A 57,671-nucleotide genomic window follows, 5' to 3' on the forward strand; every position below is an offset into this window, starting at 1 on the left:
ATTTTATTATGGGGATTCCGGGATCAGATGACATCATGTTGAATTATCAAACCACTTCTTTTCATGATGCTCTGTATTTAAGGCAACTGTTGGGTTTGAAACCTGCACCTGAGTTTTCTATCTGGCTAGAACAACAAGGCATTTTACGGCAACAACAGCATCACATTCAGTGGGCACAACATATGCCTGAACAATTTGCCAAACTACTCATGCACTAGGAGCTTTGGATGAAACTGAAGAAAGATCAAACTTTTCCAGCTCAACCCCATCTTGATATATGGCAAAAGCTCAAGCAATTTACTGATGCGAGAATCGCACTTGGGCGAACAGGTTGTAGTGTTCCAACCAAAGCACTGCTTGAATTTCAACTCTCTCATGCGCAAGCCAAAGATGCTGTTTATCAATCACTCAATATTGATCACATTTCGAGTCAATTAAAACAGCTTGGTTTTGAAACCACACATGTTGAAAGCTGTGCCAACAACAAAGAAATATTCCTTAAACGACCTGACTTAGGTCGTCAACTCAGTGAAACGTCTCGTCAAAAATTAAAAAATATTCAACTCAACTCAAGCTTTGATGTTTGTATCGTCATTGGTGATGGTTTGTCTGCACGTGCGATTGAAGAAAATGCCATTCCTTTTGTTCATCAATTACACACCTATATGAAACAAGCGAATTGGACACTTGCCCCCATTTCAATTGCAACAGGCAGTCGTGTTGCGCTAGGCGATGAAGTAGCACAAATTTTTAACGCACCAATGCTTATTATGCTGATTGGCGAGCGCCCTGGCCTAAGCTCCCCCGACAGCATGGGCATTTATTATACTTGGCAAGCCCATGTCGGCAGCATCGATTCGGAACGCAATTGTATTTCTAATGTGCGTACAGCAGGCTTAAGTATTGAGATCGCTGCACAACGCTTGTTCGCGCTGATGAAAATGTCAAAGCAGATACAACGCTCTGGTGTTACGTTAAAAGATGAACATCAAATTCCAGTTGTAGAACAGCATCAAAAAAAGCAACTCTTTTTCCGTGACTCAAGCAATGATTAGCGCAGCATCGATATTCAAAAATGCGATAGATACTTTATTTCTCACACACTTTTCTTTGAGTATAGAATGTTTATACTTGCATTGATGTTAATCATGACTAGATAAAACTCGATGATAAATACTGAATCCTTACCTAAAACTATTTATGCCATCCAACATCTTGCCTTTGAAGATTTAGGCTCATTGGAAGATACCTTTTACCAACTTGGTTTCCGAGTCCGCTATTTTGAGGCGGGTGTAGATGATCTTAGCCCCGCGCTAAATTATGAGGGTCTAACCATCATTTTAGGTGGGCCGATTGGGGTGTATGAAACCGAAGACTACCCTTTTTTAGTCGATGAAATTGCAGGACTCAAACAACGTTTGACTGCAAATAGACCAACGATTGGTATTTGCTTAGGTGCTCAGTTGATTGCTCATGCGCTAGGTGCCAAAGTTTATGCTGGACATCAAAAAGAAATTGGTTGGGGTCTACTCGAAATTAAAACTGTTGAGCCTAATATTCTATCGCCACTGAAAGATACTCACGTGCTACATTGGCATGGTGATACTTTTGATTTGCCTGAGAACGCCACTTTACTTGCAAGTTCTGACATTTATCCCAATCAGGCTTTTTCGATTGGGAATAATATATTAGCTTTACAATTTCACTTAGAAATTGCAGAGCAGAGTTTTGAAAAATGGCTCATTGGTCATACCTGCGAAATACGTCATGCTGGCCTATCTATTCCGCAACTCCGACAAGATAACCTATGCTATGCCGCACAGTCAGAACAACAATCTCATAAAATTATGCAAAATTTTGTAGAGAATATTCGCCTTTAAAGATAAAACGTGGTCAAAAAATCACAGGTCTAAGTCATGTAGGCTTAACCTGTGAAAGATCAAGCGATTAAGTGAGTAAGCAAAATTAGCCCCTTTGAGAAAAACCTGAAAAACATTAAATCTTCAATGTAGGCCTTACAAAAGGTAAACATTAAACTCATCAACAATCTACAAGATAATTTGGAAAAAGTCTCAAACAAACAATAGAATATAAATAATAGACTTCCTTCATAAATCATTTTTCAATCAATTTAATTGTTTATCTTTCACCCAATCTAAATTGTATATGCCAGCAAGTAAATTAAACCGCAGGTTTAATCTTTTACGACGATTTCTATATACACAAGATAAAATCTTAAAACATTTCATCCTTCCAAATACATGCTCTACTTGAATTCGTCTACGACCAATCTCTTTATTTAACTTTTTTAATTCAGAATCTAGTTTTTCAGTTTTCTTTGCTTTAGATGGCATGAGGCATCCAAAACCCAATTTCTTTATCCCTAAATAACCCTTATCAACGATAAAAAAGGGCTTAAATTTTAATTTCCTCATGCTTTTTTTAAATATTTTAAAATCATGCATGCTTCCATGACTTCCACATACACTCAGTATTTCACCTGTTATATAGTGCATAGATAGCTGAAATTTAAAGGTATGTCGCTTTTTTTTACCGCTATACCATTTCTTCTGTTTTTTTTGGACGTTGAACTAATATTTCAGTGGCATCAATCACAACAACTTCCCAATCCACTTCATCTCGATTAGGAAGTTGTTTTGGCAAGTTGAATTTTCCAGAACGGATTAAGGTATCTTCAATAACACGTGTGATACGAATTGCACTCGTTTCAGATACACCGTAACTCATACCAAGATGGAAAAATGTTCGATATTCTCTCCAATATTCTATACATAAGAGCAAACGATCTTCCAACGGTAATTTATGCGGTCGTCCTTTACCAATATGACGAGGTAAATGCTTATTTAGCTCGGCCAACATGAGGTTAAATGTAGCCCAACTAACACCGGTAAGCCTACGAAACTTAACGTTTGATAATTTTTGAATATCTTTGAATTTCATCCAAGGATTATCTCTTGAATTAAATAATTTTGCTGATTAATTTAAGATCAAATAAATTGTACGTTTTTTGATTTATGACGGAAGTCTAATATATATTTTTACATTTTGTTTTTTTTTGAAGGTGGGTGCCGTTATGCTAAAGTTTATAAAGAGTTTTCATACGATTAATACTTATTTAATTTCAGCTACGATATTACTCATTTTTATTGCTGTCTACTTCTATATCAACCCATGAAAAAGTGCATAAAAGATTCGTAAAAAGCCCAATTGTTTAATTGGGCTTTTTTTTATTGCTATGGTGTTTCGTCCTAAAAAGTAGTCTGCATTTCAGGACGAAATAAACGCTCAAAACTAACCAAGTAGCCCTTCATCACGCATTGCGATTTGAACCGATTGACGTTCGGCAACTTTATTGCGTAAAGCGATAATGTTGATATAAGGGCTTAAGTCATGTTCGATATGATTTGACCAATTGGTCAGCACAAACAAATATGCATCTGCTGGGCCAAAATTATCATCTACTAAATAGTCGTATTCAGATTCAGCTAAATAGTGATCGATAAATTTAAGTAAACGATTCACTTCAGCATAGGCTTTGGTCTTTTCATCTTCAGTTAATTTACCCCCGAAAAATACAGCGTAAGCATCATGCAGTTCAGAGTTCAAATATCCTAACCATTCGAGGACTTTGGCACGTCCCATACCAGATGGCGGAATTAAATCTTGTTTAGGGTCATATTGAGCCAAGAAAGGTAGAATCGCCACATTTTCAGTTAAGATTAAACCTGGATTAATTTCTAAGGCTGGAACATAACCTTTTGGATTAATCTCGTAATAATCTGCACCTTTCTCAGTTTTATGAGTTTTTAAATCAACGCGTTCTAAATCAAAATCTACATTAATTTCATTTAAAATAATATGTGCTGCCAATGAGCAAGCACCAGGTGAATAATACAACTTCATATTTGATCCTTGTTATCTAACTCTTCTGTTCTAAAACGCTTTATCAAAATTTGCAAAATCTGTTTTTACAAATTTGTCAGTAAAAGTAAAAATACCGAATAATTTGACTATTAGTGAAATTTCATTATTTTGCAAGTGCTCTTATGTCAAATTTTTATAGGGATCGTATACGCCCTGTTCAAATAGATTTCTTTCAGAAAAAGAGCAGCTTAATTTCTGCTCTTTTTCTCGCTTAGATTAAAGTTTTGCTTTTCTTGATCGTGTCGAATAGCTAGCAAGACCCAATAGTCCAAGTATCGATAACCAACCAAAGCTACCCGATGAGCTTTTGTCAGTAGATGCTTTGACCTCATCATCCCGCAAATCTAAATCCACAATCACAGGATCATGATCAGAAGAGCGATAAGGGTCATCAGCGAAAAATAAAGCTTTTTGCTCATCCGTTTTATATTCTTCGTTGTAATCCAATACCGTTGGCTCGTCAGCATTAATATGCCAAGCAAAGGCTTTTTTCACTTTGCTATACAAAGTCGCATCCGCAACGGCATGATCTAAATTACCCGCACCACCATAACCATCAGTATTGCTCGACACACCAAATACATAACTATAGGCTTGCTCACCCTGCCCTATATTTTTGTCATTGAGTAGCACTTTATAGTTGGCTTTTTCTAGCGCTAAGATTGGATCTTCTTTGGCATAACTGTTTAGATCCCCTAAAAGCAACATGTTCGGTGTTTCAACTTGCGTTGGGTTTTTCGCCATCCATTGAATCAATTGCTCAACAGCTTTAATACGTGTTGGATTCCAACAACCTTGACCATCTTTTTGATCAGCATCTAAAGATGTTGAACTCACACCTGAGCAACTTTTAGATTTAAGGTGGTTAGGAATCACAGTAAACATCTGTTTTCCTGAAAGTGGCTGGAACGTCTGTGCAATCGTGGTTCTGTTTTTATCGCCCAAATCGAAGACCACTGGTTTATTGACAGGTTTTACCCGCTTACTGTTGTAAATAATAGCAACAGCAATCGCGTCAGTACCTAAACGATCTATATTTTCAGGGATCACATATTTCCAATCAGCACCTAAAGCACGGGTCAAATACGCGATAGCGCTATCCTCAGCATAACCATTGTTGGCGATTTCCATCAAAGCATAAACATCAGCGTCGATTGCACGTAATGCACTCACAATCTTGCGGTGCTGCTTTTCAAATTCTACTTGTGTTGTTGCACCGCGCTCAGTCGGAAAGCCATTTTTGCCATTATCGTAGTTCAACACATTGAATGCGGCTGCACGGATCAATTTATCATCTTTGGCAATCACGCTTGGTCGTTCGGGTGTAGGCTTTACAATAGTTGGGAGATTCCGTCCCTGAATCGGTTGAATACGCCAACCATTAAAACGATATTCTAAAATCCCCTCAACATTTTGTAGTTGATCACCAACACGTAGCGTATTAGTTGCACTAAAGTTCTGTGGCAGCCAAGGTGTTCTATTTTGATTGCTATAGCCATCATCCAAAATGACTTTTGATAATAAGTTCTTCTGTGCTAAGGCTTTTGCTTCTGTGGACAATGATGGATATAGGTTTGTTGGTATAAATAATCGTCCCAGACTAACTGATAACTCACCATATCGACCATAATTATAATTTTCACTGATCGTTAATGTTTGGGGTAACTTAACCAACATGCCTTGATACTGCTCTGGCGAATGTGCAGTTCCAGTCAAAGCACTAAATGGTAAATCAATTGATTTCGGCTGAATGTGACTCAGCATATTGGTACTACAAACTTGAATATCTTGTTGTAACTGATCGATTTGGAGTTGATTTTGATAAGCTGCTAAACGACCACGTAAGATGACTTCCTCACCAACCTGACCACCTTTAACGGTGCTACTTGCTGGAATATAAACAAAGATCGCATTACTCATATTTGCTTTTGCTTTGCTGTCAGGTGTCTGCACATAGAAACCTGAAAAACCATTGCTATAGCGGTAGTCTGCCGTAATTACACCGCGTACCGTATAATTTTGATCTTGAGTGGCTGTATTTAGATCAGCGATCGTCGTATTTGAACTAGAACAACTGACAGTCTCATTTACAGGTGGTGTGGTAGTAGAACCTGATAAGTTAGAGAAGTCATTACGATCAGTCCATGCTTTCCATGCACTGTCTAAATCAAAACTCGTCGTCGGGTCAATTTCTGTCACTGGGTTCGTACTTTGGATTCGAGTAAAACTATTCCCTTTACTTTGAACTGTTGTCCCCCAACCATTCTCAGGCTGCTCCCCGACTCGCCCAAAACGATCAACCACTTTGCCTTTGTGTAGCAGCACTATCGCATCATCACCATTGAATGACAGTGAAGCCACCTGATTGACCTGTGACCCGAGCACGGCTTGTAACTCTGTGCGCCCAACTAAAAATTTCGCTTTACTGGCCAAGTTACCCTGTAATTGGAAAGCAACCGTTTTTGTCAATGCACCATTATTAAATTGCTGTATTTCATAGTCTGCGAGATTCGCACTGGTCGCATCTGGATTGTAAATTTCCAAGCCTTTTTTATTACTACTACCATCCACATATTGGCTAAACATCAATTGTGCGTGTGCGATAGAAAATGTCGTCGAAGCTCCGATTAAGCCCAAACAAATCGCGATAGAGTGAAATTTAAATGTTTTCATAACTTTTTTACTTAATGTTCAAATCGCCACCAGCCTATTCAATCTCTGTGACAGTGCGATGAAGAATTTCTTACAAGTTTTAGCTCATCGACCAGAAGATCCACCAAATAAAATCATTTAAAGGTTTGACTTGCCCCCATGAACACTTAAAATACGGCATTTCTATATTTATATCTCCAGAATCATGTCAAACGATCAGTTAGAAACGCAAATTACGGAACTCGAAAATTTGTCTGAGCACCGCGAAATTGTGACGTTTATGCGTCGTTCAGCTCCGCTCAACACTTCACAACGTACTGCGTTGGAAGATTATCGTGATTTAATTTTGGAATATCCTGTTGGTGATTTACGCCAGCATTTTGAACATCCTGAACGTCCATTAACCGTAGAAATCGGTTTCGGCATGGGACGTTCTTTAGTTCTTATGGCAAAAGCAAATCCTGAACGTAATTTTATCGGAATTGAAGTACACATTCCCGGTATTGCTCAATGTGTATTTGAAGCGGGCATGGCGGGTCTTAAAAATCTATTTGTGCTTGATGCTGATGCAATTCAAGTACTGCGTGAAATGCCTGACAACAGTATCGACTGCATACAACTTTACTTCCCTGATCCTTGGCAAAAGAAGCGCCATTTTAAACGTCGTTTCGTGATTCATGAGCGTATGCAATTGGTTGAGCAAAAGTTAGTACTGGGTGGTACTTTCCATGCCGCGACTGACTGGGAACCGTATGCTGAATGGATGCTTGATGTTTTGGATAATCGTCCAGATCTGGAAAACTTAGCAGGTAAAGGCAATAGCTACCCTCGCCCTGAATGGCGTCCAGTGACTAAGTTTGAACGTCGTGGGATTGAATCTGGTCATAAGATTAATGATTTTATTTTTAAGAAAATAAAATGATAATCCAAGCACTTCCGATCTTTTACAACACAATCTAAAAACAACTCAATAGCATTAAATATCATTTATTTAATGCTATTTATTTTTCCAAAAGTACCCAAGATATTCCAATAAGTACTAAACTTTTTTAGTCTCAAAATGGCCACAAGTCGAATTATTTTTGGGGCTTTAGTAGATTCACACTGTGATAATCTACTTTTAGATCCTTTTATTTTTAGGGGGATTGCCAAATAAGCATTCTAAGAATTAAAAAAAGGACTGAGGGTACGGCTTCTTCATACTGCAATGTTGTACCTCAAGTCAGGTTTATGCAACAAAGTCAGCTACTAAGGATAAAAAGCCCTGACACAAAATATGGGGGCTTTTCGTATATGGTAACTAGGACCAACTCTTGCCGCCCCACACGATCCTGATGAAGTTTCGAGCTGTTTACAGAATTTCGAAAATCTTTCCACTTAAGATACTTTGAAAATACATTTCAAACCCAGGACGAATATCTTCATCATCAACTGTAATATGTTTTATATTTGAAAATGATTTCGTATTTTCAAAATTATTATTAACTGTAGCCTGAATAAAGTGCTTAACACCAAATTGATCTATTACACTGATACTTTGTTTAAGCATTAATATACCTTGATAAAATTATAAGAGATAAATAATTGATTTAATTACTCAGAATCTACAACTCTGTTTAAGCAACTCTATGGTTTAACTTAAATAATTTATTCAATGAGGTGTAAAAAGTACGACCATCTAGGTTCAAATCAACTTCAACACCAGACTGAAGAAGAACTTTTTTGCCCACTTCAATTGTTTTTAAACCTTGACGTGTATTTTTCATCTTATTGACTGGAATTAACGATACTATAATTTCTGTACCATTAGGAGATTTTGCGATTAAATCATTTATTTTTAACAATTTGTATCCTATTTTTTAAGTTTTTTCATATCAGAAAAACAATTTTAAACTAAATTTTGAAGTATAAAAAAGTACTAATAAATAGTACTTTTTTATCAATGCTTGTTATTGCTTAGATAGCAATAATATTTACAGCATTCGGTCCTTTTTGACCTTGAGCTACGCTAAATTCAACCATTTGACCTTCAAGTAAGGTTTTAAAACCAGAACTAGAAATTTCGCTAAAATGAGCAAAAACATCTGGACCTGATTCTTGTTGAATGAAACCAAAGCCTTTAGTTTCGTTGAACCACTTTACAGTACCTTTAACAACATTCGAGTTTGACATAATATATCCTATTAATTTTTAATAATTTATTGAGTTTAACGTTGAAAATAATAAATAATGAAACTTAAAATCTGAAAAAACGAAGGATTATTACTAAAACTGCGATACTTAAAGAAGATTTACCGAAACAAAACTTTTTTCTAGTTAAGTTAACTATACACTAAAAATGAAAATAATCAAGTTTTCTGATATATATATTTACTTTTCTTATAAAAGTAACGGCAATCGTAGAAAAATGGCTCGGCTTTTCCATGAATGATAACCCCCAAATAAATAGTTTAAACTTAAGCACAGGTAACACTTTCCATCACGACAGGTGTATTGGCTTCTGTAGCAATGACCGAGGCCGCAATTGCTTCGACAACCTGACTCAGTGACTGCCGTGAAATATTGACAATATCAACAATTTTATTGCCATCCGTACGGACAGAATTGGTAAATGCCATTCGACAACTGAGCTGACGGTTAGGCGCAACAGTATTCTGTACGCCTGTTGGTTGATTCAACGGTCTTGCGGGATCATCACGTTTAATAATCCAAGCCACAGCCACCTCAATATCCCGATTCATCGCGCCCATTAAAGAACGCGTGTTCGAGCGTTCAAGAATATCGAAACGGGAAAAATCTGTTGCAATACGATAGGATACTTTGCCACCCGTCATACCACTGCTATAACGATCCACAGCACCCAATTTCTGTTGTAGCCCCGCAGATAACCCATCCCGTAGTTCAGCCCCCAAAGTGGAAGTCCAGCGTTCATTGCCCAATACATGAGATTTACCATTGCTGTCCTGCAAGACCATTGGTGCCCTGTTTAAACGGTCTGGCAATCCCACAGGCAGTACTTCAATCACCCGTACATTTGAACTCACCAACGGTTTAACTGTTGGGGTCAAGCTATAATAGTTTGGTGTAGGAGAACTGGAACATCCTGCTAAACCTACAACCGCCAGTAGCAGGCCGTAACCTGCTCTACTAAACTGCGGAAAATAGGACAAAAAATGTGAGCTATTTTTTTTATTTACCATTCTGAACCTCAGGCGTTTTCCCACGAATGAGTGATTCTGGGTGTTGTTCAATATAGTCTGCCATTAACTGTAAAGATGCGGCAGCACGTGTCATTTGCTGTAAAGCACGGCGTACATCCTGTTGCATTGGTGCGTCACTCGATAGAATGGTTTCAGTAGAGCGCATGGTCTGACGTACATCATCCAATGTCGCCTGTAGTCCTGGCGCAACTTTACCATCCAACTGCTTCACTAATTTATCTGTAGAGCTAATCGCTGAATTCATATTATCGAGTGTTTTACGGACATCCTGCCCAATTTCCACCAATGGGAATTTATTCAGTTTATCCGCAATTTGTGATACTTGTGCTTGTAAACCTTTCAACTCCGTTGGTGTTGTTGGCACCTCAATCACACCGTTTGATCTGACAATTAAGTCTGCTGGTTTTGCTTTAGGGAATAAATCAAAGGCGATATAGTTCTGCCCTGTCAGTAGGTTTCCTGTACGCATCTGAGCACGCCAGCCCCTTTCGATGAAGCGTTCAAAAATTACACCGTCAGGATCGAGTTCTTTGCCATTGGCTAAACGAGATGGATAAATTACCCCCTCAGCCCGCATACGGATCTGAGTATAATTTGCATTAAACTCAGCATTAATCGACTGTATATTTCCAATTTCAATACCCATAAAGTCAATCGGCGCGCCTGCCGACAAACCACGTAGAGACTGATCAAAATACATGATGATGCGATGGGATTTTCCATCTGGCTCTTTCAATGCTTCAGTACGAGAATCCCATAAATTAAAACGACTTTGATCAGCAGCAGCGGCAGCATGTGAATTTTCAGGATAACCAAAGGCAATTCCGCCAGCGATAATACTCACCAGTGATTGTGTATCCAGCTTAAATCCTGATGCACTTAAGCTTACATCAACACCACTAGCCTGCCAGAAACGTGCATCTGTCGTCACGAACTTATCATAGGGTGCTTGAATAAAAGTTTGTAGCTCCACACTCTTACCATCTTTGGCCAACTGATAAGCGGTGATTTGCCCCACATTGATCTGACGATAATAAATAGGAGAACCAATATCCAGTGAACCTAAATTATTGGCTTTTAGAAAAAAGATTTTACCCGGTACATCAGATGAGATGACTGGCGGCACCTCCAGACCAGTAAATTCGTCCTGCTTTTGTTCTGCCTTACCACCATCAACCTCAATATAAGCACCCGACAATAAGGTATCAATTCCTGAAACACCACTCGTACCTATTCGTGGACGAACCACCCAGAATCGTGAGTCTTTTGCAGCAAAATTACTGGCATCCTTACGCAGTTCAATTTTTGCAATCACATGTGAACGATCATCTGCAAGGTCAATCTGACGCACAAGACCGATGTCTACTTGTTTAAAACGAACTGTCGTCTTCCCTGCAACCAATCCTTCAGCAGTTCTAAAGGAAACATTAATGGTCGGACCAGTATCTAATACCGCTTTGACTGCCAACGACAGACCAATCAGAAGTGCGACAAATGGAACCAGCCAGATCAGCGATGGCCGCCATCGTCCTTTATTTTTCTCAGGCTCAGGCAAAACCTGGTGCGTTTCCTGTACAGCATTAGGATCCTGATGATCTGAGCTTTCGTTGTTCGTTTTATTTTCAGACATACACACCCATCATTGTTTTATTGGCTGGAATTAGATAAATCATGATTCAAAGGAGGATGATCCACTTGAATCACGTCTGAGCCTTGCAGGGAAGGCCCATTTTTGTTGCGCGTACTCTGAGCAGCAGAATAATTATCCCAAATAATACGCGGATCAAAACTAAGTGAAGCAAACATGGTTAAAACCACAACTGCACCAAAAGCAACTGCGCCCGGCCCAGCGAGAATAGTTGCCAGTGACTGAATCTGAATAAGGGCTGTCAATAAAGCCACCACAAAAACATCAATCATCGACCATCGACCGATAAACTCAACAATTCGATAAAGCATTGAGCAATGCTCGGGAGAAAAGTGCAATCGCTCAGAAGACTGCAGTTTTACAACAATCAATAGAAAACACAAAATCAAAAGTTTTAACATGGGAATAAAAATACTGGCCATAAAAATAACAGTAGAGACCAGATAATCCCCATTCTGCCAAAAATAGATCACACCACTCATGATCGTATCTTGCTGCATCCCTAACAGAGAATCCGTTACGGTCATAGGAAGAACATTGGCTGGAATATATAAAATACTCGCAGCAATCACCAAAGCGAGGGTTCTGTCTAAACTCTTTGGTTTTCGTTGATGCAGCACACTATGACATTTCAAGCAATGTGAAGCGTGTTTTTCTTCAGCCCCTGCAACCCATTTATTGAGCGTTCCACAGCAATGACAAAGCACCAAAGACAAATCTTTGGCTCTTGGATATTGCAGCGGATTACCAGTGGCTGCTTCAGAGGAATATTCTGAAAAATTGCGCTGAGACGGATCTGTTTTCATGGAAGAGTCCTGTCGATCTCGTCCCAAAGATCCTTAACTTTCACTGAAGCAATATAAACCAGTAATATACTCAGTATGGCGAACCCCCACAGTGCAACACCTGGAATCACCACGACCATACCGACCAGTTTAACTAAGGTCACCAGTACGCCAATCAGAAATACTTCAACCATTCCCCATGTTCTAAATAAAAACAAGGTACGCAATGCTGCAACTAAATAACGGGGCCGAACTTTAAAAAAATGAACGGATGAAAGTACATAGAGCAGCAATAGCAGATCCAGTAAAGGCACTACAAAAGTTGTGATGAGAATCAGAACACCTACTGGCCCTTGCCCTGCATGAAACATGGCCCATGCTGCACCAAGTAAAGTCGTCTGGGAATCGTTACCCTGCAATTCCACCTTAACAATAGGAAAACTATTTGCAATCACAAATACGATCAATGCTGTTGTTACCATTGCCAGTAAAACACTAAACGGTTTACTTTGCCGATAAAGCTCAGCACCACAGCAAAGACAATAAGCGCGTTCACCTTGTGTCAGCTGAATTCGATGATATACCGTGTCACATTCCTCACAGGCAACCAGTATTTTCGGTGAAATATCACCATTTCGAATTAACACTTGTTGATTCATAGGCGCAGAAACTGGAAAAAAGGAGGAAGGCTCGCTCATAGAACATAAACACCATTTTATAAATTTTTTTTAGACTGAAGCTCATTTTGCTATATTTTACTGAGATGTATACAGATAAATTGTGATACTTTTTTGATGATATCCTGTTGGTTTTATATAAACAATTCATCTAATGAAATATGGTCAGCGTTCTCCATTAGATTATGAAAAGGCCTATCAATGGACTGCTCCCGGTATCCTAGGCATGAGGTACGCATTTATTAAGGACAACCAGCAGTTTTGGTCTGTTCGAAGAATGTGTCCGCAATGGCTAAAACAACCATCGAGTGCCACAGCCAAATGCACGACCAATCCGACCTTGTTGGTTATCCAACATTTTCGCAGTGATCTGTAGCTTTTGTCCACTAACTTGTTGAAGTTGCCCTTTTTCATTCAGTAGATTTTAAAAAAAAAATAAGTAAATCAATCCGAATGATGGCGTTTATAAATACCATCACTCATCAATCTATATACCTCTTCCAAATCTGGCCGATGAGATTGGGCCAATAATCCTTGATGCATCTTTAAAATATTTTGATCGCCCCGCATTGCTGGCCCTGTTTGCATTTTCTTTGGGTTAGTACGGGTTGCTTTATTCGCTGTTTCCAAGATCAATGGAAATAGTAAACTGAAATCAACGTGTTCTGCATCTACAACTTGTTGTGCCATATCATAACAATAATTACTAAAATTACATGCAAACACCGCAGCCAAATGTAAGGTTTGACGCTGTTGTGAATTATATTGATAGACTCGATTACTTAGGCTATTTGCTAAGGTGGTGAGCAAAAGTAAATCTTCATGCGTTACAGCTTCTACAAAAAGTGGGGTTTCCAACCAATCCACTTCCCGTTCAAAACTAAAGGTCTGTAATGGATAGAAAACCCCAGCACGTTGCTGCTTCCGCGCGACAACAGATAAATTTGTACTTCCCGAAGTATGCACGATAAGACATTGCGGCAAAAATGTTGCAATAGCTTCTACAACATCAGGTATCACGAGATCACTAACAGCAACAACCACTAAGTCTGTTTGCGGATTGAGTTGATCTACACCATCAATCGCTTGGGCATTGACCTGTGCTGCTAATCGTTGGGCGTGATGTAAATTGCGACTAAAAACTTGAACAATTTGATGCTGTGATTGAAATGCCTTTGCTAAATGTGTGGCGACTCGTCCTGCACCGACAAATGTGATTCGCATAAACTCGATCTAAAATGGTTACCTGACCGAAGCATGCCAATAAAAAATACGTAAATCAATCCACAATCTCAATGATGGCTATTTACTTATCTGATAGAGCCATAATAATGAAAAACTAGCAAATATTAAGGCAAAAAATGGAAAAGCTTTGTGCGGCTTGGTCTCTTGAGGCACAACAGGTAGGGATAAAATAGGAGGTGCTAAACGAGCTTTTACCGCAGGCTGATCCAAGGATAAAACTTCATTGATCCAGTTGGGCAATAGTGCATAAATTGATTCCTTGTGCTCTCTAAGATAGTAAATAATACTCATCGTATCATTGCCTACCTCATTTGAAAGTACTGCTAGACTTTTAGGAATGGCCCTATTTAAAGTTTTTTCAACTTCACTCGCAGGAACTCTGCCTGCAGCTAATCGTAAAAGTAGTGCATTTTTTACTTGGTCATTTTTTTCAAATAGATCAAAAACTGAAGGGGTAAGTTGTTCTTTTAGTTGATCAACAAGTTCTGGTTTAAGCAAAAATCGAGACAAAAGAATTGGGTAAAATCTTGATAAAACATCATTTTTTTCATTTACCAAGCAGGTTTGATCATTCACAATCACCGATGAAACTTTCTGTTTAAGTAACTCCATTGGATTTATAGGCATTGTATTAGCTCCAACAATTCAAATGATTTACATCTCTTTTTTATAATTTTATGCAAAACAAATCTCATTTCATCTGGTTACTTTAATATAGTTTTTATGTTTTTTATCTATTTTTAAAAATTTAAATACAATATATATACATCAATTCTTAGACAGCAGAGCAAGCCCACTAAAAGGCTTACCCTGCTCAGGATGACTTATGCTTATGCAAATGTAGTGACAACTTTACCTGTCAACTGCTGTCCAAGTAATGGAGTGTTTTTCCCTTGCGAGAGAATCGTATCCTTAGAAACAGTCCACTGTAACTCAGGATCGACCAACACCCACCCTGCTTCTTGCTGCCAACGGCCTGTTATATTGGCAACTTGTGCAGGAATCGAAGTGACTTTTTCTACCCATTCCAAAGGCTCAAATACACCTTCTTGAATAAGTTGCACACCCAATCCAACATAGGTATCGAAAGCAGTAATACCTGATTGAGTTTCCTCAAACGGTGCTATTTTCGCCGAGCTACTTAATGGTTCGTGATGAGTACAAATCGCATCAATCACCCCTTCTTTAACCGCTTGACGCAATAACAACTTATCTTGTTCAGAGCGCAAAGGTGGACGTACATGCGCCAGTGAGTTAAAACCATCAATCAGTTGTTCAGTTAAATGCAATTGATGCATGGCAACATCAGCCGTCACAGGTAAGCCTTTGGCTTTTGCTGCGCGAATCAATTCAACAGATGCGCCACAAGACAATAGACCAAAATGTGCTTTTACCCCTGTTGCTTCGATCATTAAAAGATATTTGGCGATAGCAACTGTTTCTGCGATTGCAGGAATCATTGGCAACCCTTGACGCGATGCAATAAACCCTTCGTGAACACAACCATCTTTGGCGATTTGAGGCTCTTCAGCGTAAAAGACAACGGTTAACCCTAAACCTGCCGCATATTCTAATGTACGAATAACCACATCATCATTTTCAAAGGCAGCATTGGCATTAGAAACAGCTGTACAACCGCCCTTTTTTAACCCAGCCATATTGGCAGGCTGTTTGCCATTTAGACCTTGGGTTTGTGCGCCAATGATTTGTAAATAAATACCGCCATCTAGTTGTGCTTTTTCAATTAAGCCATGAATCAAAGCACCGTTATCTTGCACGATCGGTTTTGAATCTGGTGGTGTAATGACATGCAAAATACCATTGGCACGTGCGGCTTTCCCCTCGGACTTTAATGTTCCGTGTTGTTGTTGCCCCGGTTCACGTAGACGGGCGCATAGATCCACCATGGTCGGCATCAGCCATTTACCTTGACCATTGATTGTTTCATCGACCTGTTCAACCGCATCAACCAATTTACCGTTTTCGATATAAACCGTTTTGACTTGATCAGTTTTTTGAATTGGATCGAGCACACGGACATTTTCAATTTTTACAATACTCATGTGATCTATCCCTTACAGTGAAATCGCTTCAATCAAACCTTGTTCTTGTAACTGCCCTTGCATCGCTAGTGCAAGCACCGCCATACGAACCGCAATACCATTGGTCACTTGTTTCAGGATCACGGATTGATCACCATCAGCAACGCTAGAATCAATTTCAACACCTCGATTCATAGGCCCCGGATGCATCACGATACAATCGGGTTTGGCCAAAGCAAGGCGTTCTTTATTTAGACCGTACATTTTGTAAAATTCAGATTGCGAAGCTAGCGCTGGTGAATCAATACGTTCATTTTGAATACGCAATGCGATGATCACATCACAATCGGTAACACCTGCATTCATTTGGTTAAATAAACGTACATGTTCACCATATTCGTTAAAAGCGACAGGCAATAATGTATTCGGTGCAATTACACGAATATCTTTACACCCTAAAGTTTGCAATGCTGCAACATTAGAACGTGCCACACGAGAATGCTTAATATCACCAATAATCGCCACACTCAACTGATCAAAAGGCTTTTTAGTCTCACGGCGAATGGTTAACATATCCAACATCGCTTGAGTTGGGTGTGCATGACGACCATCACCTGCATTGATGATGGCAACATTTGGGCAAACATCTTTGGCAATAAAATGCGCCGCACCCGAAGACGAATGACGTACCACAAAAATGTCCGCAGCCATCGCTTCTAAGTTCCAAAGCGTGTCACGAAGAGTTTCACCTTTTGAGGTGCTTGAACGTGCAATATCAATATTCAAAACATTGGCAGACAAACGTTTTGCTGCGGCTTCAAAAGTGGTACGCGTACGAGTCGAATTTTCAAAGAAAAGATTCATCACCGTCAGCCCTTCTAATAGCGGACGGTTGATCAAATTATTATTGTCATCTAAAAAGCTTTGCGCTGTATCTAGAATTTTGGTCAGGCTTTCCTTGGAAAGACCCTCAATGGTTAAAAAGTGCTTTAAATTTCCTTGTTGATTCAATTGAACCTGACTTGGTTGATGCAGGGCTGCAATATGCATAAAGGATTCCTATGGGTCGAATCACCAAAACTTGCATAGTGTAGCCCAATTCTTGGGTTTTAGCAGAACAACTTTTCACCCTTATGTTGCCATTAATTAGGGAGTTGCGATAAATTCTATCTATCTCAATGCACCAATATAGTGATGTGAAACCTGAGCCTGATAAATTTCCTCAGCAGTTACTTCATTAGAATAGACGTCCGATGCATCAACCCACTCATTTTCCAACCTACCTTTCTGCTCTGCAATCACAACTGCTTTTGGTTCAGGATATAAATCTATGAGTGGACTTAACCGAGCAACATAGCGCTCCAATTCAGCATCTTGAGTTGCCAAAGCGATATCAACAATATGTTTGGCATATGCTTTGTTGCTGACCAGATACATCACATCTATCACGCGACTCGATACACGTCTCAAACGAACATACATTTGAGTTGCAATCGTAAAAGCTTCAGCATTGACCAACACGTCATTATTTACATTCTCTTTCATAGATCCCCCCACAAGTTCCCTATTAAACTACTTAAATTTCATCAGCTTTCAGAAAAATAAGTCGCTGATGATCTTCAAATTAATTAGCAAAATATGTACCAACAATTAAAATATTGTATAAATATGAAATCGATCGCCTAAAGCATCCTCGCGAGGCCAAATTCAAAAAATAGCTTTTAATCGATGATAAAGCTGACAATCACACAAATATGCACCGACAGAACCGATAAAAATCAGTTAAAATATGCGATTGCTAAAATCGCTTTTGGAAATTTGAATGAATTCAACACAACGTCTTACAAGCTACTGGGTAACCTGTGCGGATGGACTTGAAACCCTACTTCAACAAGAACTGGAAAGTTTAGGTGTTCAAGACATCCAACGTTTTGCTGGACGTTTAATTTTCCAAGGTACGCTCGAGCAGGCTTATCGTATTTGCATGTGGTCTCGCCTAGCCTCTCGTGTATTGTTACCGATTCATAAACATGAGCTTGAATTTACTCACGATGCGCGCGATGTGGCAGAAGAACTCTTTGAAGGTGCGATTAGCTTCGATTGGTCTTTAATTTTTGCACCACAAAGTACCTTCGCGGTGCGTCTGCATGTTGAACGAGATATCAAGGTCAATACCCAATTTGCGACTTTACGTGTGAAAGATGGCGTGGTGGATTCCTTTATGGAAGCCGTCGGGAAACGCCCAAGTATTGACATTAAGCAGCCTGAAATTACGCTTTATGTTTTAGCAGGGAAAACTGAACATACCTTCTGCCTCGATTTATCGGGCGATTCTTTGCACAAACGTGGCTATCGTCACTTTATGACTGATGCACCGATCAAAGAAAACTTAGCAGCAGCGATTTTACAAAAAGCACAATTATTACAATATCAACCCGATATCATTCTTGACCCCATGTGTGGTTCAGGGACATTTATTATTGAATCATTGATGATTTTAACGGATCGTGCACCAGGTTTGGTTCGTCGTTTCGGTTTTAATGGCTGGCATGGACATGATCGTGAACTGTGGATGTCGATCAAAAACGAAGCAACTGAACGCCATGAAAAGGCTTTGGCACATCCACTGCCAAAACTCTATGCTTATGATGCAGACTGGGAAGCAGTCAAAGCGACACGTCTAAATATCATTGCCGCAGGCTTTGAAAGTGTCCTTGATCAAATTCAAATCGAAGAACGTACTTTAGCCGATTGGGATGATTTTCATGCTGAAGGTAAGAAAGCCTTTATCGTCACAAATCCGCCTTATGGTGAGCGCTTAGGTGATAAAGCTTCTAGCCGTTCATTCTACTTAGGCTTATCTGGATTATTACAAAAGAATTTCCCAAATCAGCCTGCTGCAGTGATTGCGGCACAAATCGAACAAGCAGATGTACTTGCTATCAATGATCCGCAAACTTTACGTTTGATGAACGGTAAGCTGCCGATTTACATTCGTTTTGGTATGATCAAACCAGCAAGCGTTGCACAACCATTTTTAGCAAATTGGCAACCGCTACAATTTGAAAAGATTGAAGGTGCCGAAGACTTTACCAATCGTTTGCAAAAAAATATGCAAGCATTGAAAAAATGGGCTGTCAAAGAAAATATCTATTGCTTGCGTCTTTATGATGCTGATCTACCAGATTTTAATATTGCCGTTGATTTGTATGGTGATAGATTGCATGTACAAGAATATGCACCACCTAAAACCATCGACCCTGAAAAAGCCAAAAAACGTTTTAATCTTGGGCTTGCAGCCATTCGCGCTGTAACAGGACTCAATCGTGATGCCATTTTCATCAAAACACGTGCAAGACAAGCTGGAACGACCCAATACAGCAAGCAAAGTACCGCGTCTAAACGTTTTATCGTACAAGAAGGTAATGCACGAATTTTGGTGAATCTGACCGATTATTTGGATACAGGCTTGTTCTTAGATCATCGTCAAATGCGTTTAAGAATTGCCAAAGAAGCACGTGGTAAACACTTCCTAAACCTGTATAGCTACACCTCAACAGCAAGCTTACATGCGGCTCTAGGCGGCGCGGCAAGTACCACCAGTGTTGATTTATCTAATACTTACCTCAACTGGTCTAAAGAAAACTTTGTATTGAATGGTTTAACGGTTGATCATGCAGATGAACAGCACATGTTCTTTTCCAGCGATTGCTTTGAGTGGTTAAAAGAAGGTCATGAACAATACGATTTGATCTTTATTGATCCACCGACCTTCTCTAACTCGAAAAAGTTTTACGGTACATTTGATGTACAACGCGATCATCTCTCGCTGTTAAAGCGTGCCATGAACCGCCTAACCACTGAAGGTACTTTGTATTTTTCTAACAACTATCGTGGTTTTGAACTGGATGAAGAAATCGAGGCGATGTATGACATTGAAGAAATCACATCTGAAACTATCGGCTTAGATTTCAAACGCAATCAGAAAATCCATCGCGCATGGAAAATCAAACATCCTGCAGTATAAATAATACTTACCGTCACTGTTCTTTGACATGAATGGTGACGGTTCCATGAACATTATCATTGGAATCAAACTCATACACCACAAAACGATCAGAGGGTTGTGTATGCGGCTTTATGCTCGCATCTTTTTTCTCTCGCGGATCAGTGACTTTGGTTTTCTTTTGCTCTTCATGCGGCGATAGCACACTATCGAGTAATGTACTAATCCTGACTTCACGCAAATAGCGATCACTTAAGGCACGTTGAACTCTCCAACGTTCTTGCTCAGGTTTCATCGCATCTTGTTCGGCTTTGATAATAATATTCGGCAAAGTATTATTTGCTAACCCTGTTTGCAGTGCGAGCGTTCCCTCTGACATCGGTTGAGCAGCCCACCCGATTGAAGGTAGACCCATCATGCACAAAATTACACAGAGACTTGCGTAATGATGTCGCTTATTTTCCATTGCAATTCATCCTGAATCTTTTTCTTATTTACTTTGAAACTAGCAAGTTTTTCATCAAGTCGCAATGTTATTGTAAACATTCCTTAAAAAATCAGATAAGTTGCACCAAAACAAAAAAAGATGGTGATTTTCATCACCATCTTTTAACTGATTTGTAAAATTTTAACTTAACTCAATTTCATTTTATCAAAGACAAGATGATCATTTTCAGCTTTGATCAAAATGTTATCTCCTGCTTGGAACTCACCTGATAAAATTTTCTGAGCCAAACTATTTTCCACTTGTTGCTGGATCGCTCGTTTCAATGGACGTGCGCCATAGATTGGGTCAAATCCAGCATCGATCAACAGATCAAAAGCAGTATCATCTACAGTTAAATCCATATCACGATCACTCAAGCGTGAACGTAAGCGATCCAATTGAATATCTGCAATACCACGAATCTGCGATTTTTGTAGTGAATGGAAAATCACCAATTCATCAATACGGTTAATAAACTCTGGGCGGAAATGCTGACTCACTGCACTCATCACCACAGCACGCAGCTCATCGTCAGTTGCTCCCTCACCCAGTTCGCGTACATCCTGCGAGCCTAAGTTCGAGGTCATTACGATCACCGTATTTTTAAAATCGATGACTCGACCTTGTGAGTCAGTTAAACGGCCATCATCCAAGACTTGCAATAAGATATTGAAAACATCTGGATGTGCTTTTTCAACCTCGTCAAATAACACCACGCTATATGGTTTACGACGCACTGCTTCTGTTAACACACCACCTTCTTCATAACCGACATAGCCCGGAGGTGCACCGACTAAACGACTGACTGAATGTTTTTCCATGAATTCACTCATATCAATACGAATCATGGCATCATCACTATCGAACAAGAAGTTTGCCAATGCTTTGGTCAACTCAGTTTTACCGACACCTGTCGGTCCAAGGAACAAGAACGAACCACTTGGACGATTCGGATCAGACAGCCCTGCACGCGAACGACGAACAGCATTGGATACAGCCACTACCGCTTCATCTTGACCAACCACACGATTATGTAAGAATGATTCCATATTCAGTAGTTTTTCACGTTCACCTTGCAACATTTTGGAGACAGGAATCCCCGTTGCAGCACTCACGACTTCAGCAATTTCATTTTCTGTCACTTTGGTACGAATCAACTTCGGTTCTTCGGTTTCCTCAGCAACTTCAGCTTGCTCCAAACGTTTCTGTAACTCTGGAATCACACCATATTGCAAACGTGCAGCTTCTGCCAAATCGCCTTCACGTTTGGCTTTTTCCAACGCCATTCGAGCTTGATCTAATTCGACCTGCGCTTTTTTATCACCTTCAACCAGTGTTTTTTCAGCTTTCCAAATCTCTTCTAGATCATTGTACTCTTTCTGCTTTTCAGCGATTTGCTGCTCAAGATGATTCACTTCAGCTTTACTTCCCGCATCTTGATCTTTTTTCACTGCTTCCAATTGCATTTTCAATTGAATCAAACGACGATCAAGTTTATCTAAAGCTTCAGGTTTGGAGTCGATCTCCATTTTGATCCGTGAAGCAGCCTCATCAATCAAATCAATCGCTTTATCGGGCAACTGACGATCTGTAATATAACGATGTGACATTTTCGCGGCTGCAATAATCGCCGAGTCTAAAATCTGCACACCGTGATGGGTGGCATACTTCTCTTTCAAACCACGTAAAATCGCAATGGTATCTTCAACACTCGGTTCATCAACCAGCACTTTTTGGAAACGACGTTCCAGCGCAGCATCTTTTTCAATGAATTGACGATATTCATCTAAAGTGGTCGCACCAACACAACGTAATTCACCACGTGCCAAGGCAGGTTTCAACATATTCCCCGCATCCATTGCACCATCGCCTTTACCTGCACCAACCAAGGTATGCAATTCGTCGATGAATAAAATAATTTCACCGTCATGCTTGGCAAGGTCTTTGAGTACAGCTTTGAGACGTTCCTCAAATTCACCACGATATTTTGCACCCGCAAGCAATGACCCCAAGTCCAAAGAAAGCACACGCTTATTCTTTAAACTTTCAGGGACTTCGCCATTGACGATACGTTGTGCCAAACCTTCAACAATGGCTGTTTTACCCACACCAGGCTCACCGATGAGTACAGGATTGTTTTTGGTACGACGTGACAATACTTGAATGGTACGGCGAATTTCATCATCACGACCAATCACTGGGTCTAACTTTCCAGCTAACGCACGCTCATTTAAATCAATGGTATATTTATTTAGTGAGTCACGTTGATCTTCGTGATTATTACTCATGACCTTGTCACTTCCTCGAATATTTTCAATAACTTTACGTAAACTTTCTGGAGTTACACCAACACTATTTAAAATGGTTTTGGTTTCGCCTGTTTCTGCTAAACCCAACAGCACCCAATCCGTTGATAAAAATTCATCACCTGCCTTTTGCGCATAGCGGTCAGCCAAATTCAGCGCTTTTACCGCTTCAGGGTTGAGATTAAGATCACCTGTAGGATTTGCCAAAGTCGGGGCATTTTGTATTGCTTGCTCAAGCTTTTGCTTTAACTCAGGTAAACGAGCACCCGCTTGTTGCAACAAACTCAAATTGGCTGGCTCTTCGAGTAAAGTCGTTAGGATATGGATCCCAGCGATTGCTGTATGGTCTTTACCCATGGCCAATGATTGTGCATCTGAGAGTGCTTGCTGTAAGCGGTTTGTAAATTTTTCAAAACGCATTCTTGTTATTCCTCACAACAATTTTTTAACTTATCACTTAGATGGGAACGCTTTTTTAAATTTCAAATAAAAAATTATATATTTTTCAATGTTTTAAAAATAACAAAAAACATAAAACTCAGTGATAATATGGGTGTGTTGGTATTCTTTTTCAAGTCTGTTTTGTATCCTTTTTCTGTCAGTACTGATTCACACAAAATCCTTATTGTGATTTTGCGGCTAACGTTTTAGCTTAAGTCTTTTACTTTCATTAAAATGTTCATTATGTCTCTAAAAAAAATCTACCTTGCAGCCGCTTGCCTACTCCCAATTCACTTTGCCTTCGCTCAACTTCCACAAGATTCAAGACGGGCGGGCGGAATCGCAGTTATTCCACTAACAGCAAACACCACGCAAGTTTATTATGAACAAAAACCTGTGTTGATCAGCCAAGAAAATGGCCAACACTATGCTATTTTTGGGATTCCGCTTTCTGCACAGGTTGGTACTTTGACCTTAAATACCAATAACTCGCCAATTCAAATTGACATTAAGCCATACAAATACGCGGAACAACGTTTAACCGTCAAAAATCAAGATCATGTCAATCCAAATCCAAGCCAATTAGAACGCTATGCGCGCGAAGCCAAAGAACAAAATGCGGTTTATAGCTCATTTAGTCAAAGCACATGGCGAAGCTTTCCCAAATTTATCGTCCCTACCACAGGTAAGTTTAGTAACTCATTCGGACGAAAACGGTTTTTCAATGGTGAAGAGCGTGCACCACACTCGGGCTTAGATATCCCTGCTCCCGTCGGACAAAAAGTTGTTGCTCCTGCCGATGGTATCGTTGTGCAAACTGGCAATTATTTTTTTAATGGCAATACCGTACTGATTGATCATGGTCAGGGACTCATTAGTATGTTCTGCCATCTCAGTAAAATCGATGTGGAAAAAGGTCAAACCATTCGTCAAGGTGAATTACTCGGTCTAGTTGGGAAAACAGGACGTGTAACAGGTGCACATTTACATTGGGGAATGAGTCTAAATAATGCACGCGTAGACCCACAATTATTTCTTAAATAAAAATAAAAAAAGTGATCTATAAAAATAGATCACTTTTTAGAAAAACTTAAAAATAAAACTTTATGCAGCTTCAATAATTTCAAAATCGTGGGTAATCTCAACTCCACCATCAGATAGCATTTTACTGGCTGAACAGTATTTTTCTGCTGAAAGCTCCACGGCTTTTTCAACTTGTTTGGCTTTTACAGCATTACCTGTCACAATGAAATGCAAATGGATTTTAGTAAAGACTGCTGGAATCGTGTTCGCTCTCTCAGCTTTTAACTCACACACGACATCCGTCACTGATCCTAGACAGTATCGTGGACAACCAGCCCCTCTAAACTTTTAATATATTTCTGTTCAAAGGCTTCTGGACTTAACCAGCCGTTTGCAGAATGTCTTCTGATCCGATTGTAATAAATTTCAATATAGTCAAACAAGACAGCATTCGCTTCTTTTCGAGTCGAAAACACACTGCCATGTACCACATGACCTTTTAATGTATGAAAGAAGCTTTCAGTCACTGCATTATCCCAACAGTTTCCACGTCTAGACATACTCTGAGTACAATCATTTGTCAGTAACAGCGCTCTAAAATCACGACTACAGTACTGTGAACCTTGGTCTGAATGTACCATAACACCAGTTGGATAACCCTGACGAGCCATTGCATAGTTAAACGTATCACACACCAACTGGCGGTCTATTCGATGGCTGGTTTGCCACCCCACGATACGACGGCTAAATAAATCTAGCATCACACATAAATACAGCCAACCTTGCTTAGTACGGATATAGGTAATATCCGTTGTCCAGATCTTATTGGGTTCATTGACCGTAAATTGACGATCCAACAAGTTAGGCGCTGTAGGCAAACGATGGTTTGAATCAGTCGTATGCTTGTATTTACGTGCAATCCTGCTACGTAAACCAAGCTTTTTAAGCATTCTTCCAACGGTTCGTTCGCTCATGCTGTAACCTAAATCATGCATGTCATGTACCAATGAAGGTGCACCCAATCGTGCATGATGCTGCCAATATACGGCTTTTAAATCATTATATTTCTGCGCTGGATTGGCCTGGCGTTTTCGCCAGGCATAATAGCCTGAAGTGCTGACACCCAGGCATTTACAGGCAGAAGATACATTGACTTCATTCACATCCAGATCTTGAATTACCGTGTACTTTTCTTGGCATGATCTGTCAGAAAGTACACATGCGCTTTTTTTAAGATGTCATTGGCTTCCCTGAGCTGTTTGACTTCTTTCTCTAATTCCAAGATCCGCTGTTGTTCTGGTGAAAGTTGACGTTTGCTTGAACCTGCCGGATTGGTTTCACGAATCCATTTATCTAATGTTGAATAACCCACACCTAATTTCTGGGCGATTGCAGCTACAGACTCGTGTGAGTTTGAAAGTGCATAATCAATCGCTTGCTGTTTAAATTCAGGACTAAAACGTTTAGCCATTTCTTGAATCTCCAAAGATTAAAGTTACGTTATCTTTAGAGGGACGTGCTGTCCATTATTTTGTCTAGGATCATCCAGATGTCTGGGCCTATCCAGATACTGTTCAACAAAACATTCTCCTCGACCAAAAGCCGCTTGCGCTTCTCGCACTGCCGAAGAATAAGAGTCGGCGACTTCATCTAGCTGCCTAACCACTTTTAAACCACGTCCACCACCGCCATATGCAGCCTTAATCGCAATAGGCAATCCGTATGTTTGTGCAAATGTCACCGCTTCATTGGCAGAACGAAGTGGCTGTTCAGTACCATGAACCAACGGTGCTCCAACAGCTTGTGCAAGCTTACGCGCTTCGATTTTATCGCCTAGTCTAATCATGCTTTGAGGAGTTGGTCCGATCCAAATCAACCCTGCATCTATAACAGCTTGTGCAAAATCAGCACGTTCAGACAGAAAGCCATAACCTGGATGAATCATAGTCGCTTGGCTTTGCTTGGCAATATTCAAAACTTTATCAATATCGAGATAGCTCTCTTTCGCGGTTTGACCAGATAAAGCCCAAGCCTCATCTGCCAGTGTTACATATAAGCTTCCCATGTCATCGTCGGCATAAACCGCCACAGTATGAATACCTAAATCTTTACATGCTTGAATAACACGAACAGCAATTTCACCACGATTGGCGATCAACAGCTTATGTTGCTTATACATTTTTTTTTGATATCCATAAAGTCAGATATTTTGCGAAACTGGATATAACATCCTGCTGCAACTTGAGCGATCAAATCAAGATGATATGGTGCTACAGCCGCAATGACTGGATAACCTCCAGTAATCGGATGATCATTCATAAACAAAACGGGCTGCCCATTTGGTGGAATTTGTATCGCACCAGTGCAACATCCTTCACTCGGCAATTCCTGCTTGATCTGACGTTGTAAGGGCTTATCGCCAACGAGCCTTAATCCTATACGATTACTGTCCGCAGTCACCAACCAAGATTGAGCAAGCAGTAAATCCATACTTTCTGGCGTAAACCAATCCATTCGAGGCCCCAACACAATATCAACTACAATCTGATCTCCCACTTTGGGTAAAGCATTTGCCGATTGATCTAAATCGACACATTCTGTTTTCAAGTGTGCTGATCGTATCTCATCTCCAACCTTTAGGGGCACTGTTCCTAGTTCAGCCAAACTGTCATAACTGGCACTATTTAATACCTGTTCGACGGCTATACCACCACGAACTGCCACATAGTTACGGATCCCAGCCTGAGCTTTGGTCAGATAAATTTCATCGCCCTGATCCAATGCAATCGGTTGATATAATGGTTGCTTGACTGTATAGCCGTTCGCGTATGTCACCCATAGCTCCGTTTCAGCTCCCGTTACTGCAATAACAGTCTCTTTCATCACTTTTAAGCGTAAACCACCATTATATATTTCTAGTGCAGCAGCATTTTTAGGATTACCCACACATGCATTGGCGCAGTGAAATGCGCTCCGATCCATCGCACCTGCCTGTCCAACGCCTAGTTGAGCGACATTTTTACGTCCCTCATCTTGTATTAATACTTGCAAACCAACATTTAACACAGTGAATACGATCGGATTTTCCAGTCTTTGTCTTGGAAAAAGTTTAGTGCAAGGAACCGTAACTTGAGTCGGATGCTTGCTTATATCTTTAAAAACCACCTGATCACTTGGCAATAGTAAAGCAGCTTGCTCTCGGTAGACATCCCACACCGTTTGATCTGTACGCCCTATTAATTGCCATCCGCCAGGACTCTCTTTCGGATAAATACCACTATATTCGCCTGCCAATCCTACAGAACCTGATGCTATTTTTTTGCGTGGTGAGACTAAACGTGGAATGCTTCCAAAAGGATGATCTGGACTGATCAAATAAGCAAAACCAGGAGCAAAACCAATAAAGGCAACTTGCCAACGACTATGCGTATGTTTATGGATAACCTCATCCACCTCGATACCCAAATATTCAGCGACATGCGCAAGATCCGCACCGTCATAGCAGACATTGATGACGACTTCTTTACCCATATTCAGAAGATTTTGTTCTAATTTTTGAGCTGAAATCCACTGAATCAGATTCTTTTCATCAATAAAGATAGGATCAAAATAAACCAATATAGTACGTGCAGCAGGTATAAGCTCCTGAATATCAGGATGTGCTGTACGCTTTAAACAATGATAAAGCGCAACGGTTTCCTCTAAACTGGACAACTCAATCAAAAAGCAATTCAAATTAACCGATAAAAATCTCATTTCATCACTCGTTAAAGCATTCCTGCAAAGTATTTAATGGGTAAACGCTCGAACTTCGATGTGTTGTTCTGCTAATTTTTGACGAATTATTTGAGCTATTTGCACAGCTCCCATCGTATCACCATGCAAACAAATCGTATCTGCTTGGATAGACGTAAAGTTTCCTTCAATGGATTCCACGCCGCCTTTTAGGATCATATCAAGAACACGTTGAGCCACAATCTCTGCATCATGTAAAACAGCCCCAGTTTCAAGACGAGAAACTAAAGTGCCGTCATCGTGATAAGCTCTATCGGCAAAAGCTTCTGATACAACTGTCAAACCTTGCTTTTGAGCAAAATCAATCAATGGTGAGCCAGCCAAAGCCACCAACGTTAAGTCTGCATCAAATTGTAGAATCGCATCAATCACCGCTTGGGCTTGCGTTAAATCTGTCGCGATAGTGTTATATAAAGCACCGTGCGGTTTGACATAGCTTACTCTGGTTCCCGCAACATGCGCCAAACCGTGTAAAGCTGAAATTTGATAAAGTACATCGGCAAGTAGTTCATCATAAGATAAGGTCATTTTGCGCCGACCAAAACCAACTAAGTCAGGATACGATACATGTGCCCCGACATTTATACGAAGTTTAGCTGCTTGTTTTAATGTTTTAAGAATATGGAGCGGGTCGCCTGCGTGAAAGCCACATGCAATATTTGCACTACTCACAATAGGAAGAATTTGCTCATCATTGCCCATGCTCCATGAGCCATAGCTTTCGCCTAAATCGCTATTTAAATCAATACGCATAATGACCTTATATTTTTAATTTTCCGAAAAAGCAGATCGTTTCTACCTACCGTCTAAAATGCTAACAGAAAACTCGGTTGAAAATCTTTAGGTCCTGATAGATTTTGCAGTCAATAGCGCTCTTTCATAATTATTGAGCCGCTTTGTATTTCCCATAGATAGAAACAAAGAGAATTTGTGAAGGTAGCTAATGAATACTTAATCTACATCATTTCACTTAACTAAAATTTATTTTTAAAGCATTAAATCGCAGTTGTTGTCATTTTAAATTATCTACATTTTATTAAAAAAACCCACCAAAATAAGGTGGGTTTAAGGCTTAATTTTTAATACAGCTTTTCTTGACCTTTCAATCTGGTTTTAAAACGACGATGAAACCACATATATTGGGTCGGCTGCGTTCTGATTTGATTTTCGAGAATCAAATTCACTCGTGTTGCATCTTCCACCTCATCAAGACCCGGAAAATGATCTAACGTTGGTTCCAATAAAATGTGATATTGGGGATCTCGAATATCGCCTTCACGATAAAAGAATAAAGGAATGGCTGATGCTTTGGTAATTTTCATCAATCGGCGATGTGCGGTTAATGTTGCGGCCTGTACACCAAAAAACGGTGCCATAACGCCTTGTTTCAAGCCAAAATCTTGATCAGGGCTGTACCAAATTGCATTGCCATTTTTCAAACTATGAATTAATCCTTTCATATCATCTTTCGAAATTTGATTCTTATAAATCGTCGCTCGACATCTACGGATCAACATATCTAATAAAGGATTGTTTTGTGGACGATAAACAACATCAAAATCAAAAAAGCAACTGCTTACATAACCGCCAGCATCCAACAATGTGGTATGGCTACTGAGCAATAAAACCCCCTTACCCTGTGCTTGCTGAAGATGCTCTAATCCATGAATATGTATGCGCTTTTTAAACCAACTCGGACAATACCAAGCATTCAATGCTTCAAAGACACCGAGCATCATATTAAAAAAGACTTGTTTAGCATCTTCTTGGATTTCAAGTTCACTTTTCTCTGGAAAACACAGTTCGAGATTTCTAATTGTCGTTTTACGTCTAGATTTTAGATATTTCCATCCTAGTTTAGACAAACCTTCTGCTAATCGCCATTGGATGGCCCAAGGAAGTATTGCAAATATCATCAAAACCAGTATAGCTATCCATATCCCCCAATATTTAGGCAATAGAAAAGACCACTGAAACTTACTTGCCTCATGGTGTCGCTCAACATTCATAGCGGATAGCTTATTAGGAAAATCCAGCAAGACTAGCACATGTAATTTCTTAATGTTTTTAATTCTCGTATCCGTAGTCATCCATATTCACAATTTTTTGCCAAGTCATTCCTATAAATCACGATAAGCATAACCATATAAAAATCGTCTACTATATGCTAAATAAAATATTTGTGTTCTTTGTGTACAGCCATTGCGAATATTAAGCTGGTCTTTCTTGAATTAAACCATAAGATTCAATGGATAATATATATATGATTTTATTGATGAAATATGATGTCGATATAAACACTATTCAGCGCACATATCTCCACATATCGTGCTCATAACTACCTTAGTGTAATCGCTGAAAACCTGTAGCATGAAATCTCAATAACGAAGGAAGATAATAATGTCAGGTTTCAAAAGTTTTTCTGAAAAGACCACCAAAAATGAAAATACTAAACAAGTTCAAGCGAATGAACATTCACAAGTAAATCCATCTCCCGAAACAAAACCTGATAAGACGCCTACCCCAGAAAGCGAACAGAGTGAAAAAGCGGATCCAAATAACAAATAATTGAACATCGTCAAAGTCTAAAGCTCATTAGGCCTTGCCCACAGAAAATGAACCCCACCTAAATTTGATAAATTTCAAACTCAACTTGAGATGAAATTTGTGTGATGGCGTGGGGTTTATTAATATGCCAAGTTCATCATGTTTGCTGCAAGCGAAGATGTAACATATGTGTTGCGATGGTATGACGTATTCGATCAGGACGATCTTGGAAATATCGTTCGCTTAAACCGTCTCCTGATAAATCCTCAACCACGTCATAGCCCATTTGTATCACGGTTTGATGAAGTCGTTTAGGTCTAAACTGTCCTAACAAAGGTTCTTTTAGAAAGCGGGTAAATTGAGAAACAAATAAACTGCCAAAACGTTCAACGCCCTGCAACTCGCGATAATCAATTGAATAATCCAAGACAATTTCACTGTTTGACGCTGCGATTTTTGCAATACTTTTTAATGTATTCAAAGTTGTTTTTGGTTCAAGGTAATGGGTTGTACCCAACCATGAAAAAAATGCAGGCCGATCTTGTTGGAATCCACTTCGCTCTAATGCTTCAGCGATTGATTCCTTTTCAAAATCAATTGCGACAAACTCAACATTGGTTGGGATCTCACCAAACTCAGATAATTTTTTCTGTTTAGCGACTTGTGTATCAGGATGATCAACTTCAAAAATTTTTAAATTGGGATACTGCCCTGTTTGACGGAGAGTAAAAGAATCCAATCCCGCACCAACTAAAACATATTGTTGAATACCTTGCTCAATCGCTTGTTGAAGCAAATCTTCTGCATAGCGGGAACGACCGACGACTTGTCCAGTTAATAATCCTAACGTTCTGTTAAATATCGATGAGTTCATTACTTTGGCTGTCAATGATGTGGTCAATAACTTTTTCCAAGCTGAACTGGTTAATTCAAATGCATAAGGATCTGAAAATATTGGATGAGATGCATACAAAAAATGATTGGCTCTTAATGCTGCAGCAGCCTCAGCCGTGCGACTTGATTGTCCTTTTTTCATATTTTCCTTCCTATTTTAAATAATCAAAAAAATAAGCAGCAAATTCCATCCTCAGATAAAATTTACTGCCCGTTTACTTATCTAAAATTATTTAGTTTTTTCAGTTTGATAAGTCACTTCATAATCATTCAAATCCATATGCTTTAAACGTTGTTTCAGTTTCTTCAATGACCAAGGCCAAGCAGCAAAGTTACGTCCATTGGCATCTAAATAATAGCTCTTACAACCGCCAGCATTGAACACAGTGGTTTTTAGATGCTTTTGTACCAATTCATTATGCTTTTTGATCACGTCAGACTTAATGTTTAATTTACCAATATTTTGCTCTTTGATTTTCAATAAACCATCGACAATATAATCAAGCTGCGCTTCTGCCAAACCAATAAACGAATCATAAACCAGAACATTTGGTCCTAATACTAAGAACGCATTAGGTACGTTTTCAATGCTGGTACCCAAATATGCTTCTGGAGAAGTGCTTTTCCATAAGTCATTTAGGCACTCACCTTTTTCATTAGAAACACGCTTACCAATCGGCGGATGCGAAACTTCAAAGCCTGTTCCCCAAATAATCACATCTACTTCTTGACGTTCACCATTTGCTGAAATAACAGTATTGCCTTCTACTTTCACTAACCCATGTGGAATCAGTTTGACATTCTCTTGCTGTAATGCTGGGTAATAGTTATTTGCGAACAATAACCGCTTACAACCAATCGTGAAGTTTGGCGTTACATTTTTACGTAATTCAGGATCTTCGATCTGGAATTTTAAAATCAGTTTAGCCAGTTCACCTACAGGTTTTAACACCGCTGGATTACGTAGCCCGAAGTTGATCGCATTGAGCGATTGAGCAACAGCTTTACGCCATGTTTTTTGAATCAGTGGATATTTTGCAATCAGTGATTTGCTCACTTCACCTAAATCAGTATCAGGCTTCGGTACGACCCACGGCGCTGTACGTTGGTAAACATACAATTCCTTCGCTAAAGGCTGAATCTGGGGCACAAATTGAATTGCAGATGCACCCGTACCAATCACAGCGATACGCTTACCCGTCAAATCATAATCATGATTCCATTTAGCTGAATGGAACATTTCACCTTTAAATGTTTCTAAACCATCTAATTTTGGAATCTGTGCTTCGGTAATCGGTCCAGTGGCAAAAACCACAGTTCTAGACAAATATTGACCTTTGTTGGTATCAATCACCCATAAATTACGTTGGTTATCCCAAGCTGCATTGGTCAGCTCAGTACCAAATTCAATTTTTGAACTGACATTGAAGTTTTCGCTGACTTCTTCTAGATAGCTTAGAATCTCAGGCTGACGTGCGAATAAGTGACTCCATTTTGCACTTGGCGCAAATGAATATGAATACAATGCTGATGGCACATCACATCCACAACCCGGATAAGTGTTTTCACGCCATGTACCACCTACACGATTGGCTTTTTCAATAATTTTGTAATTTGTATAGCCCACTTGATCAAGTCGAATCGCGGTGGCAATCCCTGAAATACCAGCACCTACAATAAAGCTGTCATAGATATGTGCGGGTAATGCTTTTTTCTCAGCTGAGTTTAATTTTTTTGCTTGAGCTGTCATTTAAAAAATCCTATCCATCGTTTAGATTCACGGCGGCGTCTTGCCGAGTTCTCATCTAAATTTCGTAATTAGCCTTCGGCTCGACCTACTTTTCTTTCGGGAAAAGTAGGCAAAACCATTTGTCATCCACAAAACCTGTTCACTTGTTTCATATATTTAATTCCTTCGTAAATACAAAACCTTATACTCTTCTGATACTACGCAGGTTGCGGATGACATTTCCGTGTATCAAATTCTGGCAAAAGTTTTGGTATTTACTTGGGTTACTTCATAAATCTGTAGGAGTTGCCTAAGAATTTCGCATATAAATTCGGTGCTGTACGTTTCATTAGCCAGAAAAGCTTAGCGTCAATCTGAGGAATGGTATAAAGCTGATCTTTATCCAAACGGTTTAAAGTCAGTTTCGCAACCTTATCACTGGTGGTAAACGCCAGATTGGTCAAGGCATAATCCAATATACCTTTATGCGGTACTTTGCCATTTTTAATGATGTTGGTCGGAACCAGCGTTGGACACAGGACATTAACCTTAATGTTGAACTTTCTAAGCTCAGCAGAAAGCGTCTCGGATAACGCACGAACACCGGCCTTACTGACGTTATAGACCGCCATTTCAGGTGCAGCGGTATAAGAAGCAGCAGATGCGACATTGATTATGGCACCATGCCCAAGTTGTTTAAACTTAGGTACGAAAGTACGGCAACCATGAATTACGCCCCACAAATTGACATCCATACACCATTGCCAATCTTCTGTGGTCATCTCATCAAACTTGCCACCCAATCCAATACCAGCATTGTTAATCACAAGCGTGACAGGGTTCTGCATCACCTGTTCTGCTTGCTCTGCCAATTGTGTAACTTGTTCAGCCTTACTGACATCACATTGGATAGCAAAGGCTTTTTGACCCAGTTGCTCGATCAAAGAAACCGTTTCATTGGCTGCATCCAGATTGATATCTGAACACACTACAGTTCCGCCGCGCTTTGCCAGTTCAAGCGCAAAACTTCTTCCAATCCCACTACCCGCACCCGTCACAACAGCAAATGCTTTTTGACTGGGCTTTGGTTTTTTAGCAAATAATTTCATATATACAATCCAACAATCAGGTTTTTATGCGCCGAGCTTATGCAGAGGCTGCACGTACTGGCGGTACAAATTCTTTAAGAAAATATGGCGTCAATAAACCTGTTTCTGGGTCTAATAATCGCTGTTTGTAATATTCCATATAAGCTGTGGTGTCATGATCATTCGGATGAAAGCTTGGACGTAAATATTCCAAAATGTGCATGAAGCTACTACCAAATACCCCACGCTCACTACCAAACAATAAAGCAGTGCTTTCTAACATATCTTTCATATAACGTGGGTTGATCAAATTACTTGGTTTACGAATAAAGGGAATGAGATAACCACCCAACGAAACTCCGCCAAGGATGGTCAAACTTGCCAATAAGAAACCTGTCACTCTGACCCAGTAATCACCCGATAATTCTAAAAATACATCATAGGCAATATCTTTATGCTCAGACTCTTCTAGCATGTGCCACATCCACATGGCTCGCTGTCTTTCATCTTGAGAACCAAGAATATAGTCCTCATGCTGCATCATAAATTCAGCTAAAACAGCGGTATAGTGTTCAATACCTGCCATCAAAGACAGTTGTAATGAATGCGGAAGTTTATAAATGCCGTACTCAAAAACCTTATCCGCAATCGCACGAAGCAATTCAACTGGGTAGTTATTTTCTTTCAGCACTTCATCATTAAACTGATTGTGTACTTTAGAATGGATGGCTTCTTGTCCAATTAAAGAGGTTAGTCTCTGCTTTAAAATAGGGTCTGTTATAAAGTCTCGATGATAACGTGCTGTTTCAATAACGACATCTTCGCCAAACGTTAAAAAAATTGATAACGCATGGAAATAAGACGTTGCCAACTCTTTATTTAAGAAGAACTTTTCATCAAGTTCTGTAGGGTTGAATTTAAAATCAAAATGACGAATCGGAATTGGCGATTTGTTCACGAAGTTCTGAACAATCCCCTGATATTTGGTACTTAATTTGTCATTAAAGACATTTCGGATAATTTGAGCAACCATTTTCGATTCCCATAAAATAGTGAAAAATTTAAATAAAACAGCAATGTATCAATTGAAACAGTAAAATTGGTTATAAGATTATTTCTACAATTTTGACTGTCTCAATGCCTCAACAATTGGATTAGATTGTTCAATCAAATCATTAAGCTGCTTGAACTTTAGGCGTGAACTCTTTCACAAAGAAAGGATGTAATGCCCCGCCTTCTGATAGTAGTTTTTGCTTATAGTATTCAAGATACTTCGATGTATCATGATCATTTGGATGGAAGTCTTTGCGTAAATAATCAAAGATTTGTCCTTGCGTACTGCCAAACACGCCATCTTTAGGACTAAAGATCAGCTTTACACCTCGTTTTGCATCTTTCCAGAATTTAGCCGTCAACATCTCTTGTGGTTTACGGAAAACGGGCACCAGTGAGGCTGAAAGTGGAATCAGTCCTAAAATCGTAAAGTAAGCAAGCGCAAAACCACTGATACGCAAGGCGTAATTACCATTCAAAACTTCATAGACATCATAAGCAACATCTTTATGCTCAGACTCTTCCAACATGTGCCACATCCATAGCGCACGAGTTTTAGCGTCCTCTGAGAAATAGAAGTTTTGTTCATGCTTCATCATGTATTCAGCAAGTACAGCAGTAAAATGCTCAATACCTGCCATCATCGACAGTTTTAATGGTTGCGGAAATTGAAGAAAGATATATTTAAAAAAGTTTGAACCTAAGAAACGATACAAAGTCACTGGATAACCGAGTTCTACGATCGCATCGTTAAATTCATTATGTAGTTTAGAATGAATCGCTTCCTGACCAATCAATGAAGTGACACGTTGCTTTAAAATCGGATCTTTAAGTAAATCTCGATGATGACGTGCGGTTTCAATGACAAGATCTTCGCCATAGGTCAAAAACACAGAAAGCGTAGCAAAAAAAAGCGTAGCGAATTGGTTGTTCATATAAAATGAGAGATCAACCTTCTCACCTTCAAATCCGATTGCTAGGTGACGAATTGGGATAGAATCTTTACTCGCAAAATCAATTTGCTTAGCAAGTGGGTTTGGCTTAAATAGACTAAAGGTCTTTTTCACTGTGTTCGCAATCATAGCAACACCCTACATTCAGTTGAGCGGAGTTAGCTCGTGATATGACACTCCATTAAGCTCATTAACCATGGTTCTTGGAGCATCTCTATCTTTTAAACAGTGGATAGCTCATTGAAGAATCATTCGGGAAGATATTTCTGAACTTAATATTCGATAGGTCTACTGTAGACTGATCTTATGTTCGGATTCAATTCGGGTAATTTTCAGTTTTACACGCTTATCAACAAACGATAATTTGCTCATTTTCTAATGAAACAGTGAGTGTTTTAAATCACTCAAAAATATTATATTTTTCATAAATATCAATATATTATCTAAATAAAAATTAAAAACAACGTTATAAAATCTTGGAGTAAAATGTCTATCCAATATTTTTATTACAAATTTGAAATGAATATTAAAATTTTAGTAATTTTATTTGTTCGGATTAGAAACCCTGATCTTCTATAATATTCATCAGCATGTTAATCTGACACTATGTTCGGATTTTAGTAAAACCACCATGGCTACACGTAAACCTCGTCAAGCACGCTCAAAAGTGACCGTAGATACTATTATTGAAGCAGGTTTTATTGCTGTCGCAATGCATGGTACCAGTGGAACCACCACAAGACACATTGCAGATATCGCAGGTGTCAGCGTCGGCTCGTTGTACGAGTATTTTAAAAACAAAGAAGAAATCTACGATGCGATGGCCAAAACTTTCGTCAAAGAAGTTTTAGATATGGTCAAAGAACTCACGCCTATCATCATTGAACAAGAGTTAGAACCTTTGTTTGAAATGATTTTTTATACTTTCCGAGATTTGTTAACGCGGGATGATGATCGCTACTTAATTTGCTTAAGATATGCAACTGAACTTAAATATGAAAGATATATCAGTCAGATTGAATATGCATTGATGGATGTATTGATGAAATACATGATCCGTCATCCTCGATATTTAAAAGTAAACAATCTTAGCGTGACAGCTTATATTAGTATTAATAGCAGTATTTTTAACGTGGCACGCCATCTGATTTTACCAAACCCACAAATTAGCTTTGATGAAATGGTCAGAGGATTGAGTACCATGATCATTAGCTATATCGAGGCAGAATTGGCAAAAGCTGAAGGTTGATTTAGGTTATTTTTAAATAGATTCCTTCATTGCCAAACGTGATGCATGCGGTGTTTTCCCATACCAGCGCTTATAGGCATGGATAAAGCTGGTCGCTTCCGCGTAGCCGAGCCATTCAGTAATCTGTTCAATCGAAGTTTGCGGTAAAGATAAATAGTAATCTGCCAAAATTTTCCGAACATCCTCTCTAATCTTAATAAAAGTTGTGCCTTCATTAACCAAGTGACGGCGCAAAGTTCTTGAATTGAGATGCAACCGATCAGCCACGATTTCCATTGAAGGTATCTCTCCTTTGGTATGCATCAAGACTTGTTGTACATGGTGTGAATATTTTTTTTGTGATTGTCGCTTTTCTAAAATTTGACGGCATTGTTGTTCTGCATGCTGCAAAGCCAATTCATTTGCCATACGCAGTTTTTGGTTTACTTTTTCAACATCGAGAATAATATAGTTCTTGATCTCACCAAACTCTGGGACGATACCGAATAAATCAATATAGGTTTGTACATCCCCCTTAGGCTGAAAAGAAAATGCCAAAGCTAAGCAGAAATTTTCTGGTATCAAATCTCTTTGAACAGTCACTAAAGCGGCGATATCTCGCTCAATAATAAATTGAGAAAGCGATTGGGGAATCCCCTCATCGACTGCGATCTCAATTCGAATACCTCGTTCTTCCTCAGAAACAATAAACTGGGTAAACGCAAAAGTTAATGGGAAATATGCCAAAGCAAAATCGAGTGCTTCACGAATATTGGCAGCACTCATTAGTGCTAAACCCAACGAGCCAAAAGTAGTGAAATGGTAGCGTGTACCAACCTCTAAGCCCAACATCGGCCGATGACAAAGCTGTTCAACCAAATTACCAATCAGTTGTAATTCCTGTTGTGCTGTTACAGCCATATTCGGATCAAGTAAGTGCTGTTGATCTAAGCCCGTTCCTTTTAATATGAGCTGATAATCAACACCCAATTCTGCTGCAAAATCAGCCATCAATCGAACACTATGTATACTTCGATCAAATGCCCATGCGTACGTCAATGTACATTTCCAAATGTCCTCGAATCACAATATTTTGTCCGCATCCATCCTCTAAATCAATAGCTTTAACCACTATTCTATATTCTTTTATCGATTGCCCCTCTTTCCCAATCGTGCGAGCAGACCATGTCAAAACCATCATCCAATTCAAATAAAAATATCCGTATCGCCATTATAGGAACAGGCTTTGGTGGATTAGGGCTTGCTATCCGCCTAAAACAAGCGGGTTTCAATCAGTTTACTTTATTTGAAAAAGCTGGGGATGTGGGTGGCGTTTGGCGTGATAACACGTATCCAGGTGCGGCCTGTGACGTACCCTCGCATTTATATTCGTTTTCCTTTGAACAGGAACTCGGCTGGAAAAACCGTTACGGGACTTCGCAAGAAATCCATCAATATTTACGTCATTGTGCTGATAAATATAAAATTCGCCCTCATGTTCAGTTTAATACTGAGATTGCAAGTGCAGACTTTGATGCAGAGCAAGGGCTATGGCAGATTCAAAGTACAACAGGTGAAAAATTTGAAGCAGAGTTTCTGATTGCGGCAGTCGGTCAACTGAATCGACCTGCTTATCCAAAAATTAAAGGCATTGAACATTTCAAAGGCAAAGCATTTCATTCTGCACGTTGGGAACATGACTATGATTTAAGTCATAAACGTGTCGCCGTGATTGGTACAGGTGCTAGTGCCATTCAGTTTGTGCCGGAGATCGCTAAACAAGTCGCGCATTTAGATGTATACCAACGTTCTGCACCCTATGTTATTCCAAAACCAGACCGCATTTACTCTCCGCTTACTCGCAAAGCTTTTCAAAAGCTACCGATCTTGCAAAGCCTTGATCGTATGTATCAGTATAGTTATAACGAAAGTGTTCTTAAGGGCTTTACCATTACCCTCAATGAAATCCCGCTCGTGGAATATATGTTTCAACGCCATATTCGCAAGCAAATCAAAGACCCTCATTTCCGCCATCAATTAATGCCTGATTATCCAATTGGTTGTAAGCGTATTCTGATTTCTAATTATTGGTATGAAAGCTTAATTCGACCCAATGTAGAAGTCATCAACAACGATATTGGAGAAATCACAGAAACAGGGATCGTCGATAAAAATGGTACTTTGCGTGAAGTTGATGCCATTATTTATGGGACTGGATTTGCTGCAACTGATTTTATGGCACCCATGCAAATTACAGGTTTAAAAGGCACAACCTTAAAAGAACAATGGCAAGACGGTGCCGAAGCATATTTAGGCTTAACGGTGAGTGGCTTCCCCAATTTCTTTATGTTGTATGGACCCAATACCAACCTTGGACACAATTCAATTGTGTATATGATTGAAAGTCAGGTGAATTATATTATTGATGCAATTCAAACCCATATTCAAAAGAACTTGTTATTTACAGATTTAAAAGCCGATAGACAACAAAACTTTAACCAAGAAATTCAAGAAAGAATGAAAAGCACCATGTGGTCGCAAGGCTGCAACAGTTGGTACCAAACTGCGGCAGGAAAAAACACCAATAATTGGCCCGGTTTCACTTTTGAATATCGTCAACGAACGCGTCGCTTTGATCTTGAACATTATGTTCAAGTTCCAGTGGTTTCCAATTAAGGCACGATCATAAAAACAAAGGATAGATGAAATGAAAACATTTAAAGATAAAGTTGCAGCGATCACGGGTGCAGGATCAGGTATTGGTCAAGCATTGGCAATTGCTTTGGCTAAACAAGGATGTAACCTTGCACTCTCGGATGTCAGTGAAACAGGCTTGGCGAATACAGTGGCACTGCTACAAGCATTTCCAGTCAAAGTCACAACACAGAAAGTAGATGTAGCAACACGTGATGAAATCGCAGCTTGGGCAAAAACTGTGGTAGAACAACATGGCAAAGTGAATTTAATTTTTAACAATGCAGGTGTTGCACTTGGCAGTACCGCAGAAGGTGTAAGTTATGAAGACCTTGAATGGTTGATTGGAATAAATTTTTGGGGTGTGGTTTATGGCACCAAAGAATTTTTACCTTATCTAAAACAAAGTGGTGATGGACATATCGTCAATATTTCCAGTATGTTTGGATTGACTGCGCAACCGACCCAAAGTGCTTACAATGCCAGTAAATTTGCAGTTCGTGGTTTCACTGAGTCACTGCGTCAAGAACTGGATATCGAAAATTCAGGTGTGAGTGCAACCTGTATCCACCCGGGTGGTATTCGTACCAATATTGCCAAAGCAGCGCGTATGAATAACAGTGTCACCAGTCTAGGGATGGATCCTGCCAAGAGTCAGGACGCTTTTGATAAATTGCTACGTACACCTGCCGATGAAGCTGCAAATTTAATTTTAAATGCGGTACAAAAAAATCGTCGTCGTTTACTGATCGGTGCAGATGCGAAAGCGGTTGATGCCATTCAGCGTTTATTTCCTCAGGGTTATCAAAAACTTTTTGCGACTGCAACCGCATTGCAAGCGCGTTTTATGAAATAACACTTTTGTTGCTTAAATTCACCGTTGGCTTAACAACGGTGAATTTCCCTACTGTTTTATTCAGCCAAATCTTCCAAGAAATCGAAAGTAGGTACAAAGAATAAACTACCTGAAACAGGTGTACTGAAATCAAGTAAACGATCTACATGACCATTTTCTTTTCCGAGAAACATATTCTCTAACATGGCCTTGGTGATATTGAATGAACGAGAGTATCCGATAAAGAAAGTACCCGACTCTCCTTCAGATGGATTGGAAAATGGCATATTTGCTCTGAGAATTTTTAACTCATTGCCATCAGCATCATGTGCTTTACTCACGACATTATGTGCATTTTGTGGTTTCACATCATCACTTAGTTCAACATCATCATATTTCTTTCGACCAATTACTTTCTCTTGTTCTTCGGTACTTAGTCCTTTCCACATCTCCATGTTATGTAAATATTTTTGGATAAAGACATAGCTGCCACCAAGAAACTCAATATCTTCTTCACCGACATAAGCAATCTCTTTAGCGATTTCATGTTCAGGATTTTCTGTACCATCCACGAATCCTAAAATTGCACGACCATCAAAGTACCTAAAACCTTTGGTTTCACTGATTGGATAGCTGCTCTCTTTGAGTTGATCATGAATAATGGAAGCCAGCTCATAGCAAATCGCCATTTGATTGGCACGTATATGGAAAAATAAATCACCGGAAGTGGCAACTGCCGTGTACTTGGAACCTTTGATCTCTTGGAATGGTTGCAGTTCTTTAGGTTTATTCAAATCTGGAAATAGAAGATCCCACGCATGAGAGCCAATCCCGACTGAGGCGCTAAACTGACTATTTGGGAAGCGATTAGCCATACTTCGGACTAAAGCTGAAAAATTGGCGAGAAAGTCGATAATTCCTGAATGATCAGGATTACTATTGATGCCGAGAACAATAAATAATGCATTTTCGCCAGCAAGATTGTTAATAACAGGCTGTGGTCTTAAAGGTATATTCATAATTTTTAGGAATAGTAGAACGCAAACCTCTATCCTACACAAATCAATGCCTTAGATACCAAATTCATCACAAATTTTTACTATTTATATAAAACAAAACTATCACCACGACAGAAACTAGCCAATGTTAAATTTGACTGTTTCGCCATCTCAATCGCCATACTGGTCGGGGCTGAAATCGTCGCCAATAAAGCAATATTGTATTGAGCACATTTACGGATCAACTCATAACTAGCACGACTGGTCATGACCACAAAGCCCTCCGCGACATCCATGTTTTGCTCTGCTAAATAACCCAATAATTTGTCTAGAGCGTTATGCCGGCCAACATCTTCAAACAAAGCAATGATCTGACCTTTCACCACCCAAGCCGCAGCATGTGCACCTCCCGTCAATGCACTGATTTTTTGTCTGACTTTGAGTTGAGCAATGGCGTGAGGAATTTGATTGAACCATGTCGTGCAAACTTGTGTACTGACCACAGGTAGATTCGAATAAAGCTGTTTTAAACTTTCAATGCCACACAAACCACATCCCGTTTGCCCAACCATCATGCGACGCTGCTGCTTTAATCCCATAAAGGCTCTAGCTGAAATGTCCATATCAACTTGGATACCCAGTTCATTTTGACTAATTTCTAGCGAATACAATTCCGTTAAACTTTGTAAGATGCCTTCGGACAAACTAAAACCTTTGGCAAAATTCTCAATGTCAGAAGGTGTTGCCATCATCACCGCATGAGAAATTCCGTTGTAGATGAGTGCCACAGGGTATTCTTGAACAATATAATCCAGTTGATCTTCAGAAACATCATGATGAAATCTATGCACTTGCATTGTTTCATAACCTAATTTTTGTGCTTCCACTCTATTACTCTCTTTTCCATATCACTGGATAAAATGTCTTTATAAATCTAGAAAGTTATGCACCGCTGACTCTTTCGTTGGCATGTTCTGGATCGACTTCAACTGCCAAATTGAAATGTTCAGGAGCTTGTCCTGCATGCAAAATAACGGGAACACTTTTCGACGCAGGAATCTTGGCATATTTATCATGGCTACCCAAAGCCACCAGTGGATTGGTTTCAGGATAGTACGCAGCCAAACTTCCTTTTGGAATGTTATAAGGCACGATACGGAAACTCTGCACGATCCGCTTCACCCCATCGGAGAATACACTTTCAATATCCACCCATTGATCTGCTTCAAAACCAGCCTCATCAATATCAGTTTGATTCATGAACAGGACACGTCGCTGCCCATACACACCACGATAGCGATCATCTAAACCATATAAAGTCGTGTTGTACTGATCATGCGAACGTGTGGTCATCAAGGTATAAACCTGTTGTTCACTATATGCAGCAGCATATTGATTTTCTTTGTCTTCATAAACTTCCGTCAACGGCATAATCAAGAACTGCGCCTTACCACTTGGTGTATTCCAAACATGTTGATTGGCTGGATGCTCTAAATGAAAACCGCTCGGTTGATAGACCCGTTGATTAAAATCATGAAATTCATCAAACACGTCTGCAATCGAATCACGAATACGATCATAGCTCTCGATATACCATTTCCATTTGACTTTACTATCAAGCAAAGTTGCTTCAGCCATTCGTGCCACAATATCAGGTTCAGATAAGATATTCTCTGAGATTGGCGGGTTTCGTCCTGCCGAAAGATGGACATTGCTCATTGAGTCTTCAACGGAAATTGCCTGAGCGCCATGAAGTTGCATGTCTACCTCGGTACGCCCGAGACAAGGTAAAATTAAAGCATCCTTACCGTAAACCAAATGGCTTCGATTCATTTTAGTGGCAATATGTACTGTTAAATTGCAACGCTTTAACGCTTCTTGCGTATAAGGTGTATCGGGTGTTGCAACGGCAAAATTCCCACCTAAGCCAATGAATACTTTTACCCTATTGTCATACATTGCCTTAATGGTATCGACTACACCAAAACCATGTTTGCGTGGTGATTGAATGCCAAACACGCGATCAATGCTATCCAGCAATTTATCACTCGGATTTTCATTAATTCCCATGGTACGGTCACCCTGCACATTACTATGTCCACGTACTGGGCATAAACCGGCTCCGGGACGACCAATATGTCCTCTTGCCAACATTAAATTGGCGAGCATGTGGATATTGGCGGTACCATGACGATGCTGAGTAATCCCCATACCCCAACAGAAAATAGCTTTCTTCGCATCAAGAAACATTTGAGCTATGGATTCTAAATGTTCAGGTGAAAGTCCTGTATGTTTATGAATTTGTGACCATTCAGTGCGATCAATCTCTGCTAGCATTTCCTCAAAACCAATCGTATTCATCTCGATGAAGCTACGGTCAAATACACTTGCCTTACCTTTGGCTATAGCTTTTTTGTCCCATTCAGACAAATGTTTAAGTACACCAAATAATAAAGCGTAATCCCCACCGATTTTAGGCTGGAAATAATAACGGCTAATCGGCGTACTACCATTGGTCATCATTTCCAAAGGAGCCTGAGGATCTTGGAAACGCTCTAAACCACGCTCTTTGATTGGATTAATCGCAATAATATTGCCTCCACGTTTGGAGACTTCTCTAAGCGTTGCCAACATACGGGGGTGATTGGTTCCCGGATTATGTCCAAAACTAAAAATCGCATCGGCTTGATCGAAATCATCCAAAGTGACTGTGCCTTTGCCTAAACCAATCGCATCTTTCAAGCCAACGCTGGTGGTTTCATGGCACATATTGGAACAGTCTGGAAAATTATTGGTTCCAAAACTTCGTACAAACAGTTGATATAAAAAAGCTGCTTCATTACTGGTACGGCCAGAGGTATAAAATGCAGCTTGATCAGGATGATCTAAAGCATGTAAATGTTTGGCGATCAATTGGAATGCATCATCCCAAGAAATTGGCACGTATTTATCTAATGCGGGATCGTAACGCATTGGATCAGTTAAACGTCCTAAGTCCTCAAGATAAAAATCACTCTGCTCAGTCAACCAACTGACAGTATGTTGAGCAAAAAACTCAGGTGTCACGGTTTTACTGGTTGCTTCAAAGGCAACTGCTTTCGCACCGTTCTCACAAAAGTTAAAAGCATGTGCATCTTTCTTTTCAGGCCATGCACAACCCGGACAGTCAAAACCCGTTGGTTGATTAATGTTGAGTAAAGTGATTGACCCTTTTTTCAAAATATCTTGACGTTTGAGATTGCGAGCAACGCTTAATAATGCTCCCCACCCACCTGCGGGTTGGGTATAAGGCTCAATTCGGGCATATCCTGTATCTTCTTGTTTATGTTTAGCTTGTTCTAACTCATTCATCGAATTGCCCTCATTTGAGCTATTTTAAATTTCAATCTTAGATAGGATTAACATGATTTTTTGTTTTTTTCTATTCTTGATTTGTCTAATTACGCTATATAACAATAAAGCCTAGACGATCTAGGCTTTATTTAACATTGAGTAAAATATGGTTTTTTTATTATTCCCCATCTAAAGAACATTCGAAGTTTGCTTTATCAACTGAACAACGTGCTTTCTTTAATACGGACATCATACCAGCATCGTAGATCCCTCGTTGAGTCAACTCAATGCGACCATCACGCATCATTTTTTGATATTTCAATTTATCTTCAGGTGTTAAATCCATTTTATATTTTGCAGGGATTTCAGCTTCTAATCGTTTGATGGTTGCAAATATCCTTGGTAGCTGTTTAACAGACCAATCCCGGGATTTCTGACCAAAACCGACTGGAAATTTTTCAGGTCGTATGACCAAATTTGCTGTCACTTGTAATACAGGAAAATTATACATCACACCATTAGTACCCAAGCCTTTACTTAACTCAAGTGGTTTATAGGCATAGGCTGGCGCACCAATCATATCCACTTGACCATTATTAAACTTCGCTGCAAAGTTTGAAATATCAGAAAGAACTGCTTGAGCCCCCACACGTTGTACAATCAGCTTTTGTGCATCGTCATATCCCAGTACTGCAAATTTCTTACCTGCGGCTTTTTCAATTGAATTAATACTTTTATCTCGAACAAAAATATAAGCCGACCCTAACGGAGAAATCCCAACAACTTCATATTTATTACCACCAAGATTTGTCGTCATTTTAGCAGCGTTACGCGGATCAGAGACAAAAGTTATTGCCCGTCTCGCAATCTCATCGCTTGGTACTCCACCCAAAGAATCAATAGAACCAACAAACTTATTATAAGGTCGTGCACGCATAGAGGTCATCGCGGCCCCTGCACATTTACCTGCTTTAAAATTATTGTTTGCAACTTGTTCATCAGTGATCGCAATAAGATTAATATCAGCTCCCCAAGCTTTTGCAGCAAGTGACCAATCTTGCATCATTTTGTAAGCTTCACCTGACTTACCTAAAATATCAAAGACACATACATCAACCGCTGCTTGAGTTGAATGCGATATGCTCATGATTGAAGCTGATACAAGTGCAAATGAGAACTTTTTCATAATTTTTCCTGTGACAAACTTAAAGTTTGATTTCCACATCATTGTTAAAATAGTTTTATAAATAATTGATATCTACTTGATGCTTGACTCATTGATATAGATTGATAATAAAACACCATACTTAATCTCATCATTTACTGAGCATTTGCACTGCTGGAGAACGTGCTAAATAATCTAAAGCTTGTTGTGTGTTTCCCTCAGTTTCGGGATGAAATTTGGGTGAAATCCAACGTACTGTTGTTTTAAATAAGAAGCTAAGTGTAGGACCATTATCCGTTTGTTTTGCTTGTCGATGATATTTCGTTAGTAATCCTACTAGTGTGCGTTTCGCAATCTTCTGAACAGCTTGATCTGGATCTTGCTTGCCGAGTTTACGACCAACATCTGCGAGTACATAAATAAAAATAGGAAATACCAGTGCCATTAAGAACTGACGATATAAATAAAAAAGAACATTATTTGGAATCATTTCTTTAAATAAATCAAATGCTACACAGCGATGCTCAACTTCTTCAGCCAAATGCCAACGGAACATATCCGTAATCACTGGATCTGCTTTATCCCATGACTTATTGTCCAGACACCACTGACCAAGCGCACCTGTAAAATGTTCGATTGCAGCAACGATTCCCACTCTAGTAACCAACCAAAATTGTTCTAGTGGCTTTAACTCTAATGCTTTAATTCCTAAAGGGCTTTCACCAAGTAGAGTGCTAAAAATCCAATTAATTTTTTTCAATGCAGGATCAAGATTATAGCCGTGCTGGATAAGAAATTCTTGCGCACTCTGATGTGCACGTGCATGTGTTGCTTCTTGACGAATGAACCCTTTTACATCATCTATTAAAATTGAGCTTTTAATATAAGGTAAGGTCTTGTTATAGACACGACAAAACCAAAACTCACCTGCAGGCAAAATCAGTTAATTCCATTAATCAAATGAGAGCAAACAGGATCATTTGGAATCCACTGCACAGGGGAACTTGAAAAATCAAACTTTACTTGCCTTGCAACAAGTTTGTGATGAACAACCGCATTCATATTGACCTCTACTTACAATCTAGGTTTATATCGTCTAAACATTTAGAATCAGAAAAATTAATTCACGATTCTGCACTTAAAGAGCGTTCAAAAATCTGTTCTCTCAGCCGTACAACGCGCATGTTTTAAAACGCCCATTATTTAAGGATCATAAATGTCTAATTTTGTGAGTTCGATTCGTCCATCGCTCAACATTTATTAAGGCTATTTTTAAATAAAAAAAAATGTTGTAATAGTTCTTAGCAAGCCATTTTGGTATCATTTCCCGACGTTAATTTTTATGAAACTGAATAAAGAAATAGAAAAAACAGTTCCAGGTACCTACATTGCTTTAATGGTTGATGTGGTATCACGTTGGGATATTTCAGGAGATGAACTTTTAAAAGGGTCTGGTCTTAATACAAACCAATTGCTCCAGCCCTTATGGCGGGCAGATGCCAAAATTGTCATGGGAATCCTACGACGAGCACTCGAACTCACCCAAGTACCTGCTTTAGAGTTTGGTTTTTATCTCGGTATTCAAATGACCATTACATGTCATGGCCTTATGGGTATGACTGCAATGTTGGCCCGCGATGTTAGAGAAGCGTTGAATATTGCCCAAGAGTTTATTTCGCTTCAATCCAGCATACATACCATCAAACTCGAAGTTTTAGATGATCACGCAATAATTATCTTTCAGCAGACTGAAGCTTATTATCTTGATGAGGTTATTCAAATTGCGTTATTGCTTGGTTTTGCCCAAATGGGAAAAAGCATTTCTGGGCATGAATTAACTGGTTTTGCAGATGTTCAATTTAGTAAACCTACTTATTTTGATAAATTACTGCCCTTACTTCCTGGTGAAATAAGATTTAATCGCCCCATAACACGTCTAGAATTTAAAAAAGAAATTTTAGATATTCCTTTGCTACACTCGGACCCAATTGCTGAGCGTCTCGCTCGAGAAGAATGTAAATTACAGTTACGTAAGTTATTAAAACAAAATAGCTTTAATCATATTATCCAAGATTTGATTTATGATGAAAGTATGGGAATTAGTCCATTAACAGAAATACTTAAAAAATTGAAAATTTCAGAACGCACTTTACAACGAAAATTAGAAAGTGAAGGAACTAACTTTAGAGAGCTTGTCGACAAAATACGATGTGAAAAAGCGATCCAGCTCCTTAAAAATCCTAATTTATCTCTTGAAAATATTGCTACCCACCTTGGGTATACAAGTGCCAAAAACTTCTCTCGCGCATTTAAACGCTGGACAGGATCAACACCTCGAAAACATTAATTCACTAAGTTTTAAAAATCTATTTAAAATAATATCATTTCTGACGTTACTCCATTGCAAATGAATTTATCAAACTTACAACTCAAAGGCCAAGACTTCTCACCTAACTGTTATGGTAATTTAAAATTCTGTTAGCACAATCCATTGTGCAATCAGTATTAAAGCAAAGTCGTTGCTAGCGAGCACTCTGTTCACCAGTAAAAGTGATAAAACAGCATCATGATGATACCTACTCGATCTACTTATTATGTTGAATCGAATGCTGCACTTGGGTCGCAGTTTGCTTTTGCTGAGAAGGCATATAATCAGGCTGATGACTCACGGCAAGAAAGAAGAAAACTAAAAATAAACAACCGAATAAAATACTCATCCCAACCGTAATATATGGGAACTTTTGTGGCTTCTGAGACATATCATCTGCTCCTAAAATCATAAATTTCAAATTTTGAAAACTAAACCGTGATCAGTGCTCTATAACCTGCACCATTTTGAATACGGGTTTGCATGTATTCGGCATAGACCGATAATTTTTCAAAAATATGTTCTGAATAAAACATATCTTCAATGAGATGGATGGCTTGGCTTCTGTTGAACTGACCAATTTGCGAAACAAGATTTGCATTTAAATCTGAAAACAACATACAAAGCGTTTTATGCCATTCATCTTTATTTTTGAACAATAATTTTCTGGTATTAATCAGATCATCATTGACTATACTTTTTGCTACATCTGCATGAATCACATCAATTTTTATATCGAAATACGCTTGCAGTATGTTGCGTTGTTGATCATCTATAACTAAATGGGTAATCAAGAAAATATGAGATATATCTGTTCGACATAGTGCTTTGACCAAGCTTCGATAAAGGAAGTCTTCTTCGCTTGTCATGTGATCAACCAGATCAAGATGGAGTTTGAGGCTCTGAATTACATCTTCAACCTTTAGATTGATACTTCTTTCGGCCTGATAGTATTGATTCAAAATTGAGAACACCGATGACGCAACAGGCGTGGTATAGATCACAGCTTGATTTAGATTCGCGATAATAAATGGTGCAAATAAATAAGCCAGATTATTATCGTTTTGCCCAATTTTTGCTTGTGCGATATACGCTATTTTCTCTTTAGAGAAATCTCTAAGCACCTTTGCACGTAACAAGGTCGCCTCTAGATTTACATATTCAAGCGCGAGCTGTTTTTGCATCGATTGCGAAGGTGTTGTCTCTTTAAAAAACCGAGTCATCGCATTTAATTGCTTCGTCACAAACATCGTCATACGCCCTTAAGTCCAAATCAAATTTTGAGCGACCATGCAATTATTGTAGTAGATACCAAATAAGTTGCTTCGTTCATGCTGTTATTGTGAAGGAAAGAGCAATAGGTGAATAGCGACAGAGTTTGACTAAAAAAATATAACAGATTATTAATTTCTCTAGATTCTGTTATAAAATTAAAGCACTTAATGCTGCATTCTCATAAACAGAGTAAATTTGGACGCGTGACCTTATGTATAAATCAGAACAGTTGGCGCATAAGCTTAAACTTCTCATCGAGAATGGTACGTGGCAAGCGCATAGCAAATTACCTTCGTTACGCGAGCAAGTACAAATCTCGGGTTTTAGTTTAATTACAGTGATGAATGCTTACCAAGAACTAGAAGCACAGGGACTGATTTATTCAAAAGAAAAATCGGGTTATTTTGTCGCGGAACAAAGCAATCCAAATATTCCCCAAGCATATTCTGTGGTTTCTTTAAATCCTAAAATTGAAATTAACTCGTTGGTTTTTAAATACCTGAAATCTATTCAGTCCAAACAAGTCAGCCCTTTAGGTTCAGCCTTTCCAGAGAGTCAATTGCTCTATCCGCCCAAGCTCATTCAAATTATGGGACAACTGGCACGTAATCGGCATAGTTACGATCAAACCTCAAACCTACCACCGGGAAACTTAGCCTTAAGAAAACTGATTGCCCAACGCTATTGTATGCAAGGGATCCCAACCGAAGCAGATGATATCGTTATTACATCAGGTGGTTTAGATGCACTTAACCTTTCTCTGCAAGCGATTACGCAACCGGGAGATTATATTTTATTGCAACAAACCATTTTTTATGGTGCTTGGCAAGCGGCTGAACGTTTGGGTTTAAAAGTCATTACCATTCCCGAACACCCTCAGCATGGTTTTGATCTTGAAGCATTTGAGCAAGTGATTCGAGATTATCCAATTAAAGTATGTTGGTTCATGCTGAATGCACATAACCCAATTGGATTTACCGTAAGCGAAGAAATTAAATATAAAATCGCAAAGCTTTTACATGAGCATCAAATTCATTTGATTGAAGATGATGTCTATGAAGAACTATTTTATGGTCACCAAAAACCGCTACCGATGAAGTACTTTGATCAGCAAAATTTAGTATTACACTGCTCTTCTTTTTCAAAAACCTTGGGTTCAGGTTTTCGTGTAGGCTGGGTTTATGCAGGAAAATTCTCAGAGCATATCCAACATTTGCAACTGATGAGTACCATTTCAGCGAATGCATTGATTCAAAATGCACTGGTTGAGTTTCTTTCACATCATCATTATGAAAAGCACTTAAGAACACTTCGACGCACTTTAGAAAAAAATAAAAAGCAATTTTTTCATTATCTGAAACAGCATTTACCCCAAGGCTGCAAAGTTTATAACTATCCAAGTGGTTTTTTTCTTTGGATTCAACTGCCTGACAAGGTCAGTAGTATGCAAGTGTATGAACAATTGATTCAGCGTCAAGTCGGTGTTGCCCCTAGTCCATTATTTAATGTTTTGCCCTCTCATCAACAATTCATCCGTATGAATTGTTCTTTTGATTGGACTGAGCAGATTCAACACGCCGTTGAACTATTTATTGCGGTTATTCAGGATGGAATGTAATTTACTGCACTAGGCTTTGTTGCACAAAGATTTGAAATGCAAAGCGCCCCTAATTGAGCCAAATTTAAGGCGTAACTTGGGTAAGTGGTCGACCTAATTCCGTAAATCTGTTAAGGACTGCCACACGTGCATGGATCTCATTGACTTGGCTATCAAAACTCCTTGCACTGAGTTTATCTCCTAATAATTTGATGCAATGCATCTTAGTTTCAACCAAACTTCGCCGATGATAGCCTGACCATTTTTTCCATAGTGTCCTGCCTAAACGTTTAATTGTTCGAAGTAATTCATTTCGCTCTAGCGAGCTACTCTTTGTATCTTTCCATGGTTTCGCATTTTTTCTAGGTGGAATCACCGCATGCGCTTGCCGATCTGCAATGACCTGACGGCATTGCTTGGTGTCATAAGCTCCATCGGTATAAACAGAGTTAATCTGCTCATCTTGTGGAATCTGATTAAGTAAATCACCAAGCACCTGTGAATCACTGACATTATTGGTTGTAAGCTGAACTGCTCGTATTTGTAGGGTTTTAGCATCTATACCAATATGAAGTTTACGCCATTGGCGACGATATTCAGGTCCATGTTTCTTGCGTTTCCATTCGCCCTCACCTAGAAACTTCATGCCTGTAGAGTCCATGAGTAGATGCAGCCCATCGCTACTTTTTTGGTAGCTGATTACAATATCAATATGCTTTTGTCTTCTACAAAGCGTGGTGTAATCTGGAGCTATCCAATTTAATCCGCAAAGTTTAATCAGACTTTGCACAAAGCCAGTGACCATACGTAAAGACAGACGGAATAAGGATTTAATCATTAAGCAGCATTGGATGGCTGCGTCGGAGTAGGTTTGATTTCGCCCTTGTTTACCGATGGACGGAGCATACCATTGCGTAGCAGGATCAAACCAAATGGCAATATTTCCGCGACTCATGAGTGCTCGGTTATATGCGGGCCAATTGGTTGTGCGGTAGATTTTGTGTGCAGGCTTCTTCATTTGAAAATTATATCGCTGAAAAACCCTTTACAGATAGGTTTGTGCAACAAAGCCACTGCACTATAAAAAAACGATCTTAAAGCACTCGCTCTAAGATCGTTTTGATTCACCCAGTTAAAGTTAACCTGGGAAAATTCCGCGTTCCATACGTGCTTTCAGGATGCGCTCACAACCCAAAATAAAGGCCGCAGTTCTGAGGCTACATGCTTTTTCACTTGCGGTATGCCATACATCGTTGATCGCTTGGATCATCAACTTATCTAGTCTTTGATTAATTTCATCTTCTGACCAGAAATAACTCGCCATATCCTGAACCCATTCAAAATAACTTACGGTTACACCGCCCGCGTTACAAATTACGTCTGGCACAATAGTGACACCACGTTTGATCAACATGTCATCTGCATCAGGATATGTTGGACCGTTTGCACCTTCGAGAACCAATTTCGCAGTGATTTTTTCAGCACGTTCAACAGTGATTTGTCCTTCCAATGCTGCTGGAATCAAAATATCCATCTCAACAGACCAGAAATCTTCATCGCTAATTGCTTGCGCGCCAGCAAAGCCACCTACACCTTGGTTTTTCTCAAAATAAACTTTTAGATCTTCTAAGTTAATTCCTTCAGGATTGTAAATAGTGCCTGTATGATCCTGAATCGTCACAATTTTCGATCCCGATTCAACAAACAAGTAAGCCGCTTCGCTACCCACGTTACCAAAACCTTGAACCGCAATTTTTGCGCCTTCTAAAGGAAGTTTGATTTTGTCTGCAACTTGCTGACCTGTGATAAACACTCCACGACCAGTCGCTTTGACACGACCTAATGAACCACCTAAATGTACAGGTTTACCTGTCACAACACCTGTTACGGTATGACCTTGACCAGATGAATAGGTATCCATAATCCAACCCATTACATTTGCATTGGTACCTACATCAGGTGCTGGAATATCTTTTTGTGGCCCAATGATATGACTGATTTCACTGGTATAACGACGTGTTAAACGCTCTAACTCACGTGGTGAAAGTTTACGTGGATCTACACGCACACCACCTTTTGCTCCACCGAATGGAAGATTTAATACCGCAGTTTTAATGGTCATCCATGCAGACAGTGCCATTACTTCATTCAAATCTACATCTGGATGATAGCGAATACCGCCCTTACCCGGTCCACGCGATAAGTTGTGTTGAACACGATAGCCTTCAAAGTGTTGGATCGTACCATCATCCATCACAATCGGCACATCCACAATCAAAGCGCGTTTAGGGCGCTTGAGCGTATCGATATAATCTGCTAAATGCTCTAGATAAGGAGTAACACGATCAATTTGTTCGAGATAGGTTGACCATGGACCGTTATTTTGAGAGATATAAGATAAATTAGACATTGTCTATCCTCATAAAATTAAAAATTGATGGCGCGACCACTTGCGCAGCCGATCCATCAATCGAATATGTAATTAAAAATAATATATGCAGCTAATTTGGATGTTCGATTATCCAAATCAAACCGTGGATTACATTCCGCCACGTCAAAAACACGGATTTTCCCTGTTTCCTTGATGGCTTGGAACAGCGGATCAAAGATTGATAAATCAATTCCTTTCACTGCTGGTGCGCTCACACCTGGAGCAATGCTGGCACTAAATACATCCAGATCTACTGTAATGTATAAGTGGTCAACTTTTTCGATAAAACCGTTAATTTTCGCAATCAAATGATCAATTTTTGAGGGTTGTAATTGTTGATCGTATATATATTCGCAATTTAAGCGATCTGCTGTTTCAAACAGCACTTTAGTATTGGAATGTTTCGCAACGCCGATACATAGATAATGAAATTCTTGATCATGTTGTGATGATAGTTGTGCTGCATTTAAAAATGGCGTACCTGAACTGACACGCTCTGCTTCACGCAAATCAAAATGTGCATCAAAGTTGATAATGCCAATTTTGTTATCTGGTTGATGCTTTTGAATATAGTGAAATAGTCCAGAGAAGCTCCCAAAAGCAACCTCATGACCACCGCCTAAAACAATCGGCTTCATGCCTTGTTTTAAACTTCTTTCCACCTGTTCAGCCAACTCTGCCTGTGCTTTTTCTAACTGACCTTGATCACAAACAACGGTACCAACATCTGCGATCGTAACAGGCTGATGCACAGGTAAATTTGCCAATTGAGCACGAATCATATCAGGTGCGTCTGCTGCGCCTAAGCGACCTTTATTACGTTTCACCCCCTCATCCGAACTAAAACCAATCAAGGCAAAAGCGGCATGTTGGCTGGTATTGACCACTTGATGGATGCGTAAATGCCCGTCACCCTCACCATCTTGTCGTCCTTGCCACGTAAATGAATGATTCATAATCAATGTCACTCTTTAAAAAATAATTTTGATGCTAAAAAACGATTTCATTGCCATGTTGAACAATCCGTTTCGGTAAATCACCACCGAGCCAGTACACAATTTCAGATGGATGCTCAATATCCCAAGCAATAAAGTCGGCAACTTTGCCTTGTTCTAAACTTCCATGCGTATCCTGTAGACCGAGTGCATGTGCAGCATGAATAGTCACACCTGCCAACGCTTGTTCTGGGGTTAAACGAAATAAGGTGCTGCCCATATTGAGCATCAAACGCAAAGACAATGCTGGTGAAGTACCCGGGTTTAAATCACTCGACAATGCAATCCGAACACCATGCTTATGTAAACTTTCGAGTGGTGGAAGCTGCGTTTCTCTTAGGAAATAAAATGCACCGGGTAATAGCACAGCGACGGTTCCCGCTTCTGCCATTGCCTTGACATCATCTTCAGTCATAAATTCCAAATGATCTGCTGATAATGCATGGTAACGTGCCGCTAAGCTTGATCCACCCAATGATGACAATTGCTCTGCATGTAATTTAATCGGCAAATTCAAAGCTTGTGCCGTTTTAAATACACGTTCGACTTGCTCAGGTGAAAATGCTAGATACTCACAAAAAGCATCCACTGCGTCGACAAGACCTTCTTGATGTAATTTTGGCAGCATGTCAGTACAGATATGCTCAATATACGCATCACTTTGATCTTGATATTCAGGAGGTAAAGCATGTGCTGCTAAGCAGGTACTTTTCACGGTCAGGGGTAAAGTTTGCTCGATCTGACGAATCACACGCAGCATTTTCCGTTCATTTTCATAATCCAAGCCATAACCAGACTTGATTTCAATGGTGGTCACACCTTCTTTCTGCATACAACGAATACGTTTGAGTGCCGATGCAAGTAACTGCTCTTCAGTTGCCTCACGTGTTGCACGCACTGTACTTGCAATCCCACCGCCACTTGCAGCGATCTCTGCGTAACTGATGCCTTGCAAACGTTGTTCAAATTCGACACTACGGTTACCCCCAAAAACACTATGAGTATGACAATCAATCATACCCGGTGTCACCCACGCGCCTTTGAGATCAATAGATTCCACATAATCATCAGCAGGCGCATCTTTTTCTGCACCAATCCAATGAATGTGCTGCCCAAGCGTCACCATGGCAGCATTTTCAATACTGGAATATTGTCCATCTTGCATGGTGGCAATATGACAGTTTTTCCAAAGCTTTTTCATGCATATATCCTCAAAAAGCCCAAGCATCAGATGCTTAGGCTATTTTGTATTTAGCGTTCCATTCCAATATTCTGCGGCAGACGGTGGTTACTCCATGTGACCATTTTTTTCATTATCAGCCTTTAACTAAACTCGGTAAGAGATTTGGAATAATTAACTCGTTCAAACATCCACTTGCAAGCAATTCACTTGCTTGTTCAATATCAGGTGCAAAGAAGCGATCTTCACTATAATAAGGCACTTGATCACGCAAGATTTTACGCGCGAGCTCAAGTTTTGGAGAGCTTTTCAAGCCTTCACGGAAATCAAGACCCTGACATGCACCTAACCATTCAACAGCCAAAATGCCACGGACATTATCTGCCATATACCACAAACGTTTACCCGCATTCGGTGCCATAGAAACATGGTCTTCTTGGTTTGCTGAAGTTGGCAAACTATCGACACTGGCAGGATGTGCCAATGCTTTGTTATCACTCGCCAAAGCAGCAGCCGTAACTTGTGCAATCATAAAGCCTGAGTTCACACCACCATTGGCCACCAAGAATGGTGGAAGTTGTGACATATGACGATCCATCATCATAGAAATACGACGCTCTGACAGTGCGCCAATTTCTGCAATTGCCAATGCCAAATTGTCAGCCGCCATTGCAACAGGTTCAGCATGGAAGTTACCGCCTGAAATCACGTCGCCTTCTGCTGCGAAAACCAATGGGTTATCCGAAACTGCATTTGATTCAATCGCCAACACTTCTGCCGCTTGACGAATTTGAGTTAAACAAGCACCCATGACCTGTGGCTGACAGCGGAGTGAATACGGATCTTGAACCTTGCTACAATCTTCATGCGAATGTGCAATTTCACTTGAATCTGTCAATAAGTCACGATATGCAACAGCAACATCAATTTGACCACGTTGACCACGTACCTCATGAATACGTGCATCGAAAGGCGCACGCGAACCAAGCATGGCCTCAACACTCAAACCACCACAAACCGTTGCAGCAGCAAACA

At 39.6% G+C, this 57,671-nt stretch carries 51 protein-coding genes and 4 pseudogenes (2 of these 55 running past the window's edge); 12 read left to right on the forward strand and 43 right to left on the reverse strand.

Annotated elements, in window-relative coordinates; translation table 11 throughout:
* The 3 genes from F991_RS11880 to F991_RS11890 all read left to right on the forward strand — a co-directional run.
* Positions 1 to 218, forward strand: the 3' portion of a protein-coding gene (locus tag F991_RS11880) for an ethanolamine ammonia-lyase subunit EutB (RefSeq protein ID WP_004671653.1). It extends 1,168 nt beyond the left edge of the window; 218 of the gene's 1,386 nt are visible here — the last part of the coding sequence; the start codon falls outside the window, past its left edge; its stop codon occupies positions 216 to 218.
* Between the two features lie 9 nt (positions 219 to 227).
* Entirely contained in the window at positions 228 to 1,055 is an 828-nt protein-coding gene (gene eutC, locus F991_RS11885; RefSeq protein WP_004671654.1) for an ethanolamine ammonia-lyase subunit EutC, read from the forward strand.
* 111 nt (positions 1,056 to 1,166) lie between these two features.
* Positions 1,167 to 1,880, forward strand: coding sequence for a glutamine amidotransferase (locus tag F991_RS11890; RefSeq protein ID WP_004671655.1), 714 nt, complete (start codon positions 1,167 to 1,169; stop codon positions 1,878 to 1,880).
* Positions 1,881 to 2,126: 246 nt separating this feature from the next.
* Here F991_RS11890 and F991_RS17245 read toward each other — a convergent pair.
* The 4 genes and pseudogenes from F991_RS17245 to F991_RS11915 all read right to left on the reverse strand — a co-directional run.
* Positions 2,127 to 2,519: pseudogene (locus tag F991_RS17245) on the reverse strand (transposase family protein); the annotation flags it as partial.
* 37 nt (positions 2,520 to 2,556) lie between these two features.
* Positions 2,557 to 2,961: a transposase family protein gene (locus tag F991_RS11905; RefSeq protein ID WP_000669095.1), complete on the reverse strand. Its 405-nt coding sequence runs from the start codon at positions 2,959 to 2,961 to the stop codon at positions 2,557 to 2,559.
* A gap of 351 nt (positions 2,962 to 3,312) precedes the next feature.
* Positions 3,313 to 3,924 (reverse strand): glutathione binding-like protein, encoded by a 612-nt coding sequence (locus tag F991_RS11910; protein WP_004671656.1) that lies wholly within the window; start codon positions 3,922 to 3,924, stop codon positions 3,313 to 3,315.
* A gap of 237 nt (positions 3,925 to 4,161) precedes the next feature.
* Entirely contained in the window at positions 4,162 to 6,618 is a 2,457-nt protein-coding gene (locus F991_RS11915; RefSeq protein WP_004671657.1) for an ExeM/NucH family extracellular endonuclease, read from the reverse strand.
* Between the two features lie 184 nt (positions 6,619 to 6,802).
* Between F991_RS11915 and trmB the strand changes: the two genes are divergently transcribed.
* Positions 6,803 to 7,519, forward strand: a complete 717-nt coding sequence (gene trmB / locus F991_RS11920) for a tRNA (guanosine(46)-N7)-methyltransferase TrmB (RefSeq protein ID WP_004671660.1) — start codon at positions 6,803 to 6,805, stop codon at positions 7,517 to 7,519.
* A gap of 429 nt (positions 7,520 to 7,948) precedes the next feature.
* Here the strand turns inward: trmB and F991_RS11925 are convergent, their stop codons facing one another.
* From F991_RS11925 to F991_RS11980, 13 genes are all read right to left on the reverse strand, one after another.
* Positions 7,949 to 8,146 carry a hypothetical protein gene (locus F991_RS11925; RefSeq protein WP_004671661.1) on the reverse strand — a complete coding sequence of 66 codons (198 nt, stop codon included), beginning with the start codon at positions 8,144 to 8,146 and terminating at the stop codon, positions 7,949 to 7,951.
* A gap of 67 nt (positions 8,147 to 8,213) precedes the next feature.
* Positions 8,214 to 8,441 (reverse strand): hypothetical protein, encoded by a 228-nt coding sequence (locus tag F991_RS11930; protein WP_004671662.1) that lies wholly within the window; start codon positions 8,439 to 8,441, stop codon positions 8,214 to 8,216.
* A 112-nt stretch (positions 8,442 to 8,553) separates the two neighbouring features.
* The gene (locus F991_RS11935) at positions 8,554 to 8,769 is read right to left on the reverse strand and encodes a cold-shock protein (protein WP_004671664.1); all 216 of its coding nucleotides are present in this window, start codon (positions 8,767 to 8,769) and stop codon (positions 8,554 to 8,556) included.
* Positions 8,770 to 9,053: 284 nt separating this feature from the next.
* The gene (locus tag F991_RS11940; protein ID WP_004671666.1) at positions 9,054 to 9,797 is read right to left on the reverse strand and encodes a PqiC family protein; all 744 of its coding nucleotides are present in this window, start codon (positions 9,795 to 9,797) and stop codon (positions 9,054 to 9,056) included.
* Positions 9,787 to 11,454 (reverse strand): PqiB family protein, encoded by a 1,668-nt coding sequence (locus F991_RS11945; RefSeq protein ID WP_171063444.1) that lies wholly within the window; start codon positions 11,452 to 11,454, stop codon positions 9,787 to 9,789. The genes F991_RS11940 and F991_RS11945 overlap by 11 nt, the downstream gene beginning before the upstream one ends.
* Before the next feature lie 11 nt (positions 11,455 to 11,465).
* On the reverse strand, positions 11,466 to 12,272 hold the full coding sequence (locus F991_RS11950; RefSeq protein ID WP_004671669.1) for a paraquat-inducible protein A: 807 nt from the start codon (positions 12,270 to 12,272) through the stop codon (positions 11,466 to 11,468).
* A complete protein-coding gene (locus tag F991_RS11955; RefSeq protein WP_051064207.1) occupies positions 12,269 to 12,910 on the reverse strand; it encodes a paraquat-inducible protein A in 642 nt (213 codons plus the stop codon). Before F991_RS11955 ends, F991_RS11950 begins: the two co-directional genes overlap by 4 nt.
* Before the next feature lie 310 nt (positions 12,911 to 13,220).
* A complete protein-coding gene (locus F991_RS17965; RefSeq protein WP_081398963.1) occupies positions 13,221 to 13,346 on the reverse strand; it encodes a hypothetical protein in 126 nt (41 codons plus the stop codon).
* A gap of 26 nt (positions 13,347 to 13,372) precedes the next feature.
* Positions 13,373 to 14,152 (reverse strand): Rossmann-like and DUF2520 domain-containing protein, encoded by a 780-nt coding sequence (locus F991_RS11960; protein WP_004671671.1) that lies wholly within the window; start codon positions 14,150 to 14,152, stop codon positions 13,373 to 13,375.
* Positions 14,153 to 14,230: 78 nt separating this feature from the next.
* Positions 14,231 to 14,800 (reverse strand): hypothetical protein, encoded by a 570-nt coding sequence (locus F991_RS11965; RefSeq protein WP_004671673.1) that lies wholly within the window; start codon positions 14,798 to 14,800, stop codon positions 14,231 to 14,233.
* A 203-nt stretch (positions 14,801 to 15,003) separates the two neighbouring features.
* Positions 15,004 to 16,236, reverse strand: a complete 1,233-nt coding sequence (locus F991_RS11970; protein WP_004671674.1) for a dihydroorotase — start codon at positions 16,234 to 16,236, stop codon at positions 15,004 to 15,006.
* Between the two features lie 12 nt (positions 16,237 to 16,248).
* Positions 16,249 to 17,265, reverse strand: a complete 1,017-nt coding sequence (locus tag F991_RS11975; protein ID WP_004671676.1) for an aspartate carbamoyltransferase catalytic subunit — start codon at positions 17,263 to 17,265, stop codon at positions 16,249 to 16,251.
* Positions 17,266 to 17,385: 120 nt separating this feature from the next.
* Positions 17,386 to 17,760, reverse strand: a complete 375-nt coding sequence (locus F991_RS11980) for a hypothetical protein (RefSeq protein WP_004671677.1) — start codon at positions 17,758 to 17,760, stop codon at positions 17,386 to 17,388.
* A gap of 277 nt (positions 17,761 to 18,037) precedes the next feature.
* On the opposite strand from F991_RS11980, the gene rlmKL reads away from it, so the two are divergent.
* The gene (gene rlmKL / locus F991_RS11985) at positions 18,038 to 20,242 is read left to right on the forward strand and encodes a bifunctional 23S rRNA (guanine(2069)-N(7))-methyltransferase RlmK/23S rRNA (guanine(2445)-N(2))-methyltransferase RlmL (RefSeq protein ID WP_004671679.1); all 2,205 of its coding nucleotides are present in this window, start codon (positions 18,038 to 18,040) and stop codon (positions 20,240 to 20,242) included.
* 13 nt (positions 20,243 to 20,255) lie between these two features.
* Here rlmKL and F991_RS11990 read toward each other — a convergent pair whose 3' ends face one another.
* The gene (locus tag F991_RS11990; RefSeq protein WP_004671680.1) at positions 20,256 to 20,687 is read right to left on the reverse strand and encodes a hypothetical protein; all 432 of its coding nucleotides are present in this window, start codon (positions 20,685 to 20,687) and stop codon (positions 20,256 to 20,258) included.
* A 167-nt stretch (positions 20,688 to 20,854) separates the two neighbouring features.
* Positions 20,855 to 23,434, reverse strand: a complete 2,580-nt coding sequence (clpB, locus tag F991_RS11995) for an ATP-dependent chaperone ClpB (RefSeq protein ID WP_004671682.1) — start codon at positions 23,432 to 23,434, stop codon at positions 20,855 to 20,857.
* A gap of 264 nt (positions 23,435 to 23,698) precedes the next feature.
* Here clpB and F991_RS12000 point away from each other — a divergent pair, with 264 nt between their 5' ends.
* Complete coding sequence (locus F991_RS12000) at positions 23,699 to 24,499, forward strand: M23 family metallopeptidase (protein ID WP_004671684.1); 801 nt, start codon at positions 23,699 to 23,701, stop codon at positions 24,497 to 24,499.
* A gap of 60 nt (positions 24,500 to 24,559) precedes the next feature.
* On the opposite strand, the pseudogene F991_RS12005 reads toward F991_RS12000, so the two are convergent.
* From F991_RS12005 to F991_RS12035, 6 genes and pseudogenes are all read right to left on the reverse strand, one after another.
* Positions 24,560 to 24,784, reverse strand: a pseudogene (locus tag F991_RS12005) (OsmC family protein); the annotation flags it as partial.
* Positions 24,785 to 24,789: 5 nt separating this feature from the next.
* Positions 24,790 to 25,949 (reverse strand): IS3 family transposase gene (locus tag F991_RS12010; RefSeq protein ID WP_155757150.1). Its coding sequence is split into 2 segments (ribosomal slippage): positions 24,790 to 25,715 and positions 25,715 to 25,949, totalling 1,161 coding nucleotides; the frame shifts between segments, so codons are not numbered across the junction.
* 72 nt (positions 25,950 to 26,021) lie between these two features.
* A pseudogene (locus tag F991_RS12020) lies at positions 26,022 to 26,657 on the reverse strand (biotin carboxylase N-terminal domain-containing protein); the annotation flags it as partial.
* Positions 26,633 to 28,234 (reverse strand): 5-oxoprolinase subunit B/C family protein, encoded by a 1,602-nt coding sequence (locus F991_RS12025; RefSeq protein WP_004671694.1) that lies wholly within the window; start codon positions 28,232 to 28,234, stop codon positions 26,633 to 26,635. The pseudogene F991_RS12020 and the gene F991_RS12025, both read right to left, overlap by 25 nt.
* Positions 28,235 to 28,267: 33 nt before the next feature.
* On the reverse strand, positions 28,268 to 29,026 hold the full coding sequence (locus F991_RS12030) for a LamB/YcsF family protein (protein ID WP_004671695.1): 759 nt from the start codon (positions 29,024 to 29,026) through the stop codon (positions 28,268 to 28,270).
* Between the two features lie 326 nt (positions 29,027 to 29,352).
* Positions 29,353 to 30,282 carry an LpxL/LpxP family acyltransferase gene (locus F991_RS12035; protein WP_034595557.1) on the reverse strand — a complete coding sequence of 310 codons (930 nt, stop codon included), beginning with the start codon at positions 30,280 to 30,282 and terminating at the stop codon, positions 29,353 to 29,355.
* A gap of 391 nt (positions 30,283 to 30,673) precedes the next feature.
* Between F991_RS12035 and F991_RS17680 the strand changes: the two genes are divergently transcribed.
* A complete protein-coding gene (locus F991_RS17680) occupies positions 30,674 to 30,841 on the forward strand; it encodes a hypothetical protein (protein WP_004671699.1) in 168 nt (55 codons plus the stop codon).
* 136 nt (positions 30,842 to 30,977) lie between these two features.
* On the opposite strand, the gene F991_RS12040 is transcribed toward F991_RS17680, so the two are convergent.
* From F991_RS12040 to F991_RS12060, 5 genes are all read right to left on the reverse strand, one after another.
* Positions 30,978 to 31,856, reverse strand: a complete 879-nt coding sequence (locus F991_RS12040) for a class I SAM-dependent methyltransferase (RefSeq protein ID WP_004671701.1) — start codon at positions 31,854 to 31,856, stop codon at positions 30,978 to 30,980.
* An 87-nt stretch (positions 31,857 to 31,943) separates the two neighbouring features.
* Positions 31,944 to 33,464: a flavin-containing monooxygenase gene (locus F991_RS12045; RefSeq protein WP_004671702.1), complete on the reverse strand. Its 1,521-nt coding sequence runs from the start codon at positions 33,462 to 33,464 to the stop codon at positions 31,944 to 31,946.
* A gap of 263 nt (positions 33,465 to 33,727) precedes the next feature.
* Positions 33,728 to 34,552 (reverse strand): SDR family NAD(P)-dependent oxidoreductase, encoded by an 825-nt coding sequence (locus F991_RS12050; RefSeq protein WP_004671704.1) that lies wholly within the window; start codon positions 34,550 to 34,552, stop codon positions 33,728 to 33,730.
* Between the two features lie 37 nt (positions 34,553 to 34,589).
* Positions 34,590 to 35,564: a metal-dependent hydrolase gene (locus tag F991_RS12055; RefSeq protein WP_004671705.1), complete on the reverse strand. Its 975-nt coding sequence runs from the start codon at positions 35,562 to 35,564 to the stop codon at positions 34,590 to 34,592.
* Positions 35,565 to 35,706: 142 nt separating this feature from the next.
* A complete protein-coding gene (locus tag F991_RS12060; protein ID WP_004671706.1) occupies positions 35,707 to 36,666 on the reverse strand; it encodes a metal-dependent hydrolase in 960 nt (319 codons plus the stop codon).
* A gap of 502 nt (positions 36,667 to 37,168) precedes the next feature.
* Here F991_RS12060 and F991_RS12065 point away from each other — a divergent pair.
* Complete coding sequence (locus tag F991_RS12065; RefSeq protein ID WP_004671708.1) at positions 37,169 to 37,786, forward strand: TetR/AcrR family transcriptional regulator; 618 nt, start codon at positions 37,169 to 37,171, stop codon at positions 37,784 to 37,786.
* A gap of 12 nt (positions 37,787 to 37,798) precedes the next feature.
* On the opposite strand, the gene F991_RS12070 is transcribed toward F991_RS12065, so the two are convergent.
* Complete coding sequence (locus tag F991_RS12070; protein WP_004671709.1) at positions 37,799 to 38,824, reverse strand: AraC family transcriptional regulator; 1,026 nt, start codon at positions 38,822 to 38,824, stop codon at positions 37,799 to 37,801.
* 126 nt (positions 38,825 to 38,950) lie between these two features.
* Between F991_RS12070 and F991_RS12075 the strand changes: the two genes are divergently transcribed.
* Positions 38,951 to 40,441: a flavin-containing monooxygenase gene (locus F991_RS12075; protein WP_004671711.1), complete on the forward strand. Its 1,491-nt coding sequence runs from the start codon at positions 38,951 to 38,953 to the stop codon at positions 40,439 to 40,441.
* Between the two features lie 31 nt (positions 40,442 to 40,472).
* Positions 40,473 to 41,315 (forward strand): SDR family NAD(P)-dependent oxidoreductase, encoded by an 843-nt coding sequence (locus F991_RS12080; RefSeq protein WP_004671713.1) that lies wholly within the window; start codon positions 40,473 to 40,475, stop codon positions 41,313 to 41,315.
* 56 nt (positions 41,316 to 41,371) lie between these two features.
* Here the strand turns inward: F991_RS12080 and F991_RS12085 are convergent, their stop codons facing one another.
* From F991_RS12085 to F991_RS12105, 5 genes and pseudogenes are all read right to left on the reverse strand, one after another.
* Entirely contained in the window at positions 41,372 to 42,313 is a 942-nt protein-coding gene (locus F991_RS12085; protein ID WP_004671715.1) for a Dyp-type peroxidase, read from the reverse strand.
* An 80-nt stretch (positions 42,314 to 42,393) separates the two neighbouring features.
* Positions 42,394 to 43,149, reverse strand: coding sequence for a formate dehydrogenase accessory sulfurtransferase FdhD (fdhD, locus tag F991_RS12090; RefSeq protein ID WP_416201916.1), 756 nt, complete (start codon positions 43,147 to 43,149; stop codon positions 42,394 to 42,396).
* An 85-nt stretch (positions 43,150 to 43,234) separates the two neighbouring features.
* The gene (locus tag F991_RS12095; RefSeq protein WP_004671719.1) at positions 43,235 to 45,643 is read right to left on the reverse strand and encodes an FdhF/YdeP family oxidoreductase; all 2,409 of its coding nucleotides are present in this window, start codon (positions 45,641 to 45,643) and stop codon (positions 43,235 to 43,237) included.
* A gap of 160 nt (positions 45,644 to 45,803) precedes the next feature.
* The gene (locus F991_RS12100) at positions 45,804 to 46,811 is read right to left on the reverse strand and encodes a putative solute-binding protein (RefSeq protein ID WP_004671721.1); all 1,008 of its coding nucleotides are present in this window, start codon (positions 46,809 to 46,811) and stop codon (positions 45,804 to 45,806) included.
* A gap of 130 nt (positions 46,812 to 46,941) precedes the next feature.
* Positions 46,942 to 47,852, reverse strand: a pseudogene (locus F991_RS12105) (metal-dependent hydrolase).
* Positions 47,853 to 48,132: 280 nt separating this feature from the next.
* On the opposite strand from F991_RS12105, the gene F991_RS12110 reads away from it, so the two are divergent.
* A complete protein-coding gene (locus tag F991_RS12110) occupies positions 48,133 to 49,137 on the forward strand; it encodes a helix-turn-helix domain-containing protein (RefSeq protein ID WP_004671726.1) in 1,005 nt (334 codons plus the stop codon).
* A 238-nt stretch (positions 49,138 to 49,375) separates the two neighbouring features.
* Here the strand turns inward: F991_RS12110 and F991_RS17690 are convergent, their stop codons facing one another.
* Both F991_RS17690 and F991_RS12120 read right to left on the reverse strand, forming a co-directional pair.
* Entirely contained in the window at positions 49,376 to 49,549 is a 174-nt protein-coding gene (locus F991_RS17690) for a cbb3-type cytochrome oxidase assembly protein (RefSeq protein WP_004671727.1), read from the reverse strand.
* Positions 49,550 to 49,589: 40 nt separating this feature from the next.
* Positions 49,590 to 50,408 carry a hypothetical protein gene (locus F991_RS12120; RefSeq protein WP_004671729.1) on the reverse strand — a complete coding sequence of 273 codons (819 nt, stop codon included), beginning with the start codon at positions 50,406 to 50,408 and terminating at the stop codon, positions 49,590 to 49,592.
* Between the two features lie 236 nt (positions 50,409 to 50,644).
* Here F991_RS12120 and F991_RS12125 point away from each other — a divergent pair, with 236 nt between their 5' ends.
* Positions 50,645 to 52,051, forward strand: coding sequence for an aminotransferase-like domain-containing protein (locus tag F991_RS12125; protein ID WP_004671730.1), 1,407 nt, complete (start codon positions 50,645 to 50,647; stop codon positions 52,049 to 52,051).
* A 64-nt stretch (positions 52,052 to 52,115) separates the two neighbouring features.
* On the opposite strand, the gene F991_RS12130 is transcribed toward F991_RS12125, so the two are convergent.
* The 5 genes from F991_RS12130 to hutH all read right to left on the reverse strand — a co-directional run.
* Positions 52,116 to 53,048 (reverse strand): IS5-like element ISAba12 family transposase, encoded by a 933-nt coding sequence (locus tag F991_RS12130; RefSeq protein ID WP_051064200.1) that lies wholly within the window; start codon positions 53,046 to 53,048, stop codon positions 52,116 to 52,118.
* Positions 53,049 to 53,168: 120 nt separating this feature from the next.
* Positions 53,169 to 54,440 carry a Glu/Leu/Phe/Val family dehydrogenase gene (locus F991_RS12135; RefSeq protein WP_004671731.1) on the reverse strand — a complete coding sequence of 424 codons (1,272 nt, stop codon included), beginning with the start codon at positions 54,438 to 54,440 and terminating at the stop codon, positions 53,169 to 53,171.
* 56 nt (positions 54,441 to 54,496) lie between these two features.
* Complete coding sequence (hutG, locus tag F991_RS12140) at positions 54,497 to 55,417, reverse strand: formimidoylglutamase (RefSeq protein ID WP_004671732.1); 921 nt, start codon at positions 55,415 to 55,417, stop codon at positions 54,497 to 54,499.
* Positions 55,418 to 55,451: 34 nt separating this feature from the next.
* Positions 55,452 to 56,657, reverse strand: coding sequence for an imidazolonepropionase (hutI, locus tag F991_RS12145; RefSeq protein WP_004671733.1), 1,206 nt, complete (start codon positions 56,655 to 56,657; stop codon positions 55,452 to 55,454).
* Positions 56,658 to 56,772: 115 nt separating this feature from the next.
* On the reverse strand, positions 56,773 to 57,671 hold the 3' portion of the coding sequence (gene hutH / locus F991_RS12150) for a histidine ammonia-lyase (RefSeq protein ID WP_004671734.1). 640 nt of this gene lie beyond the right edge of the window; the window shows 899 of its 1,539 coding nt (coding positions 641-1,539); its start codon lies off the right edge, out of view — the gene reads right to left on this strand; the stop codon is at positions 56,773 to 56,775.

Origin of the sequence: Acinetobacter sp. CIP-A165 (genome assembly GCF_000367985.1) — a bacterium.
In the GTDB taxonomy this organism is placed as follows: Bacteria; Pseudomonadota; Gammaproteobacteria; order Pseudomonadales; family Moraxellaceae; genus Acinetobacter.

Coding starts and splice junctions, on each gene's coding strand:
- eutC (WP_004671654.1), top strand. CDS start 228: ATGAAACTGAAGAAAGATCAAACTTTTCCAGCTCAACCCCATCTTGAT.
- F991_RS11890 (WP_004671655.1), top strand. CDS start 1,167: ATGATAAATACTGAATCCTTACCTAAAACTATTTATGCCATCCAACAT.
- F991_RS11905 (WP_000669095.1), bottom strand. CDS start 2,961: ATGAAATTCAAAGATATTCAAAAATTATCAAACGTTAAGTTTCGTAGG.
- F991_RS11910 (WP_004671656.1), bottom strand. CDS start 3,924: ATGAAGTTGTATTATTCACCTGGTGCTTGCTCATTGGCAGCACATATT.
- F991_RS11915 (WP_004671657.1), bottom strand. CDS start 6,618: ATGAAAACATTTAAATTTCACTCTATCGCGATTTGTTTGGGCTTAATC.
- trmB (WP_004671660.1), top strand. CDS start 6,803: ATGTCAAACGATCAGTTAGAAACGCAAATTACGGAACTCGAAAATTTG.
- F991_RS11925 (WP_004671661.1), bottom strand. CDS start 8,146: ATGCTTAAACAAAGTATCAGTGTAATAGATCAATTTGGTGTTAAGCAC.
- F991_RS11935 (WP_004671664.1), bottom strand. CDS start 8,769: ATGTCAAACTCGAATGTTGTTAAAGGTACTGTAAAGTGGTTCAACGAA.
- F991_RS11940 (WP_004671666.1), bottom strand. CDS start 9,797: ATGGTAAATAAAAAAAATAGCTCACATTTTTTGTCCTATTTTCCGCAG.
- F991_RS11950 (WP_004671669.1), bottom strand. CDS start 12,272: ATGAAAACAGATCCGTCTCAGCGCAATTTTTCAGAATATTCCTCTGAA.
- F991_RS11955 (WP_051064207.1), bottom strand. CDS start 12,910: ATGAATCAACAAGTGTTAATTCGAAATGGTGATATTTCACCGAAAATA.
- F991_RS11960 (WP_004671671.1), bottom strand. CDS start 14,152: ATGCGAATCACATTTGTCGGTGCAGGACGAGTCGCCACACATTTAGCA.
- F991_RS11965 (WP_004671673.1), bottom strand. CDS start 14,800: ATGCCTATAAATCCAATGGAGTTACTTAAACAGAAAGTTTCATCGGTG.
- F991_RS11970 (WP_004671674.1), bottom strand. CDS start 16,236: ATGAGTATTGTAAAAATTGAAAATGTCCGTGTGCTCGATCCAATTCAA.
- F991_RS11975 (WP_004671676.1), bottom strand. CDS start 17,265: ATGCATATTGCAGCCCTGCATCAACCAAGTCAGGTTCAATTGAATCAA.
- F991_RS11980 (WP_004671677.1), bottom strand. CDS start 17,760: ATGAAAGAGAATGTAAATAATGACGTGTTGGTCAATGCTGAAGCTTTT.
- rlmKL (WP_004671679.1), top strand. CDS start 18,038: ATGAATTCAACACAACGTCTTACAAGCTACTGGGTAACCTGTGCGGAT.
- F991_RS11990 (WP_004671680.1), bottom strand. CDS start 20,687: ATGGAAAATAAGCGACATCATTACGCAAGTCTCTGTGTAATTTTGTGC.
- clpB (WP_004671682.1), bottom strand. CDS start 23,434: ATGCGTTTTGAAAAATTTACAAACCGCTTACAGCAAGCACTCTCAGAT.
- F991_RS12000 (WP_004671684.1), top strand. CDS start 23,699: ATGTCTCTAAAAAAAATCTACCTTGCAGCCGCTTGCCTACTCCCAATT.
- F991_RS12025 (WP_004671694.1), bottom strand. CDS start 28,234: ATGAGATTTTTATCGGTTAATTTGAATTGCTTTTTGATTGAGTTGTCC.
- F991_RS12030 (WP_004671695.1), bottom strand. CDS start 29,026: ATGCGTATTGATTTAAATAGCGATTTAGGCGAAAGCTATGGCTCATGG.
- F991_RS12035 (WP_034595557.1), bottom strand. CDS start 30,282: ATGAATGTTGAGCGACACCATGAGGCAAGTAAGTTTCAGTGGTCTTTT.
- F991_RS17680 (WP_004671699.1), top strand. CDS start 30,674: ATGTCAGGTTTCAAAAGTTTTTCTGAAAAGACCACCAAAAATGAAAAT.
- F991_RS12040 (WP_004671701.1), bottom strand. CDS start 31,856: ATGAAAAAAGGACAATCAAGTCGCACGGCTGAGGCTGCTGCAGCATTA.
- F991_RS12045 (WP_004671702.1), bottom strand. CDS start 33,464: ATGACAGCTCAAGCAAAAAAATTAAACTCAGCTGAGAAAAAAGCATTA.
- F991_RS12050 (WP_004671704.1), bottom strand. CDS start 34,552: ATGAAATTATTTGCTAAAAAACCAAAGCCCAGTCAAAAAGCATTTGCT.
- F991_RS12055 (WP_004671705.1), bottom strand. CDS start 35,564: ATGGTTGCTCAAATTATCCGAAATGTCTTTAATGACAAATTAAGTACC.
- F991_RS12060 (WP_004671706.1), bottom strand. CDS start 36,666: ATGATTGCGAACACAGTGAAAAAGACCTTTAGTCTATTTAAGCCAAAC.
- F991_RS12065 (WP_004671708.1), top strand. CDS start 37,169: ATGGCTACACGTAAACCTCGTCAAGCACGCTCAAAAGTGACCGTAGAT.
- F991_RS12075 (WP_004671711.1), top strand. CDS start 38,951: ATGTCAAAACCATCATCCAATTCAAATAAAAATATCCGTATCGCCATT.
- F991_RS12080 (WP_004671713.1), top strand. CDS start 40,473: ATGAAAACATTTAAAGATAAAGTTGCAGCGATCACGGGTGCAGGATCA.
- F991_RS12085 (WP_004671715.1), bottom strand. CDS start 42,313: ATGAATATACCTTTAAGACCACAGCCTGTTATTAACAATCTTGCTGGC.
- fdhD (WP_416201916.1), bottom strand. CDS start 43,149: ATGCAAGTGCATAGATTTCATCATGATGTTTCTGAAGATCAACTGGAT.
- F991_RS12095 (WP_004671719.1), bottom strand. CDS start 45,643: ATGAATGAGTTAGAACAAGCTAAACATAAACAAGAAGATACAGGATAT.
- F991_RS12100 (WP_004671721.1), bottom strand. CDS start 46,811: ATGAAAAAGTTCTCATTTGCACTTGTATCAGCTTCAATCATGAGCATA.
- F991_RS12110 (WP_004671726.1), top strand. CDS start 48,133: ATGAAACTGAATAAAGAAATAGAAAAAACAGTTCCAGGTACCTACATT.
- F991_RS17690 (WP_004671727.1), bottom strand. CDS start 49,549: ATGTCTCAGAAGCCACAAAAGTTCCCATATATTACGGTTGGGATGAGT.
- F991_RS12120 (WP_004671729.1), bottom strand. CDS start 50,408: ATGTTTGTGACGAAGCAATTAAATGCGATGACTCGGTTTTTTAAAGAG.
- F991_RS12125 (WP_004671730.1), top strand. CDS start 50,645: ATGTATAAATCAGAACAGTTGGCGCATAAGCTTAAACTTCTCATCGAG.
- F991_RS12130 (WP_051064200.1), bottom strand. CDS start 53,048: ATGAAGAAGCCTGCACACAAAATCTACCGCACAACCAATTGGCCCGCA.
- F991_RS12135 (WP_004671731.1), bottom strand. CDS start 54,440: ATGTCTAATTTATCTTATATCTCTCAAAATAACGGTCCATGGTCAACC.
- hutG (WP_004671732.1), bottom strand. CDS start 55,417: ATGAATCATTCATTTACGTGGCAAGGACGACAAGATGGTGAGGGTGAC.
- hutI (WP_004671733.1), bottom strand. CDS start 56,657: ATGAAAAAGCTTTGGAAAAACTGTCATATTGCCACCATGCAAGATGGA.